Origin of the sequence: Streptomyces sp. NPDC051217 (assembly GCF_044455465.1) — a bacterium.
GTDB lineage: Bacteria > Actinomycetota > Actinomycetes > Streptomycetales > Streptomycetaceae > Streptomyces.
In genome coordinates this window covers 508748-565633 of record NZ_JBITEV010000001.1, presented here as the reverse complement: position 1 = coordinate 565633, position 56886 = coordinate 508748, and the positions used below count along the sequence as shown (strand labels likewise).

Genomic DNA, 56886 nt, shown 5'->3' with positions numbered 1-56886 from the left:
GGCTCGGTGACGTACGGGTGCGGCCGTTCGGCTACGACCGTACGGTCCTCGAATTCCATGCCCCCGAAGGCGTCGCGATGGTCCATGTCCGCACCTCGGAGGTACGGCGCTTCCTCGACCGCTCCCTGGGTGTCGTTCCGGTCGGCCGCGAGCATCTGTATCTCGATCTGGACCACGACGTCGCCGAGCTGCTGCGCGACGCCTGCTGATCCGCCGCCGAGCCCTCCCCTCCCCCGACGCCGGGCCCCGTAAAAACACGTTGCTCCCCGCCCCCCTCGTACGGTGCACAGCAGTCCTGTTGTCACCGAACGGAGTAGGACGTTGCTCTTCTGAGGTCCTGAGACACCGTGCCGCGCAGCTCTCTGTCTGCGCGCACCGCGTGCGACCTCGGCTGTCGAGCCGTCCCTCCCCGGTGCCCCACGCCGGTGTCTCCCACCGTTGCCTCGCATCCCTTCGCAGCAGCCAGGAGACCCGTATGTCTGCTTCCCCCCAGATCACCTGCTCCGCGCTCTCCTTCGCCTGGCCCGACGGGTCAATCGTGTTCGAGGACTTCCAACTGGCCGTCGGACCCGGCAGGACCGGTCTGGTCGGCGTCAACGGGGCAGGGAAATCAACCCTGTTGAAGCTGATCGCGGGCGAACTCACCCCCACCGGCGGCAGGACGGGCGCGGTGGGCGAGATCGGCCATCTCCCGCAGAACGCCGTGCTCGACACCGGTCTCCGCGTCGACCAGGCGCTCGGCATCGCCGGCACCCGCGCCGCACTGCTCGCCGTCGAGGCGGGCGACGCGAACGAGGAGAACTTCGCCGTGATCGGCGACGACTGGGACGTCGAGGAACGGGCGCGCGCCACCCTCGACCAGCTCGGACTCGGCCATGCCGGCCTCGACCGGACCATCGGCGAGGTGTCGGGCGGCGAGTGTGTCCTGCTGCGGCTGGCGGCGCTGCTGCTGGCCCGCCCCTCGGTGCTGCTGCTCGACGAGCCGACGAACAATCTGGACCTGTACGCGCGCAGGCGGCTCCATGAGGCCGTCGCCGCCTGGTCCGGGCTGCTGGTCGTGGTCAGCCACGACCGTGAACTCCTCGATCTGGTCGACCGGATCGCCGACCTGCGGGACGGCGAGGTCACCTGGTACGGCGGGAACTTCTCCGCCTACGAGGAAGCCCTCGCCGTCGAACAGGAGGCCGCCGAGCGGATGGTGCGCGTCGCCGAGGGTGATGTGCAGCGGCAGAAACGCGAACTGGCCGACGCCCAGGTCAAGTTGGCCCGGCGCAAGCGCTACGGACAGAGGATGTGGGACACCAAGCGTGAGTGCCTGTTTTCGATCCCGGGTTCTGTGGAACGAGGAGTGGGCGCTGATCGAGCCCCTGCTGCCGGTCCCGGCCTGCGACACCCCGACCGGCGGCCGGCCCGAGAAACACCCCCGCCGGGAGATCGTGGACGCGATCCGGTACGTCGTGGACACCGGATGCAAGTGGCGCGCTTTGCCCGAGGACTTCCCGCCCTGGCGCACGTGTTACGGATTCATGGCCCGCTGGGCTGCCGCCGGCGTCGTCGGGCAGATCCGTGACCAGCTCCGCAAGCGCATCCGCCGCGAGATGGGCCGCTCTCCCGGCGCGGTCGCCACGGTGATCGACTCCCAGTCGGTCAAGGCCGCCGACACGGTCGGCCGTGACTCCCGCGGTTACGACGGCGCGAAGAAAATCAACGACCGCAAGCGGCACCTGGTTGTGGACACCAAGGGCCTGCCGCTGTTCGTCATGGTCACCCCAGCCGATATGACCGACCGCGATGCCGCCAAAGAAATCCTGATCCGGCTGCGGCTGATGCACCCCGAGATCACCATCGCCTGGGCCGACTCCGGCTATGCCGGACAGCTCGTGCCCTTGGTGAAGAACCAGCTGTTCCGCGCCTCGGCAAGACGCTTTCATCACCGCAGTAGGGTTCTCACTGCCTGCGGTCTTCTCACCCAACTTGTTGCGGCCCAGATCAACCGCACCACGAGTAGCAAGAAGAGGCATCTCAACTATCTGCGGCACTGCAGTTCAGAGCCCTCTACCTACCGCAGGAAAAGTGAGAACGCACAGACAGCGTGAACCTCTACCGGCCCCGGGGATGGTCATGGCTGATCCCCCCGGGGCCCGTGGTGTGTAATGATCATCTTCAACACGGTGCCCACCGTGTTGCCCATCACGTCACCGAGATCCCGACTCCGGTCCCACTCTGCCACCGCCGGAGCCGGGCTGTCCCGGATTCGCTATCCCCAGCGACTAAAGACGGGTGAAATCACCGCCGTTCGAGCCCAAGGCCGCAAGGAGCCCCCAGCCCTGGACGAAAACGACCTCTCAACAGATCACCGCACCATAATGCGCAGGCCTCACCCGGCCCAACGAGCCCGGCAGCGAGTGACCTGTCCGGCACTCAACCGTTCAGGATCGCCTTCGCCACCTCGTCCGGGTGGGTCAGCATTCCGTCGTGGGGCCCAGGAACCATGACCGGTTCAAGTCCGAGACGCGCTGCGAACTCGCTACCCGGCCGCGGAAGCGCCTGGTCCTCTCCGCTGAGGATGTACCGAGCGGAAATGCCGATCTCGGTCACGCTAGGCACATCGAGCGCATCCAGCATGTAGTCACCAGGCTGCGGAGTCAGGAGATCCGCCACCAGACGCTGAGCCCCCTCGTCCGCACCCTGCATGAAGATGCCCTGGACATATCCGAGATTGGGATGAATAGCCTGATCCGGCGATTCGTCTATCAAACCACGCAGGAACGCTCCGCCATCGGGATTCTCCTCGGCCAGCGACACCCCCTGCCTCGGCACGAACGCGCTGTAGTAGATGACATTCGAAACCGTGCCCCGCAACCGGTGAGCCGCACCGGTCATCGGGTAGCCGCCCCAGCTATGACCCACCAGGGTCACACTGCGAAGGTTCAAACGTTCGACTTCGCGCACTACGTGATCAACCGCGTCACCGAGTCGCAGACCCGTCGGGTCGTCGCCGTCGCCCAGGCCAGGCAGGGTCAGACACACGGCCCGGTGTCCTGCCGCTCGCAGCCGCTCGGCAACGGGCCGCCAGACCCAGCCACCATGCCAGGCACCCGGGACCAGTACATAGGTGTGAGATTCCGTATTCATAGGCGAATCATAAACATCCCTGCTGTCCCTCCCGCCAGGCGCAGGTCTCGGCAGGCAAGCACGGCACCATGCACACCACGAAGCTCGCGCAGGCCAGGGAACGGCTCGACGAGGCGGTGGAGGCGGTACGCGACGACGACGAGATCCGGATCGAGCTGCCCGCCACCGAGGTCCATCCCGGCATGGGCGTGCAGCGCCTGCGCGAGCTGGAGCTGCGGTACGGAGCGCGGGCCGGGGGCGAGTTCGCAATCCACGGCCCGGAGCGGATCGCGCTGGTCGGCCGGAACGGGGCGGGCAAGACGACGCTGCTGCGGACGGTCGCCGGGGAACTGGCGCCGGTCGCGGGCGAGGCCGAGGCGCTGGTGCCGACGCGCTTCCTGCCGCAGCGGCTATCTGAGTCTGGACCGGGAGACGACCACGCTCTCCGGCGGTGAGGGGCAGCGGCTCAAGATGGTGCGGCATCTGGGGAGTTCACTGACGCGGCTGACCTTCGTCTTCGACGAGCCGAGCGTGGGGCCTGCACCCGCGTGACGTGGGACGGCTGAACGATCTGCTGCGGCGGCGGCGGCGCGACCGGGGCAACACGGTGCTGGTGGTGGAGCACGACCCGGATGTGGTGGCGATCGCGGACCATGTCGTCGACATGGGGCCCCGGCGCGGACGGCGGGCAGGTGGTGTTCGAGGGGACGGTCGAGCGGCTGCGGCAGGCCGGGACCCTCACCGGCCGGCATCCCGTGAGTCCGTACCCCCGTCAAGGACGGCTTCCGCTCCCCCACCGGCCAACTGCCGGTGCGGGGAGCCGCGTTGCACAATCCGAAGGGCGTCGAGATACGCTTCCCCGCCGGGGTGCTGACGGCCGTGACCGGCGTCGCGGGGTCGGGCAAGTCGACGCTGGTCTCCCAGGTCTTCACCGCCGCCCATCCGGACGCGATCGTCATCGACCAGGGCTCGATCACGGCCTCCTCGCGCTCCACCCCGGTGTCGTACCTCGGCGCCATGGACACCATCCGCAAGGTGTACGCGAAGGAGAACGGCGTCGAGCCGGGGCTCTTCAGCTTCAACTCGTCGGGCGCCTGCGCCGCGTGCGCGGGGCGCGGGATCATCTACACCGACCTCGCGTTCATGGACCCGGTGACGACGGTCTGCCATGTGTGCGAGGGGCGGCGGTTCAACGACGGCGTACTGGCGCTCCGGGTGGGCGGCAGGTCCGTCGCCGACGTACTGGACATGACGGCCGCTCAGGCGACCTTGTTCTTCGAGGAGTTCGGCGGCGACAGGACCATGCTGCGCAAGCTGCGGACCCTGAACGAGGTGGGGCTGACGTATCTGACGCTCGGCCAGCCGCTGAGTTCCCTGTCGGGCGGGGAGCGCCATGGGGCCTCCCCAGCGCAGCGAGGGGAAGCATCAAGCTGGCGACACAACTGCACCGTACGGGCACCGTGTACGTCCTGGACGAGCCGACCACCGGGCTGCACATGGCGGACGTGGGCACCCTGCCGGCGCTGCTCGACCGGCTGGTGGACGCGGGGAACACGGTGATCCGCGTCGAGCACAACATGGATGCGGTCAAGCGCGCGGACTGGGTGATCGACCTCGGGCCGGACGGCGGGAAGCACGACGGCGAGATCGTCTTCGAGGGACGCCCGCCGAACTGCTGCGCCATCCCAAGTCGTTCACCGCCGAGTACCTCCGGCAGGATCTCGGGGTGTGACGGCGTCGCGCCGGCAACGGGGTCTCGCCGGTGATCGTGGGCTGACGTAGCGTGGGTGGGTCGTCGATCCGAGGACCCGCCGGACCCGCCCGCGACACCCACCCGGAGGAGCCCCTTGCCCAGCAGGAAAGCCCTGGTCCGACGCCCCGGCCCGCGTCTCACCGAGGGTCTGGTGACCCATCTGGAGCGCACGCCCGTCGACGCCGAACGGGCCCTCGCGCAGTGGGAGTCGTACACGGACGCCCTGCGGGCGCACGGCTGGGAGACGACGGAGGCGGCGCCCGCCGACGACTGCCCGGACGCGGTGTTCGTCGAGGACACCGTGGTGGTGTTCGGGAACGTCGCGCTGATGGCCCGTTCGGGTGCCGAGTCGCGCCGGCCGGAGACCTCGGCCGTGGAGGAGGCGCTCACCGCGCTCGGCTGTTCGGTCGAACGGGTCCGGGAGCCGGGCACACTCGACGGCGGCGATGTGCTCAAGGTCGGCGACACGGTGTACGTGGGGCAGGGCGGGCGCACGAACGAGGAGGGCGTACGCCAGGTGCGCGCCTCGTTCGAACCGCTGGGCGCGCGGGTCGTCGCCGTTCCGGTGAGCAAGGTGCTGCACCTGAAATCGGCGGTGACCGCGCTGCCGGACGGGACCGTGATCGGTTACGCGCCACTCGTCGACGAGCCGTCGCTCTTCCCGCGCTTCCTGTCCGTGCCCGAGGAGGCGGGGTCGCATGTGGTGCTGCTCGGTGGCGAGAAGGTGCTCATGGCGGCGAGCGCGGCACGCAGCGCCGAACTGTTCGCGGATCTCGGTCTTGAGCCCGTTCGGGTCGACATCGGCGAGTTCGAGAAACTCGAAGGATGCGTGACCTGTCTCTCGGTACGGCTCCGCGACCTGCGCGCATAACCACATGTAAGCGGGCATCGCGGATCCGGTCTTGGCTCCCGGCTTACCGCACCCTTAACCTACGGTCACGTAACCTACGAACCCGTAGGTACCACTCCCGTCCCCAGGAGCATCCGTGACACTCACCTCTCCCCATCCCGGCAGTTCGGAGGCGTGGACCGACGCCCGGTTGCTGTACGCGCTGGAAGAGGTGGTGGAGAAAGAACTCAACCGCCATCTCAAGGTCGCCAAGGACTGGATGCCGCACGAGTACGTGCCCTGGTCCGACGCGCGCAACTTCCCCGGTCTCTTCGAGGACGGCACGGCCTGGGAGCCGCAGCAGTCCAAGGTGACCGACCTCGGCAAGGTCGCCCTCGTGGTGAACCTGCTGACCGAGGACAACCTCCCCAGCTACCACCACGAGATCGCCAGCCTCTTCGGCCGCGACGGCGCGTGGGGCACCTGGGTGCACCGCTGGACCGCCGAGGAGGGCCGGCACGGCATCGTGTTGCGCGACTATCTGCTCGCGTCGCGCGCCGTCGACCCGGACAAGCTGGAGCAGTTCCGGATGGCGCACATGTCGGAGGGCTTCACCTCGGACAACCGGCACTCGATGCTGCACTCCGTCGCGTATGTCGCCTTCCAGGAGCTGGCGACCCGCGTGTCGCACCGCAACACCGGCCACCAGTCGGGTGACCCGGTCTGCGACCGGATGCTGGCGCGTATCGCCACCGACGAGAACCTGCACATGGTCTTCTACCGCAACCTGCTCGGCGCGGCCTTCCAGATCGCCCCGGACCTCACCATGCAGTCGGTGCGTGACGTGGTCGTGGACTTCCGGATGCCGGGGCACGGTATGCCGGGCTTCGAGCGCGCCGCCGCGCAGATGGCGATCGGCGAGATCTACAACATGCGCATCCACCACGACGACGTGCTCCAGCCGGTGCTGCGCTATCTGAAGGTGCTCGACATCGACGGGCTGGGCCCCGAGGGGCTCAAGGCGCAGGAAGAGCTGGGCATGTACATGGGCGGGCTGGACACGGAGGCGAGCAAGTTCGACGAGAAGCTCGCCGCCCGCAAGGCGCGGATGGCCGCGCGCGCCGCCGGCTGATCCCGCGCGGGTCGCTGGGCTGATCCGGCGACGGTCAGCGCGAGGCGGAGCTCCCCGCGGGTGCCGGGACCGGGCCTCGTACGCCCCGTACGGCGTAGGGCGTACGGCCCGAAGGCTGTCACCCGTCTCTTCCTCACCGGCGCACCCCTCGTCGTCGCCGTCTCCGTCCCGTTCGGCGGAGGCGGCGACGACGTTTTTCCGGTGACCGTGCCGACGATCTGACGTTCCGGCTCGGGCGTGGGTCAGGCGTGGGTCAGGCGGTCCCGGACGCGGCCGGACCGGCTCCGGTGCCGGCCGAACCGCCGCGGCGCAGCCGCTCGCGCTCCTTCTCCGACAGCCCGCCCCACACGCCGAAGCGCTCGTCGTTGTCCAGGGCATATTCAAGACACGCGCGCCGCCCCTCACAGGCACCGCAGAGCTGCTTGGCCTCGCGGGTGGACGAGCCGGGGGCCGGGAAGAAGAACTCGGGCCCTGTCTGGGCGCACAGGGCATTCTCCTGCCAGGCGAGTTCCTGTCCCGTGCGCCCGGTGATGCCGGTGAGGGTTTTCATTGCATCGATCTGCATGGCGCACACGCTGCCTGGTGGCCATAAACATTCGATCAACGACCTGATGAGGGCCGTCGGAGGGGCGATTTCCGGCCCCTGTCGTTCACGCGTCCTGCGCGAAACCCTGCATGAACGCGAGGCGAGCGCCGTACGGGTCGTTCACCACGGCGAAACGGCCGACGCCCTCGATGTCCGTGGGCTCCTGGACGGTCGTGCCGCCCAGCCGGTCCGAACTCGCCACCGCAGCATCGCAGTCGGCCGTACCGAAGTACAGGAGCCAGTTCGGCCCCGTCGTGTCGGGGGTCGGGTCGGCCTCCGAGGGGACGATCCCGGCGAACATGCCGTCCGGGCCTTTGCCGGCGGGGTGGACCATCGTGTACTCGCCACCGCCTCCAGGCATCGGCGTGGTGCTCGTCTCCCAGCCGAAGACGGAGCCGTAGAAGCCGGTGGCGGCGTCCTTGTCCGGAGTGGTGAGCTCGGCCCAGCAGAGACTGCCCGGACCGTCGACGGCCTCCAGGCCGCTGTTCGTCCCCGGTTGCCAGGTGGCGAAGTCCGCCCCGGCCGGGTCGGCGCACATCGTCATCCGGCCGAGGTCCTTGACGGACATCGGCTCGTTGACGACCGTGCCGCCGTTGTCCTTCACCGCGGTGGCGGTGGCGTCGGCGTCGGAGGTCTGGAGGTAGAGGGTCCAGGAGGGCGGCGCCTGCTCGGCGGGGAGCTGCATGGCCCCCGCGACCGTCTTCCCGTTCAGCTGGAACATGCCGTAGCCGCCGTATTCGGGACCGGCCGACACGTGGTCCCAGCCGAGAACGCCTCCGTAGAAGGACTTCGCACCCTCGATGTCGGGCGTGGCGAGATCTGCCCAGTTCGGTGAACCTTGCACATAACGGGTGGTGAGCATCATGGCTCCTCTGAGAGACCCCCCGTACGCTTCCACTCCCGAGTCTGCTACCTATCGGGGCCCCGCGCATGTGTACGACGGGAGAGCGCGATCAAGAGGCTCGACGCCGCGCCCAGGGGCCCGAACGTACGCCCGTATGCCCGTATGCCCGCCGCTCTTCGGCCGCGCCGGACAGGCCGCGCCGGACAGGCCGATGATCAGCCCGTCCGGCGCCCGGTGACAGTCCGTGCGTCAGTGACCCGCGTGCGCACCCTGCGCGGCGCCGCCCTGCGCGCTCGCGCCCTTCGCGTTCTTCGCCGACGCCGGGTGGTGCGGCTCGTACCCGGGAACCGTGCCGTCCGGCTTGGCGATCAGGAACAGGCCCGCCATGCCCTGGTCGGAGTGACTCTGTACGTGGCAGTGGTACATCCACGCGCCCGCGCCGACGCCCTCGCCCGCGATGATCTGGAGCCCGAAGGAGTCCGCCGGTCCGGTGATCTTGTTGTCGATGATCCGGCTGGTGTCACCGGCGCCGCTGAGCAGGCCGGTCCTGTTGTCGGCCCAGCGGTGACCGTGGATGTGGAACGTGTGGTAGAACTCGCCGTGCGTGATCATGATGACTTCGAGACGCTCGCCGACCGTGGCCTCGAAGTTGGGGCTCTCGGCACCCGGCAGATTGTTGATCTGCATGTCGTTGAAGACGATCGTGAACTGCTTGTCCGGGAGGATGTCACCCTCCCGGCGGACCACGACACCACCGTAGAGGCCCTGCCTGATCCCGCCCGTGCCGTGGTCGGTGCCGACGACATGGTCGTGGTAGTGCCAGTAGCCGGCGCTGCCCTCGCGGTACGTGCCGTCGGCGCGCTTGCCCGGCTTGTGCGTGCGCCAGGTGTAGGTGCGCTTGCCGCCCGGCGGAACGTGACTCTTGTTCATACGGGTGCCGTCGTTCGCGATGTCGTAGTCGACACCGTGCACATGCAGGCTCGCGTCCACGTCCGTGAGATTGGTGAACTCGATGTGGACGGTGTCGCCCTCGACGATGTCGATGAGCGGGCCGGGGACAGTCGCCTTGCCCTTCTCGAAGCCGTAGCCGATCTTCCCCGTGCCCAACCGCTCGGCCACCATCGTGAGATGGTGCACCTTGCCGCCGGCGGGTGCCCGCTTCGGGCCCGCCGCGGCCGCGGTCGGCGCGGGGGCGGCCGAAGAGGCCGAGGCAACGGACAACGATGTCACGCCAGTTGCCGCAACCGCGCCGCCGGCCATGAGGCGCCGGTTGAAACTCCGTCTGTCCATCGCCATGCCGAACTCCCCACATGCGGTGCTGAGACTGTCGGGACACAGTGAAGCCCCGGGACGGCCACACGGTAGCTCGGGGATCTTCGTTTATCCACACTCAGGACAAAGTTAGTTCCATTCTGGTGATACCTCTTGGCTCGCCACCGAAAGAGGTCTAGCTTCACGCCTGTTGCTGTGACCAAAGATGGGTGGGTGAACACATGCAGCGCGTACCACATCGCCGGTCAAGATCCCGGCGCGCAATGGCCGCGGCCGTGGTGGCCGGCACCATGGCCGCGACTCTGCTAGGCGGAAACGCCATGGCGGGTCCGTACCCTGAGCCGCCGTCGACAACGTTGTCCCTTCCTTCGCCGCCCGGCGGTAAGAACGTGAAGGTACTCGTCTTCCACGGCTCGACGTCGGAAGAGTCCCCGATCGTGAACGCCGGAATCGAGGCCATCGAGAAGATCGGCCTGACCGGCCCGGCCGCGCAGCGGTTCAAGACCGAGACCAACGGTGACGGTTCGGTCTTCACCAACGCCACCAAGCTCGGCAAGTACAACGCCGTCGTCTTCCTTACAGGCGGCGGCGATGTGCTGGATCCCGAGCAGGAGGCAGGACTTGAAGCCTTCGTCGAAGCCGGCGGAGGCTTCCTCGGTATCCGGGACGCGGCGCGCACCGAGCCGTACTCGGAGTGGTTCACCGGACTGATCGGTGCCCGTCCCGACGACGCGAGCCCGGACACCGTCCAGCGCGCGACCGTCGAGATCGGCGACCGCCAGCACCCCGCGACCAAGAACCTGCCGCTGGAGTGGAAGCGCTCCGACAAGTGGTTCAACTGGGACCAGAACCCGACCGGCGACGTGCACACCGTCGCCCGCCTCCGGGAGAGCACCTACAAGCCGGGTGAGGGCGCCAACGGCGCGGACCACCCGATCTCCTGGTGCCGTGACTACGACGGCGGCCGTTCCTTCTACACCGGCATGGGCGCCACCGTCGACTCGTACGCCGAGACCGACTTCCGCGACCACCTGCGCGGAGCCCTCCAGTGGACCACGCGCATCTCGCGGGCCGACTGCAAGGCGACGATCACCTCCAACTACACGGCGGAGCGCGTCACCCAGCCCAACAAGCCGGGCGAGTCGGACCAGATCGGCGAGCCGCACGGCACCGTCGTCGCGCCCGACGGCCGCGTCTTCTACATCGGCCGCGGTGGCGGCGACAACACCCAGCCCGTCGTGACCGACTGGGCGAACCCGGACATCGGCAAGGGCGAGGGCCAGATCCACGTCTACGACCCGAAGACCAAGAAGGTCACCAAGGCCGGCGGCCTGACCATCTTCGGCAACAAGGGCGGCGGCGACGAGCTGGTCAAGAACGAGGAGGGCCTGCTCGGCATCGAGCTGGACCCCGACTTCATGACCAACGGCTGGGTGTATCTGCACTACACACCCCACTCGGGGATCAACCGTGACACCCGGATGGCCGAGCGCCGTGTCTCCCGGTTCACGCTGGACCTCGCGACCAACAAGCTCGACCTCGCCAGCGAGAAGAAGCTGCTGGGCTGGCCGGTGCAGATCAACAGCTGCTGCCACGCGGGCGGCGGCATGGCGTGGGACTCCAAGGGCAACCTCTACATCGCGACCGGGGACAACAACTCCTCGCAGTTCAGCGACGGTTACTCGGGCAACAACCCGCAGCCGAACTACAAGGGCGTCTCCTTCGCGGACGCGCGCCGTACGGCCGGCAACACCAACAACCTCAACGGGAAGATCCTGCGGATCCACCCCGAGGACGACGGCACGTACACCCTGCCCACGGGCAACCTCTTCACCGGTGAGGAGACCGCCGAGGGCGGCGGCAAGACCCGCGGCGAGATCTATGTGATGGGTGTGCGCAACCCGGCACGTATCTCCGTCGACAAGAAGACCGACACCCTGTACGCGGGCTGGGTCGGCCCCGACGCGGGTGCCCCGAGCACCACCTGGGGCCCGGCCAAGTACGACACCTTCGCCGCCATCACCAAGGCGGGCAACCAGGGCTGGCCGTACTGCATGGGCAACAAGCAGCCCTACCGCGACCGCAATCTGCCGGACCCGACGAAGCCGCTGGGCTGGTACAACTGCGACGCGCCGAAGAACGAGTCCCCGAACAACGACGGTCTCGTCAACATCCCGCCGATCACCGGGAACACCATCTGGTACTCGCCCCAGGGCGGCGCGCCGGACTACCCGCGTGACGCGAACGGAATCCCGAGCTACAAGGCGGCGGAAGCCACCTACCTCCTCCCGTGGCTCAAGGGCGGTGGCCAGGCGACCATGAACGGTCCCCTCTACCGGTTCGACGCGGAGAACGCGAGCGCCGAGGCGTGGCCGTCGTACTGGGACGGCAAGTGGTTCGTGGGTGACTTCTACGACCAGACCCAGCCGCGCCACGCGGTGGAACTCGACCCCAAGACCGCGGGCAAGGGCGGACTGCCCGTGCACGCGGAGTCGTTGAAGGAGATCATTCCCGTCGGTGAGAGCGGCATCCGCAACCTCATGGACTGGAAGTTCGCCCCGGACGGCTCGCTCTACGTGCTCGACTACGGACGTGGCTTCTTCACCTCCGACGCGAAGTCCGCGCTGTGGCGCGTGACGTACAAGGGCGGCGAGGCCACTCCCGCCGCCGCGGATCTGGCCAGGAAGGCGGCGCAGTGAGACAGCGACCTCTACGCCTGTGGACGGCCCTGCTGGGCTCGTTGATGCTGGTGCTGGGGCTGACCTCGACACAGGCATTCGGACGTGACACCAACGGGAAATCGCCGATGGCGGCGGCCCAGGTACTGAACTGGACCGCGGGCAACTCCACCACGGAGTACCTGACGTTCCCGACGACGGCCGTCGCGGGTCCCGCGACGATCGTCTTCGAGAACAGCAAGGCCACCGGCAACACCACGTCGATGCCGCACACGGTCACCTTCGACACGTCGAACCCCGACTACAACAACGACGTGACGCTCAACCTGATGGCCAGTCCGGAGGACGCGCAGGGCGGTAAGCAGACGGCCGAGGTCGTACTGACCCCGGGCACCTACCGCTACTTCTGCACGATCCCCGGTCACGGCACGATGACCGGCACCTTCACCGTCACCGACGGTGGCGGCGGTGACGACACCACCGCGCCCGAAGCGGCCGCCAAGATCGACGGCGACCAGAACGGTGACGGCGCGTACGTCGGTCAGGCCACGGTGACGCTCTCCGCCACCGACGCCGGATCGGGTGTCGACACGATCGAGTACGCGGTCGGGGCCGACGGCGAATGGCAGCCGTACACCACCCCGGTGGTGGTCAACACGGTCGGCGACCACGCCATCAGATACCGGGCGACGGACAAGGCGGGCAACGTCGCCGCCGAGAAGACGGCGGAGTTCACGGTCGTGGCGCCGGACACGGGCGACACGACCGCGCCGGAGACCTCGGCCACGGTGACGGGTGAACAGGACGCGGACGGCGCGTACTTGGGCATGGCCACGGTCACCGTGACCGCGTCCGACGCCGGTTCCGGTGTCAACACGATCGAGTACGCGATCGGTGCCGACGGGGCCTGGCAGGCCTACGAAGCGCCGGTGATGGTCCATGAGGTCGGTACGCACAAGGTCCGTTACCGCGCCACCGACAAGGCCGGCAACGCCGCGGCCGAGAAGGCCGTCGACTTCAGCGTCGTGGAACCTCCGGAGGAGGACACGACGGCGCCGGTGTCGACGGCGGCCGTGAGCGGTGAGAAGAACTCCGACGGCGCGTACATCACCAGTGCCACGGCGACGCTCAAGGCGACGGACGACCTCTCGGGTGTCGAGAAGATCGAGTACTCCCTCGACGGCGGTCCGTACCTCGCGTACACCAAGCCCGTGATCGTCGACGCGGTGGGCTATCACAAGCTCGCGCACCGTGCGACGGACAAGGCGGGCAACACCTCGGCGGCCAAGGAGGTGACGTTCACCATCGCCAAGGGCGGTGGCGTTCCGGCCCCCAACTGCCCCGAGTACGACGTGCGGCTGACGGTCATCGTCGGCGCGGTCGACACGGGTGTGCCGAACCGGCTCACCACCAGCCGCTGCACGATCAACGAGCTGATCGAGGACGAGAAGGACTGGTCCTCGCAGGCGCTGTTCCTCAAGCACGTCGCTTCGGTGCTCGACAAGCTCAAGTCGGACGGTGTGATCGACAAGCGCGAGCACACGAAGATCACGAAGGCCGCCAAGCAGTCGAAGATCGGCAAGCCGGGTCAGACGACCGGCTACCGCACGATCTTCGACGGCACGGCGGACACCTTCTCCAACTGGGCTCAGGTCGGCGGCGGCAAGTTCGCGCTCTCCGCCGATGGTGCGATGACGAGCAGCACCACCGTCGAGGGCATGGGCATGCTCTGGTTCCCGGAGCGCAAGTACGACGACTTCTCGCTGAAGCTCCAGTTCCGTGACGACGCGCCGGGCACGGGCAACGCCAACGGCGGTGTCTTCGTGCGCTTCCCGGACGTCAACGGTCACCCGCTGGAGAGCCGGCCGGAGTGGGTCGCCATCAACTACGGGCACGAGGTCCAGATCCTGGACCGCCCGGACGGCGACATGTACAAGACGGGATCGCTCTACGGCTTCGACCGTGTCGGCCTGGCCGGCGCGGGCGTCACTCCGAAGGGCAGCTGGAACGACTACGAGATCAAGGTCGTCGACCAGCACTACACGATCCTGCGCAACGGTGTCGTGATCAACGAGTTCGACAACATCGGTGGCCAGGAGTTCACTCCGCCGCGCGCCGGTGACCCGGGTACCGACGGCCGACGCTACGCCTCCGGCTATGTCGGTCTCCAGGTGCACGGCACGACGGACGTCATCTCGTACCGCGACATCCGGATCAAGGAGCTGTGACCGGACGCGTCATGAGAAGGACACCTCCGTAGGAGGCTGAGCCGACAGAAGTGCCCCTTCCCTTGACGGAGGGGGCACTTCGCCGTTGAGGGCGAGGCGACCTGATCCAGCCTGATCCAAACGACAGGCCCTAGCTCTCGTCCGGTTGGGCGTCGCGGGCGCGGCTCGGCTGGACGCGCTTCGGCTCGCCCGGCATCTTCGGGTAGTCCGGCGGGTACGGCAGGTCGCCGTGGCCGTGGTCGCGTTCGTCCCTGGCGGCCAGTTCCAGCAGGCCCTCCAGGCTGTACGCCTCGGAGTCCATGTCCGCGTGCACGTCGCCGAGTTCGGCGAAGCGGGCCGGCATCGTCGCCACGTCGAAGTCGCGGGGCGTGACGTCGTCCAGCTCCTCCCAGCGCAGCGGCGCCGAGACGGTGGCGTACGGATTGGGGCGTACGGAGTAGGCCGAGGCGATGGTGCGGTCGCGCGCCGTCTGGTTGTAGTCCACGAAGATCTTCTCGCCGCGCTCCTCCTTCCACCACGCCGTGGTGACCCGGCCCGGCATGCGCCGTTCCAGCTCCCTGCCGACGGCGATCGCGCAGCGCCGTACCTGGGTGAACGTCCAGAGCGGTTCGATCGCCACGAACACGTGCAGACCGCGTCCGCCGGAGGTCTTGGGCCGGCCGTTCAGTCCCTGCTCTTCAAGGAGGGCGCGCAGTTCGTGGGCGGCCCTGACGGCGTCCCGGAAGTCGGTGCCCGGCTGCGGGTCCAGGTCGATGCGCAGCTCGTCCGGGTACTCGGTGTTCCCGCGCCGTACGGGCCAGGGGTGGAAGGTCAGCGTGCCGAGATTGGCGGCCCAGAGCACGGCGGCCGGCTCGGTGGGGCAGATCTCGTCGGCGGTGCGTCCGCTGGGGAAGGCGATACGGGCGGTGGGGATCCAGCCGGGCAGGTTCTTGGGCGCCCGCTTCTGGTAGAAGGACTCACCGGCGATGCCCTCGATGTACCGCTGGAGGGTGGTCGGCCGGTTGCGCAGGGCGCGGGTGACCCCCTCCCCCACGGCGATGTAGTACAGGGCCACATCCAGCTTGGTGAAGCCCCGGTCGGGAAAGTAGATCTTGTTCGGGCTGGACAGTCGCACGGACCGACCGCCGACCTCCAGCTCCACCGCCGCACCCTTGCTCACCATACGCGCCACCGTAGGCCCGGCTCCCCCGCCGCGCATATTGGGCGGACCGGCCCTGTTCCGCGCACAATCGGGGGCATGGATCTGCCGGTGATGCCTCCGATGAAACCCATGCTGGCCAAGTCCGTGGCCAAGATCCCGACCGGAATGCAGTACGAGGCCAAGTGGGACGGCTTCCGTGCGCTGATCCACCGGGACGGCGACGAGGTGGTGATCGGCAGCCGGAACGGCAAGCCGCTGACCCGCTACTTCCCCGAGCTGGTCACCGCATTCCGGCGCGAGCTGCCCGAGCGGTGCGTGATCGACGGCGAGATCGTGATCGCGTACGAGGGCAGGCTGGACTTCGACCGGCTCAGCGAGCGCATCCACCCGGCGGACTCCCGGGTGCGCACGCTCGCCGAACGGACCCCGGCGAGCTTCGTCGCCTTCGATCTGCTGGCGCTCGACGACCGTTCGCTGCTCGACACCGCGCAGTCCGAGCGCCGCACCGCTCTCGTGGACACGCTCGGCGGGGTCTCGGCCCCGGTCCATGTGGCACCGGCCACCACGGACGTGGAGGTGGCGAGGGAGTGGTTCCGCCAGTACGAGGGCGCCGGGCTCGACGGGGTGGTCGCCAAACCGCTGGATCTGCCGTACCGGCCGGACGTACGCGTCATGTACAAGATCAAGCATGAGCGGACGGCGGACGTGGTCGTGGCCGGATACCGTCTCCACAAGAGCGGTCCGGTCGTCGGCTCGCTGCTGCTCGGACTGCACGACACCGCCGGGACGTTGCAGCACGTGGGCGTGTGCGCCGCCTTCTCGATGAAGCGCAGGGCCGAACTCGTGGACGAGCTGGCGCCCCTGCTGATGGATGCGGCCGAGGGCCATCCGTGGGCCGCCTGGGCGCGGGAGTCGGCCCACGAGAGCGCGAGGCTGCCGGGCGCGCCGAGCCGCTGGACGGGCAAGAAGGACCTGTCGTGGGTCGCGGTGCGGCCGGAGCTGGTCTGCGAGGTGGCGTACGACCACATGGAGGGCGACCGCTTCCGGCACACGGCGCAGTTCCGCCGCTGGCGCCCGGACCGTGCTCCCGAGTCGTGCACGTACGCGCAGTTGGAGGAGCCGGTCCGGTACGACCTGGCGGCGGTGCTCGCGTCCGGCTGAGACCCTCCGGCGATCCGGGTCGGCGGGCCCGGCTACTCCACGAAGGTGCCCTCGACGTAGACCCAGGCGCCCTCGTACCGCTCGAAGCGGCTCCGCTCGTGCAGCGCGCCCTCCTCGCCCCGGCGGGTGTAGCGGGCGCGGAAGGTGACGGTGCCCGTGGTGTGGAAGGCGCTGCCCTCGGTGGAGGCCAGGATCTCCAGACCCACCCAGCGCATCGCCGGGTCGAGGCCGACCCGCGAGGGGCGGGTGGCGGGGTGCCAACTGCTCAGCAGATACGGCTCGTTACCCACGGCGAAAGCGCTGTAGCGGGAGCGCATCAGTCGCTCGGCGGTGGGGGCTGCCGCTGCCGCGGAGTGGAAGCGGCCGCAGCACTCTCCGTAGGAGGCGGGCAGACCGCAGAGACATGGGGAGTCGTCTCGGGCGGCGCTTGTTCTCGTGCCCGTGCTCGTGCTGGTGCCCGGCGGGGTCCGCCTGGTCGATGAGGTGCGAGTGGGGCGCGTGGGGCGTCGGGACATCCGCACATTGTGCCCGGCCGCCGACGTCCGGAGGCCCGGGGAGGGCCAAGAAGGCGTTCCGAGGGCCGCTGAGCGGCCGTTGGCGCCCCTTCGCCCACACGGGGCCGCCGGGCGCTCCGGCGCCGCGACACGGCGCACAAGCGCTTTCTGCGGGGCAACCCCGGGACGGGACCCGCCGTGTCCGGAAAACGCCTCGGCGCCGCCGCACTCCCCCAGAGTGCCGCGGCGCCGAGGCGCTTGCCTGCCCGGACCCCCGCCGGGTCCGGGCCGAATAAGGTCTGTGTCCTGCTGTTCCGCTGTCCTGCTGCCCTGCCGTCCCGCGTGTTCGAGCGGGTGTCCGGCCCGGCCCCGTAGCTGTTCCGTCCGACGCTGTGCGCCGTCAGGGCTTGCGGGCCACGCCCACGTACCCGGCGATGAGCCCGTTGTCCGGTACGGGGACGACCTCGCCCAGCTCCGGCCGCCAGTCGGCCACCAGGGAGACACCGGGCTCGACCATCTCAAGACCGTCGAAGAACTGGCCGACCTCCTCGCGCGAGCGCAGAGCGAGCGGCACGCCCTTCGCCTTGTAGAGTTCCTGCGCCTTCTTCGAGTTCTCCGCGTCGAAGTCGCCCGTGGTGTGGGAGATCACGAGATAGCTGCCGGAGGCCAGCGGGGCCAGCAGCTTGCTCACCAGCTCGTGCGCGCCGTCCTCGTCCGGGACGAAGTGGAGCAGCGCGATGAGCGACAGGGCGACCGGCTCCTTGAAATCCAGGATCCGCCCGGCCTGTTCGACGATCTCGTCGGGTTGACGCGCGTCGGCCTGGATGTACTCGGTCAGGCCCTCGGCGCTGCTGCGCAGCAGCGCCTCGGCGTGGCGCAGAACGATGGGGTCGTTGTCGGTGTAGACGACGCGGGAGTCGGCCGCGACCTCCTGCGCGATCTGGTGCAGGTTGGGCTCGGTCGGGATACCCGTACCGATGTCCAGGTACTGACGCACCCCCGCGTCGGTCCCGAGCCAACGGATGGCCCGGTGCATGAAGGCCCGGTTGGACTTGGCCATCTCCCGGCCGAGCGGGTTCAGCTGGAGGAGCTGCCGGGCCATCTCCTCGTCGACCGGATAGTTGTCCTTACCGCCGAGGAACCAGTCGTACATCCGGGCAGGGTGCGGCCTGCTGGTGTCAATGGCGTCATGCCCGGTCATGTGCACTCCATGAGTCTCAGCGTCGTCGGCGGGTGCCGGCGGGACTAGCGGCAAGGAACAGGTGAGTTCAGATCCGATCAGGCCTGGTCGGCTCGTACCAGGCGGGATCCGGCCGATCAGGACGTACGGTTCCCGTCACATCAGGCCGGATCACAGCACGTCGGTCACGTCGGTCATGTCAGGTCAGGTCAGCAGGAAGTCGGCCTGGCCGGACTTGGCGCCCTGGATGAACGCGGCGATCTCGCCGTGGGTGTAGATCAGCGCGGGGCCGTCAGGGTCGTTGGACTGGCGCACGGCGACTCTGCCGTCGGCCAGCTTCATGGCCTCGATGCAGTTGCCGCCGTTGCCGCCGCTCCACGGCTTGTGCCAGCCTTCGGCGCCGAGGTCGGTGGCGGGCATGCCGTTGTATATCGGATCCATTCACAGCTCCTTGCGGACATCCTTGAGGATCTCCTTCGTGCGTTGTGCAGTTGCAGCCTGAGCCGCCATACGGTCCATGACCTCAAGGTGGGTCGCCACCTCGGGACGCGCGTCGAGATAGACGGCGCCGGTCAGGTACTCGCTGTAGATCATGTCGGGCAGTTCGGGCATGGCGAAACGGAAGAGCACGAACGGCCCGTACGTTCCGGGGTGGTGTCCAGAGGAGAACTCCGCGATCTGAAGCGTCACATTGGGCATCTCGGACGCGTCGATGAGCCGGTCGATCTGCTCGCGCATGATCTCCGGCGTACCGACGGGACGGCGAAGCACCGTCTCGTCCATGATCACCCACAATTTGGGTGCGTCCGACCGGGTGAGCAGGGACTGGCGCTGCATACGCAGTGCCACATGCCGGTCGATGGCCTCCGGCTGGACCTGCCCCACGGCGCCGGCGTGCATGACCGACAGGGCGTACCCCTCCGTCTGGAGCAGCCCTGGTACAAAGTGCGGCTCGTACGCCCTGATCAGGGAGGCGGCGCCTTCCAGACTGACGTACATGCTGAACCAGTCCGGCAGGATGTCGTGGAACCGCTGCCACCAGCCGGGCTTGTTCGCCTCCTCGGTCAGCTCGACGAAGACCGCGGCTTCCTCGTCGCCGACTCCGTAGGCCCGCAGGAGTACCTGCACGTAGGGGACTTTGAGCGTGACCTCGGCGGTCTCCATCCTGCGGACGGTGGCCGCCGCCACCCGGAGAAGCTTCGCGGCTTCCTCGCGTTTCAGGCCGGCTCTCTCGCGCAGGTCCAGCAGACGCCTGCCGAGTACGACCTGTCCCACGGTCGGGGCAGACCGCGGTTCACTCACTTTGGAACCTCCCCATGCACGGTTGCGAGCAGTGTGCCATGCCCTTGCCAGGAAGAACACGGCACTCTGAAAAATTCACAGTGCTACTTGCCAAGTGTCCCGCACGGGTGGAGAGTAGTTCGGTGAACCAGCTCTTGCAGTTGTCGTGCTCCGCCCGGAGGTTTCGCACGGTGCTGCTTCCCCACCGTTAGGAATCGGTCGTGGCACCTGGTAACGCGCTCACCCCCCCGCTTATGACCGTGTGCCCTGGCAACGTTGTCCGACGCTACGGATTCGCACTTCCGGCTCATGCCGAGTCGGTCTGCCGCGCCAGACAGCTCACCCGTGAGCGGCTCGGCCGCTGGGGCACCACAAACGAGACGCTGGAGACGGCGATCTTGATCATTTCGGAGCTCGTCACGAACGCCGTCGTCCACGCCCCCGGCGACCACGTCATATGCGAACTGCGCGAAGGGAACGGCCGACTGCACATAGCGGTCGAGGACCAGGGGTTCGGCCCCATGGGTCCGCAGTTGCACCGCGCGTCCGACGACGAGGGCGGCCGGGGGCTCCTTCTTGTGGACGCGATGAGCAGCTGCTGGGGAACACACGACACGTCCGGCTACGGCGCCGGGCGTGTCGTCTGGGCCGAGCTGCCACATGAGGAGGGGCAGCCGTGTTGATGAACGCGGTACGCCGGTTCGCCCGTGGGCTGCGTGACGAGGGGAGCGCTTTCGCGCACCTGCCGCTGCCCCCGACCCTGCCCGCCTCGCTCGGGTGCGACGCGGTGGGCGTCCCCGCGAGGCACGGGTTCCGGCTGATGGGCAGGCTGCCCAGCACCGGCTGCGTCTTCGCCGACACCGACTGGTGGTGGTGGATCGTCCCCGCCGGCTCGGACCTCGAACTGGACTGGCCGCGGCCCGCGCTCTACGTCTCCGGGACCCGGGTCCCGGCCGCGCACCCCCGGCTGATCCACTGGCCGGACGCCCCCACGCCGTACACCCCGCCGATCCCCTTCTATCTGATGGTCTGCCAGCTCGCGGGGACGACGCCTACGTGGGAGGCGCGGCCGCAGGCGGAGATCCCGGTGCGGCAGCACGGCTGACAGCCGCCTTCTTCTCAACGAGGACGGGTCCGGGGCGGCCTCCTCACAGGGAGAGCGCGTTCCAGGTCGCCTCGTCGGCCGCCAGCAGCTCGCGGGTCCGGTCCGGCGGCGGCAGCGGGCCGTGGTCGGCCAGGACGCCCAGGGCGGAGGCCGCCGTCAGATGGCCGAGGCGCAGGGCCCGTACGGGATCGTCGTAGCGCAGCAGCCCCGCCAGGAAGCCGCCGGCGAACGCGTCGCCCGCGCCCACCGGTTCGACCACCCGCACCTTCGGTGCCCGCACGGTGTACGTGTCCGGGCCGATGTACGCGGTGGCCGCCCGCGCCCCGTCCTTGACCACCAGGACGCGCGGCTCAGCCAGCAGGTCGCGGACCGCGTCGGGGCCGGCGTCGTCGCCCAGCACCTTGCCCCAGAGCGCCTGCGCCTCGTCGAGACCGACCAGGACGAGGTCCGCGCGGGCCGCGAGCGGCAGCAGGACGTCGGCCGCCGGCTCGTCGCCCCAGAGCGCGGGGCGGTGGTTCACGTCGAAGCTGACGGCGTACGGGCGTTCCTGACGCAGCGCCCGCTCGACCAGCGCGCGGCAGGACGCCGAGAGCGCGGGGGTGATCCCGGTGAGATGGACGAGCGCGGCATCGCGCACGGCCGGGTCGTCCAGGACCGGTGGTCCGAGGGCGGAGGCCGCCGATCCGGTGCGGTAGTAGTGGACGCTCGTCGCGTCCGCGCCCGGGTTCTTGACCAGCAGGCCGGTGGGGCGCGCCGGATCGGTGCGTACGCCGGAGACGTCGACGCCCGACGCGGCGATCCGCTCCCGGACGCGCCGTCCGAAGGGGTCGTCGCCCAGCGCGGACACCCAGCGGGCTCGCACGCCGTGGTCCGCCAGATACATCGCCACGTTCGACTCGGCGCCCGCGACGTCGAGCCGCAGCAGCTCCGCGGTGTCGAGCGGGGCGGCCGGGTCGGGCGCCAGCGCGGCCATCGTCTCGCCGATACAGACGACCGGACCGGGGCGCGGGAGAGGGGCCGTACTCACGCGGGGTCCTGACCCACGGCACGTACGACGTCGAGGAAGGCGCGGGCGCGGGAGCGCAGGCCGTCGTGACCGGCTCCGGCCGGTGAGTCGGCCGCGGTGCCCACGAGAGGCGTCCCGACGCCGACCGCGAGCGCTCCGGCTTCCAGATACGCGGCGGCGGCCGTGGCGTCGACGCCCCCGACAGGCACGAACGGGACGTCCGGGAAGGGGCCTTGGAGCGCGCGCAGATACGCGGGCCCGCCGGCCTGGGCGGCGGGGAAGATCTTCACCGCGCACGCTCCGGCGCGCAGCGCCGCCACGATCTCGGTGGGTGTCATCACCCCGGCGAGCACGGGCAGTTGGAGTCCTCGCGCGGCGTCGACGCCTTCGCAGACGGCGGGTGTGACGACGAAGTCCGCGCCCGCCCGGTGCACGGCGTGGGCGTCCTCGGCGGTCAGGACGGTGCCCGCGCCGAGGGGCGCGTCAGGTCCGAGCGCGGCGCGGGCCCGCGCGATGACGTCCAGCGCGTCCCGCCCGGTGAGTGACACCTCGACGAGCGCGACGCCCTCCTCGATCAGCGTGAGTACGGTCCTGAGCGCCGCGTCGGGGTCGTCGCCGCGCACGATGGCGACGAGTCGGTGGGCGCGCAGGGCGGCGGGCAGATCCACGGGTGGGTTCCTTCTCGTGTGTGCGGTGGGTGGTCGAACCGTCGAGGCTACGCGGGCCTCCGGGATGGCCGTGATCCGTCCGGGTGCGGGCCGGTGGTCGCCGGGCGGCGAGGGAACGGCCTGTCCGTGACGGGGGACGAACCCCGCCGTCGCGGCAGGCCGCGGACGCGCGGGTCGTTCATGGGGCGGGCTCGTCGGCCGTCGCCGTGATCGTGAGCCGCCAGCGGACCTCGCCCGACGCGGGGACCCGCGCGGCGTCGCTCTCGCCCGCCGCCGCCAGGTCGAATACCCGGCCCAGCATCGGTTCGACACCGATGGAGCGGTACGGGGCGCCGACCGGGAAGCCGCCGAGGTTGCGCCAGAGCGCGACGGAGACGGGCTGTCCCGGGGCCTCGACCGACAGGCGCAACGTGTCCCGCCCGTCACGCACCGACACCTGTGGCGTGGCGACGACCGCGCCTACCGCCGTGCCGTCGTCGGGGCCGAGCCGGTCGAGTGACACACCGTCGGCCAGCGGCCACGCGCCCGCGCGCCAGTCGGCCCCGTCGTCCGGGTAGAGCCGGGTGGGCGCGCCGTGCCGGATGTGGAGGGTGGCGCGCGGCGACACGTCGAGGAGGGCGTGGGCGGCCCAGAGAAAGCGGTAGCCGGGTGCGGCCGTCAGCCGGTAGTCGGCGACGAGGGTGTCGCCCTCCGTACGGATGCGGCGCGTGAGACGGAAGTCGGGGCAGTCGACGCTCGCACCGTCACCGTCACCGTCACCGCCGTGCCAGGGCCGGGACCACGCGTCGCCGTGGTCGGGTGTGCCACGCACCGTGGGGACGCACTCCTCCAGTCCGCCCGCGTCGGCGAAGCCGTCGCCCGGCGCGACAAGGTGACGCCTCGGCTCGTCGCGCCGCCACAGCCATTCCCGGCCGCCCGCGCGCAGCGATGTCCAGCGTCCGCCGCGCGCCGGGTCGGTGGTGACGGACAGCGGTTCGCTCACCATTCGGCGAACGAGCCGTCGTCGTGGCGCCAGAGGGGATTGCGCCAGGCGTGCCCGGTGCGGTCGGCGGCGCGTACGGCGTTCTCGTCGACCGTGACGCCGAGCCCCGGCAGATCTGTCCGGTTGGCGTGGCCGTCGACGAAGCGGAACGGTTCCGTGTCCACGACGTACGACAGCAGGTCGGCGTCCTTGTTGTAGTGCAGGCCCCTGCTCTGCTCCTGGATGAGGAAGTTCGGTGTGCAGAAGGCGACTTGGAGGCTGGCGGCCAGGGCGATCGGGCCGAGCGGGCAGTGCGGTGCGAGCTGCGCGCCGTAGGTGTCGGCGAGGGAGGCGATGCGGTGCACCTCCGATATGCCGCCTGCGTGCGAGAGGTCGGGCTGGGCGACCGCGATGCCCGCGGCGAGCGCGGGCAGGAACTCGGCGCGCCCGTAGAGCCGTTCACCGGTCGCGATGGGTACGGGGCTGGATTCGACCAGTCCGGCCAGCAGATGTCCGTGCTCCGGCAGCAGCGGCTCCTCCACGAACAGCGGGTGGAGCGGGGCGAGTTCGGCCAGCACGCGGCGGGCGCCCGCCGGGCTGAAGCGGCCGTGGAAGTCGACGGCGACGTCCCGGTGCGGGCCGAGGACCGCGCGTGCCGCCGCCACGCGTTCGACCACGGCGGCGGTCTCGGCTGGGCTGGTGATCGGGGACGTACGCCCCGCGGCGTTCATCTTCACCGCGGTGAAGCCCGCCTCGACCTGTGCGGTGACCTCGTCTGTGAGCCGGGCGGGTTCGTCGCCGCCGACCCACGCGTACACCCGCACCTGGTCCCGGACGGGTCCGCCGAGCAGGGCGTGCACGGGGGCGCCGTACGTCTTGCCGGCGATGTCCCACAGTGCTTGGTCGACCCCGGCGACGGCGCTGGAGAGGACCGGGCCGCCCCGGTAGAAGCCGCCCTTGGTCATGACCTGCCAGTGGTCCTGGATCCGCAGCGGGTCCTGGCCGACGAGGTATTCGGCGAGGACGTCGACGGCCGCCCGTACGACCTCCGCCCGGCCCTCGACCACCGGTTCGCCCCAGCCGACGGTACCGTCGTCCGTCTCGATACGGCAGAACAGCCAGCGGGGCGGGACGAGGAACGTCTCCACGCGAACTATCTTCACTTCGCCTCGGAGCCTTTCGTCTCGGGAGCGGCGGCCGGACCGGTGGTGCCGTGGACCTTGTCGAGGTCGCGGACGGCCTGGTCGAGCAGGGCGCGCATGGCCTGCTGCGCGGCGTCCGGGTCCTGGGCGCGTACAGCGTCCAGGACGGCGCGGTGGCTCGGCACGGGATCCTCGCCGTGCGGCGAGGAGTGCACGATCCGGTCGCGGTGGGCGAGGCCGGACTCGATGACCATCTCCATGCGGGTCAGCAGTTCGTTGTGGGTCGCGGCGAGCAGCGCGCGGTGGAAGGCGAGGTCGGCCTCGACCGCGTGCGCGGCTCCGCCGTCCCCCTCCCCCATCTCCGTCAACGCGGCTTCCAGCGCGGCGAGATCGGCGTCGGTGCGCCGCTCGGCCGCGAGCCGGACGGCGGCCGGTTCGATGATGCCGCGCACCTCGCCGAGGTTGCGCAGCAGTGCCAGGTCCGCACCGGCGCTGGTCCCTTCGGCGAACTGCCAGCGCAGGACGTCGGCGTCGAGGAGGTTCCAGTCCGCGCGGGACCTGACGAACGTCCCCCGGCGCTGCCGCGCGTCGACCATTCCCTTCGCGGCGAGCACCTTCAGCGACTCGCGCAGGGCGGTCAGGCTGACGTCCAACTCGCGCTGCAGTTCTACGAGATCTAGGGTGGCTCCCTCGGGGATCTCGCCGCTGAGCACCCGGCGCGCGAGAGTCTCCACGGTCTGGCCGTGCACTCCGCGGCGCGCGTATGGCGTCATGTGTCGTTCTGCCTTTCTGCTGGTCGTTCGTGAGCGGCGGTGGTCGTACGGCCGGGCCCGCCCGGAAGCGCGGAGCCGTCCGGGCCCGGCTAGGCCGAGGCCTTCACGACACTCCATCCGCCGTCCACGAGCAGACTCGATCCGGTGATGTAGGAGGCCTCGTCGGCCGCCAGGAAGGCGATGGCCGCCGCGACCTCCTCGGGGGTGCCGAAGCGGCGCGCCGCCGTGCCCTCGACGCTGAGCGCACGGTCCTCCTCCGGTACCCGGTCCCACGCGGCGGTGAGGATCGGGCCCGGCAGTACGGCGTTGACCCGTACGTCGGGCCCGTACTCGACGGCGAGCTGCCCGCAGAGCGAGAGCAGCGCGCCCTTGCTCGCCGCGTAGGCGGGGTGGCCGGGGATGCCCATGTGCGCGTGGACGGACGACGTCAGGACCACGGCGCCGTGGTGGGCACGGAGATCGGGCAGGACGGCACGGAACCCGAGGAACCCGCCGGTGAGGTTGACGGCGAGCTGGCGTTCCCAGGAGGCGACGGTCATCTCGTGCGCGGGGGCGACATCGACGGTGTAGGCGTTGCTGACGAGGACGCCGACGGGACCGTGGCGGTGGGCGGCGGCCACGACGCGGTCCCAGTCGTCCTGCTCTGCGACGTCCGCCGGTACGAAGTCGGCGCGGCCCCCCTTGTCGCGGATCGCGGCGGCGACGGCCTCTCCGTGGGCCGCGTCGATGTCGGCGAGGATCACGGCCGCGCCCTCGGCGGCGAGCCGGGAGGCGGCGGCGGCCCCGATGCCCGACGCGGCTCCGGTGACCACGGCGACGCGGTCGTGGAAGCGGGCTGGTGCGTGGTTCATGCGGCGGTTCGACTCCTCCGGGTGCGGGGCCGCCTTCCGGCGTCCTGGGCGACTGTAGTGACGTTGCGGATCATGAGGCCGCCGTCGGCGGTCCGCCGGGGTCCACCCGGGTGAGCACGACCAGTTCGGCGTCGTGGTCGGCGGTCCAGTGGAACGGCAGCCCCGAGTGCAGGAGATACCCGCCGCCGTACACCGTGCCGGACTCCTCGTCCCGGTAGCGGGCCGCCGGGTCGAGACCCCGCAGCCGCAGCCGGGCCGGGCGTCCCGGCACGAGTGGCGCGCCGTCGAGGGGGCCGGTGTTCCAGGCGGTCACGACGGTGCGCGCGCCGGCGCCCTGGGCGTCTTCGTCGTACTGCACTCCGCAGGTCGGCTCGGCGGGCGAGTTCAGCAGCCGGATCTCGCCGTGGTGGACGACGTCGCGGATCTCCTTGTAGCGGGCGACCCAGCGCGCGGCCTCGGCACGCTGTTCCCGCGTCCACTTCAGGATGTCGGCCCCGATGCCGAGGACGCCGGACATGGAGCTGACGAAGCGGAAGGCGAGCGAGCGCGGCCGGGGGTCGAAGACGCCGGGCGCGTCCGTCACCCACGAGCTCATGGTGTGCGGGGCGTGCGCGTGCAGATAGCCGTACTGAATGGTGAGCCGGTCGAGCGGGGCGGTGTTGTCGCTGGGCCAGAGCACGTCGGTGCGCGCGAGCGTGGCGTGGTCGATCCTGCCGCCGCCGCCCGCGCAGCCCTCGACGGTGACGTGCGGATGCGCGCTCCGCAGATGGTCGAGTACGCGGAGGTAGCCGGCGACGTGCGCGGCGTCGAGGTCCTGGCTCTCGACGGGGCCGCCGCCCGGACGCCCGCGTTCGGTGGGCGGGCGGTTCATGTCCCACTTGAGGTAGCTGATCTCGTACGTGCCGAGCAGCCGGTCCAGGGTGGCGATGACGAAGTCCTGGACATCGGCGCGGCCGAGGTCGAGGAGCAGCTGGTTGCGTACGAGGGTGACCGGGCGGCCCTCGACGCGGTAGACCCACTCGGGGTGTTCGGCGTGCAGGGCGGACCCGGGGCTGACCGCCTCCGGCTCCACCCAGAGCCCGAAGTCCAGCCCCAGTTCGCGTACGTGGGAGATGAACCGGTCGAATCCGCCGGGGAACTTGGCCGGGTCGGGGTACCAGTCGCCGAGACCGCCGGTGTCGTCGCCGCGGCCGGTGAACCAGCCGTCGTCGACGACGAACAGTTCGGCCCCGATGTCGGCGGCGACGCGCGCCAAGGCGAGTTGGCCGTCTGCCTCGACGTCGAAGCCGGTGGCCTCCCAGGAGTTGTAGAGCACCGGGCGCGGCCGGTGCAGCCGCTCACCGGAGAGCCGGCGTTCGTAGCGGTGCCAGACGCGGGCGAGCCCTTCCAGCCCGTCCGGGCTGAACGCGCACGCCAGTCGCGGCGTGCTGAGCGTGGCGCCGGGCTCCAGACGCACCGCGCTCTCGTGGGCCAGCCGCCCGGCCCGTACACGCAGCGCGCCGCCCGGTTCGGCGTCGGCGCTGATGCGCCAACTGCCGGACCACTCAAGGGCGATGCCGTACGTGGGGGTGGCGCCCTCGGCCGGTTCCGCGGCGTCCTGGACCGCGAGCCACGGCGCGTACGCGTGGCCCGGAACGGCCTGGGTGCTGGCCAACTCGAAGCGTCCACGGGTGAGTTCGAGCTGGTTTCGGGTGAACTCCTGGGACCACTGGCCCGCCAGGTAGGTGAGCCGCGCGGTGTCCGTGACGGGGACGTTCACGGCGGCCGAGTCGAAGCGTTCCAGGCGCAGCTCGGCGTCGCCGGTGCAGGTGAGTTCGGTCCACCGGAGGATCACATCGGTGCCGGGCACGGTCTCGTAGCAGAGGGCCGTGGTCAGTCCGAGGGTCTCGTCGGTGAAGACGAGACGCAGCGCGTGGTCGCCGTCGGCGGACGCGCCGGTGAAGCGCCACCACACGCCGCGCTCCTCGCCGGGGCGCTGGGCGACCAGGTCGGCGCCGGTGAACGGCCTTGGCCCGTAAGGGATGTACTCGGCGGGGGCCGCGTCGGCGGGGGTGATGAAGTGCGTACGCCGCGACCAGTCGAGCGGGGAGGGCCCCTGTTCGGCGCCGTGTGGACCCCAGGCGGCGAGTTCGGCCCAGCCCTCGTCCGGGGCGAGGGTGACGGCGTACACGGTGTTCGCGGTGCGCAGCACCCACGGCGGGCGGGGTCCGCCGGAGCGCGGGGCGTCGTGCGGGATCATTTGACCGCTCCCAGGTTGAGCCCGGCCACGAAGTGGCGCTGGAACCGCAGGAACACGGCGACGGTGGGGGCCGCCGCGATGACGGAGCCCGCCGCGATCACATTCCACATGGACACATACTGACCCTGGAGCCCGATCAGTGACGCGGTGATCGGCATCTGGCTGTCGGTCCTCAGCACGGTGATGGCCCACAGCAGATCGTTGAAGATCCAGGTGAAGGACAGGGCGCTCAGCGCCGCGAGCGCGGGTTTGGTCAGCGGCAGCACGATGCGCCAGTAGATCTGCCAGGGGCTCGCCCCGTCGATCACCGCCGCCTGCTGGATCTCCACGGGGATGGACCGCATGAATCCGTAGAGGACGAAGACGTAGAAGCCGACGCCGAAGCCGATCTGTACGCCGATGAGCGCGTACAGCGTGTCGTAAAGACCGAGCGTCTCGCTGATACGGGAGACCGGGATGAGCAGGATCTGCGGCGGCAGCAGATTGCCGCCGAGCATCAGCAGCAACAGCGTGCGGCGCAGCGGCAGTTCGTACCGGCTCAGCGCGAAGGCGGCCATCGAGGCGAGCGCCAGCGTGGCGAGCACGGTCGGCACGGTGACGAGCATGCTGTTGATCAGGGCCCGCTGCTGACCGCCGTCGACCCACGCCTGGCGGAAGCCGTCGAGAGTGAAGGAGTGCGGCAGGCCCCCGAGCCCGTTGGCGGCGATGTCGTCGAACGAGCGGACGCTGGTGACCAGCACGAGCGCGATGGGCAGCAGCCACAGCACGGACAGGGTGCCGGCGCCGAGATGGAACCCGGCGGTCGCCAGCTTGCGGCGGGTGGCCGTGGAGGAGCCGGAGGTGGCGGACATCAGTCGGCCTCCCGGAAGGCGCGGACGAGGTACGAGGCGATGACCCCGAAGGCCAGCACGAAGATCACGACCGCGAGGGCGGAACCGTATCCCAGTCGCAGCGACTGGAAGGCGGTGGAGTACATGTACGTGGAGAGCAGCTCGGACGAGTGGTACGGGCCGCCACGGGTGAGGGCCCACACGACGTCGAACGAGCGCAGCGAGTCGATGACGATGACCGACAGGACGACGGCGTTGACGCTGCGCAGCTGCGGCAGGGTGATGTGCCGGAACCGCTGCCAGCGGCTCGCGCCGTCGACCTTCGACGCCTCGTAGAGCACCGGGTCGATGCCCTTGAGGCCGGCGATGTAGAGGATCATCACGTAGCCGATCTGGCGCCAGAGCGCGGGCACGATCACGGCGTACAGGGCGGTGTCCTGGTCGGCGAGCCAGGCGCGGGTCAGGTTGCCGAGGCCGATGGATTCGAGGGCCTGGTTGATCAGGCCGTCCGGCTGGTACATCGCCTGCCACACCAGTGCGGTGGCGACGAGGGAGAACACGACGGGCAGGAAGAGCGCGGCCCGGTAGAAGCCGACTCCGCGGCGCTCCTGCTGGAGGAGCAGGGCGGCGCCGAGGCCGAGGAGCGCGGAGAGCCCGCCGAAGAGCAGCAGCCACAGGACGGTGTCGAGCACGGCGGTGCGGAAGATGTCGTCGTGGAGCATCTCGCGGAAGTTGCCGAGGCCGATGAAGCGCGGCGCGGAGACACCGTCCCAGTCGGTCAGGGAGAGGTAAAAGCCCTGGGCCGCCGGCCAGAACACCCAGAACGCCTCGGCGAGCAGGGGGACGAGGACGAAGGCGAGCACCACGGGCGGGACGCGGGTCGACCGCTTGCGCCGGGGCCCCCTGTCCTCCTTCGCCGTCGGCTGTTCCCGCTCCTTCAGCGCACCGCCGGTGACGACCGCCGCCATCTCAGCGGCCCCAGATTTTCTGCGACTCGCGCTGCCAGGTGGTGAGGATGGACCCGATCTCCTTGGGCTTGGCGAGGAATCGGGTGAGCGCGGCGTCGGCGGGCGGCTGGAGGGCGTCGCTGGAGTCGCGGTTGAAGTACTGGGTGAGTTCTGCGGCGCCCTCGATCAGCGCACGGCCCTTCTTCACCAGGGCGGTTCCGCTGTCCTTGGCGTCGGGGTGGGTCGGCAGCGCGGTGCCGGAGGAGTTCTTGAGGTAGATCTCCTGCGACTCCGCGGTGGCCAGGTACCGCATCAGCTCCTTGACCTCGGCCTCGCGGCTGGTGCGGGCGCTGGCGAAGTAGCCGTCGGTGGGGGCCTCTTCGGCGACCGGGACCTTCGGGTCGATGACCGGGAAGCGGAAGAAGTCGAGGTCCTCCACCTGCTCCTTGGGGACGGAGTCGGCGAAGAAGGTGCCTATCAGCATCATCCCCGTACGGCCCTGGAGCAGGGCCGTGGTGGCGTCCTGGAAGGGCAGAGCGGTGCTGTTCGGGTCGAAGTACGGCAGCGCCTCGCCCCACCGGTCGAAGACCTTGCGGACCTCCGGGTCGTCGAACCGGTGCTTCCCGGCGAGGAGTTCACGGTGGTAGGTGGCCCCGTTGATCCGGATGTTCAGGTAGTCGAACCAGGAGGACGCCACCCAGGGGGTGTTGCCGCCGGCGCCGAGACCGATCGGAGCGACGCCCTTGCCCTTGAGGGTGTCGCAGAGGTCCAGGAACTCGTCCCAGGTCTTGGGCTCATCGACGCCCCACTTGGCGAAGTTCGACTTCCGGTAGAAGACGCCCCACCAGTAGTAGGTGGTGGGGACGAAGACCTTCTTGCCCGCGGCGGAGGTGCAGATCTTCTGCAACGCGGCGGAGTAGCCGGTCAGTTCGGGCTTGGTCCAGATGTCGCTGATGTCGAGGAGCAGGTCCTTCGCCGCGTACGACTCGGCGACCGAGCCGGGGTACCAGGTGTAGAGGTCCGGCGGGTTGGCGGAGGTCAGGTAGGTCGGCAGCTGGGTGCGGAAGGTCTCGGCGGCGACGGTGTTGAGCTTCGCCTTCGCGCCGCCCTGCTTGCCGAAGTCGTCGACGACCTTCTGCATGGCGGTCTTCGCCTGCGGCGCGGAGAGGTTGGACTGGAGGGTGATGTCGCCGCCCGATTCGCCCTTGCCGGTCGATCCCGAGGTGACGCAGCCGCTCAGCAGCGCGGCGGCGCCGACGGCGCCGGTGCCGGCGAGGAACTGACGGCGGCCGGGTGGTGGGGTGGTCATGGGTGAACTCCCTGTCGGACTGTCGGACGGTGCGGGTTGCGTGGTGGTGCGAGCGTCGGGGGGTCTGTCTGTGTCGGTGGGTGGTACGGGGGCCGGCCACAGTCGCGTCGCGGCCGGCCCCCGAAGTGGTTACGAGCCGGCCGGGACGGACGTCTGGTGGACGCGGCCGTCGACTCCCCGGAAGGCGGTGAGCACGGTGTCGCCGGGCCCAGCGGTCGCGCCGAGCGCGCCCTCGAAGACGCCGCTCACGAACTCCGTGCGCGCCGACCAGTCGCCCCAGGTGCCGCCCTCGGCCCCGGAGCCGGTGCCGTACGCGCGCTGCCAGAGCGTGTAGTCGCCGGCCCGTGCGTACAGCCGCACGCCGCCGTCCACCGCGACCAGGGTCGGGCTGCCGCTGACGGTCCCGCCCAGCGATGTCCACGGCGACCAGGCGCCCGCCGTGTCCCGCACCCGCCACCACACCGCGTCCTCGGCGGTGCGTACGGCGACATGGGTCCGGCCCGCCTCGTCGACCACGGCGGACGGCCGTCCGTACACGGTCCGGTCCTCGGGCGCGCCCAGCGACGTCCACCCGGAACGCGGGCCGCGGGTCAGGATCCGGCCGTCCTCGTCATGGGCGAAGAGCGTCCAGCGGTCGGCGCTCTCGAACGCGGCCGACGGCGCGTCGGCGAGGTTCCCGCCGAGCTTCTGCCAGCGTCCCCACCGTCCGTCGGCGAAGGCGCGCTGGTAGGCGGCGCTGTCGGTGCCGCGGACGAAGACATCGATCCGGCCGGGCTCGTCGGCGGAGGCGTAGGCCGCGGGCTGGCCGAGGATCCGGCCGCTCGTCGGCCCGCCGAGGTCGGTCGTACGGGACGACCAGTGGCCGTCACGTCCGCTCTGCTGGCGCAGCGAACCGTCCGCGCCCCTGGTGAAAGCGGTCAGCCGGTCGCCGTCGCGTACGAGGGCGGGGCTCGCGGTGGAACGCGTACCGAGCGAGGCGCCGGGCGCGTCGTCCTGGCCGCGGAGGGTGAGGAAGGCGGTGCCGTGCGCGGGGACGGTGACGGTGTACGAGCCGTTGTGCGTGCCCCGGTCGGCGCGGGCGCGGACGTCCCGTACGGAAACGTCGCCCGTCAGTCCGGCGTCCGCGAAGGTCACGGTCCGTGTCGCCGCCCGGTCCGAGCGGTTGAGGAGGACGACCGCGCGCTTGCCCGCGCCCTTGAGGGTCTTGCTGTAGACGTCGCCCGTGGAGTCGGTCGCGACGCGTACGCCCTGGACGGCGAGCGGGTCCTGGTCGACGGCGATGATCTCCGGGTTGCGCAGGGTGTCGGTCATCGACTGCGACAGAGTGCGCGGGTCGGACCCCATGACCAGCGGCGAGCCCATCACGGCCCACATGACGAGCTGGGTGGTGGACTCCTCCTCGGTCAGCTCGTACGAGCCGTCCTCCAGCTTGCGCATCGGGATGAGGTAGTCGGGGTCGTTGTAGCGCCCCGGTCCCTGGGCCTCGGGGTGCCAGGCGTTGGCGTCCATGTTGCGCAGGATGTTGGCCCACTGGCCGGTGGAGGGGGTGCCGAAGGCGACGTCGGTGCCGGTACGCCAGGAGTCACCGGTCCGCGGGCCGTAGACGTAGGTGTTGTGCGCGTCCTGCTCGGGGGTGTGCGGGATGCCCCAGTCGTCGGTCAGCGGGTTGCAGAGGTTGAGCAGCATCGGGCGGCCGGACTTGGCGACGGCGTCGCTGAACTCCTTGAAGGCGGGGCCCGGGTCGAGCTTCGCGGTGATCCCGCAGAGGAAGTCGACCTTGATGGCGTCGATCTTCCAGCCGGCGAACTGCCGCGCGTCCTCGGTGTAGTGGCCCCGGCTGCCGAGCCCGCAGCTCTTGCCGCCGTCGTAGGTGCCGGCGTCGGTGTAGATGCCGGCCTTGAGTCCGCGCTCGTGCAGATACGTCACCAGGGCGGGGATGCCGGACGGGAAGCGGCCGGGGTGCGCGGCGAGCCGGCCCTCGCTGTCGCGGGGGTTGTCGGCCTGCCAGCCGCCGTCCAGCCAGACGATGTCGTAGCCGGAGTCCCGGAGCCCGCTGCTGACGAGGTGGTCGGCGACCGACCTGACCTCCTCCTCGCTGGGGGCGCCGAGTCCGTAGTAGGTGTTCCAGCCCATGTACGGCGTGGGGGCGAGCCCGCTGTCGTAGTACTCGGGCGCCCCCTGGTCCACGGTCCCGTTCCCGGTCCCGGTCTTTGCTGCCGGCTGGTGCGCGGCCCGGACGGCGTCCCGGCCGTCGGCCGCCTGCGCGGAGGGCACGGCCACCGCGACAAGCGCGGCGACGACGGCGGCCACCGTGGCCCGATGCGAAGTCACTGATGTCTCCCGAAGGTTGGGGTCACGACGAAGACTGTCGCCGCGCGACCCGACCCTGTCAACGATTATTACTAATTAATCTAAACAAGTGACCGGGGAAGTGACTGGAAGGGACAACGATCTCGTGCGACCGGCCATCCGTCCGGATACCGATCACATAGGCTCGACGGCACCATGAAGAGCAACCACACATCGCTCGGTCCCAAGGCCGACAAAGAGACGGTGCGCCGGCACAATCTGAGCCTGGTGCTGCGCGCCGTACGGGACGCGGGCGAAGCGACCAGGGCCGGTGTGGCGGCGCGGGTCGGACTGACCCGGGCCGCGGTGTCGTCGCTGGTCGAGCAGTTGCTGGACAGCGGATTCCTCTCCGAGTCCGGCAAGACGTTCAGCGGACAGGCGGGGCGGCCCGGCACCGTACTGAAGGTGACGCGGGCCGGTCCGGCCGGCATCGGCGTCGAGATCAACATCGATTACGTGTCGGTGTGCGTGGTCGACCTGTCGGGCACCGACCGCGTACGCCTCACCGAACACCTCGACAATCGCGGTGCCGCACCCGACGAAGTCCTCGCCCGGGGTGCCCGGATCGCCGCGCGCACCCTCGACTCGGCCGCCGAACAGGGCCTGTCGCCGGTCGGGGTGCAGCTCGCGCTGCCCGGTCTCGTCGCCGGGGGTACGGTCCGCCAGGCGCCCAATCTGGGCTGGAACCAGGTGCCCGCCGAGGAGTTGTTCGCGCGGGCGCTGGCCGAGGCGGGGCCCACCGCACCCGCGCTGCCGGTGCGTTCGGAGAACGAGGCCAATCTGGCGGCGCTCGCCGAGCTCTGGTTCGGCGGCCTGGGCGGGATCCGCAGCTTCCTCTATCTGTCGGGCGAGATCGGCGTCGGCGGCGCGCTGGTGCTCGACGGTGAACTGCTGCGCGGTGCCAACGGGTTCGCCGGTGAGATCGGCCATGTGGTCGTCGACGCCGACGGGCCGCTGTGCCGGTGCGGATCACGTGGCTGCCTGGAGCAGTACGCGGGCCAGTCGGCGCTCCTGCGCGGCGCCGGGCTCGACGAGAACGCCGGGGTGCCGGGCGTGGCGGAGCTGGAGGCCCTGGCCAGGAGCGGCGACAAGCGCGCGATCGCCGCCATCGGTGACGCCGGCCGGATGCTGGGGCGGGTCCTGTCGGGCGCGGTGAACCTCTTCGACCCCGACGCGGTGGTGCTCGGCGGGATCTACCGGAGCCTGATGCCCTGGCTTTCGCCGCCCGCCGACGGCGAGTTGACCGACCGGGTGGTCTCGGGCCTGTGGCCGCACGACAGTGGCAGGCTACGCGCGTCATCCTCGGCGGGCGACGCGGCGCGGGGCGCGGCGGCGCTGGTGGTCCGCGCGGTGCTGGCGGACCCGGTGGCGTACGCGGACCGCACGAGCGCGTAGCCGCACGGGGGTCGGGCGCCGGGCGTCGACGGGGGTCGGCCGGGAGCCTCGCGCGAGGCCGCGGCGGCGGGGTGCGGGAAGGACACACGCGGGGCGGGCCGGCGGCCGGCCCGCCCCTCGTGCTTCCTCATGTCAGGACACGGTGGTCAGTGCCGGGTCAGCGGGCACCCAGCAGGTGGTCCATCGCCAGCTGGTCGAGGTGCTCGAAGGCCATGCCGCGGCTCGCCGCCGCCGCCACGTCGAAGTCCTCGTACGAGCCCCGGTCGGCCAGCAGGCCGGCCACGCCGTCGGCGGCGGTCGGCAGCGCCAGCTCGTCCAGGCGCGCGGCGCGCAGCGCCTCCTGGACCTCCGGGTCCGCGCGGAACGAGGCGGCGCGCTCCTTGAGGATCAGGTAGTTGCGCATGCAGCCCGCGGCGGACGCCCACACCCCGTCGAAGTCCTCGGTGCGCGGCGGCTTGAAGTCGAAGTGCCGCGAGCCGTCCCAGCCCGCCGTCTCCAACAGGTCCACCAGCCAGAACGCGGCGCGCAGGTCGCCGGCGCCGAAGCGCAGGTCCTGGTCGTACCGGGTGCCGTGCTGGCCGTTGAGGTCGATGTGGAAGAGCTTGCCCGCCCACAGGGCCTGCGCGATGGCGTGCGGGAAGTTGAGCCCGGCCATCTGCTCGTGGCCGGTCTCGGGGTTGACGCCGTACAGCTCGGGTCGCTCCAGGCGCTCGATGAAGGCGAGCGCGTGGCCGACGGTCGGCAGCAGGATGTCGCCGCGCGGCTCGTTCGGCTTGGGCTCGATGGCGAACTTGATGTCGTACCCCTGCGAGACGACGTACTCGCCGAGCAGGTCGAAGCCTTCCTTCATCCGGTCGAGCGCGAGGCGTACGTCCTTCGCCCCGCCGGACTCCGCGCCCTCACGGCCGCCCCAGGCGACGAACCTCTTCGCGCCCAGCTCGGCGGCCAGGTCGAGGTTGCGCAGGGTCTTGCGCAGCGCGAAGCGGCGGACGTCGCGGTCGTTCGCCGTGAAGCCGCCGTCCTTGAAGACGGGGTGGGTGAAGAGATTGGTGGTCACCATCGGCACGACAAGCCCGGCGGTGTCCAGCGCCTGCCGGAAGCGCTTGATGTGCGCCTCGCGCTCGGCGTCGGACGAGCCGAACGGGATCAGGTCGTCGTCGTGGAAGGTCACTCCGTACGCGCCCAGTTCGGCGAGGTGCTGTACGGACTCGGTGGGATCGAGCGCCGGACGCGTCGCGTCTCCGAACGGGTCCCTGCCTTGCCAGCCGACCGTCCACAGACCGAAGCTGAACTTGTCCGCGGGGGTGGGAGTGAAACGTTCCGTCATTTCTCTGGCCGCCTTCGATACCTCAGGTCCGGCAGGTGCAGACCTTTTTGTTTCCTGACATGACTAATAATGCACCTCCGGGTGGGTACGGAAAAGACCCCGTGTTCGCCCAACACAGCCGGGAGCGACGAACCCCGCTTCGGGCAAGGATTTGACGCCCATCCCTGCCGGATGCACGACAACATCACGTAATTTGTTGGCCTGCGGCCAAAATACCGTCGCAAGCCCCGGAAACCAGGAAGAGGTACGAGCGTGCCGCACAGCCAGGTGGTCATCGGCGTCGACAGCTCCACCCAGTCGACCAAGGCGGCGTTCACCGACGCGGCGACCGGGCGGCTTCTCGCCGTCGGGCGCGCCCCGCACCGGGTGACGGGCGAGGCCGGGGCTCGGGAGACCGACCCCGAGGTGTGGTGGCAGGCGCTGCGTGAGGCGGTCGCCATGGGCCTGAAGGAGTCGGGCGTACCGGCATCGGCGGTCACGGGCCTGGCGGTCGCCGGCCAGCAGCACGGTCTGGTGGTGCTCGACGCCGCCGGGAAGCCCCTGCGCCCCGCCCTGCTGTGGAACGACACCCGCTCCGCCCCGCAGGCCGCCGCGCTCACCGAGGCGCTGGGCGGGCCGGGCGCGTGGATCGCCAGGACCGGATCGGTGCCCGTCGCCTCCATGACGGCGGCGAAGTGGCAGTGGCTCCGGGAGAACGACCCCGCCTCCGCCGAAGCGGCGGCGGCCGTCCGGCTGCCCCACGACTTCCTCACCGAACGCCTCGCGGGTACGGCGGCCACCGACCCCGGCGACGCGTCGGGCACCTGCTGGTACTCGACGGAGACCGGGACGTACGACCCCCAACTGCTCGCGCTCGTGGGCCTCGACGAGTCGATGCTCCCCGCCGTCGCCCCGACCGGCGGCGCCCGTGTCGGCTCGCTCACCGCCTCGGCCGCCGAGCAGCTGGGGCTGCCGGCCGGTATCGCGGTGGCCGCCGGGACCGGCGACAACATGAGCGCGGCCGTCGGCCTCGGCCTCGGCGGCGCCGGGCTGCTGGACCACCCCGTGCTGAGCCTGGGCACCTCGGGCACGGTCTTCGCCGCCACGCGCACCAGGCCCGCCTCGGCCGCGCTGTCCGGGTTCGCGGCGGCCGACGGCACGTTCCTGCCGCTCGGCTGCACCCTGAACTGCACGCTCGCCGTCGACAAGGTCGCCGAGCTCCTGCGCCTGGACCGCGAGGACGTGGCGCCCGGCGGCGAGGCGGTGCTCCTGCCGTACCTCGACGGCGAACGCACCCCCGACCTGCCGACCGCCTCCGGCCTGCTGACGGGCCTGCGGCACGACACGACACCGCAGCAGTTGCTGGGGGCGGCGTACGAGGGCGCGGCGGTGACGGTCCTGCGCGCGCTCGACGAGGTCCTGCGCGCCTGCGGTCTCGACCCGGCGGACCCGGCGGTGGCGGGCCGGCCGCTGCGGCTGGTGGGCGGCGGCGCCCAGGGCCGTACGTGGGTGGAGACCGTACGGCGCCTCTCCGGGCGCCCGGTGATCGTGCCGGAGAGCGGCGAACTGGTCGCCCTGGGCGCGGCGGCGCTGGCGGCGTCGGCCGCGACCGACGAGGACCCGGTGGCGATCGCCGCCTCCTGGAAGACCGGCGACGGTCCCGAACTCCCGCCCGTGGCAAGGGACATGGAGACCTGGGAGCGCGTCGGCTCGGTGCTGGACCGGGCGGCGCCGAGCCTGCTCTCGTAGGGCGGCCGGGGTCGGCGGGGCGGGTGGGACATCGGCGTACGCGAACGCGTCGGCGTACTCCCCCGCCCCACCGGCGCACGCCGCCGGGGCCCTCTTGATGGCGGGTCGGGAACAGTCCTACCCTGCCGGTCTGCGCGGCGTCGCCGCGCGCCGGAGGAGGGACGAGACCCGCCCATGTCCGACGCAACGAAAGACGACGCGCTCTCCGGCGATCTGCCCGACGCGGACATACTCAAGGCGCTCGCCCCCTACATGGCCAGGGGCGGCGGCGCGGCGGCCGGGGTGATCCGGATCCGGGACGTCGAGCGACGGCAACTGGTGCGCTGCGACGTCGTCCGCTTCACGGAGCGACGCACCGAGACCCAGCGGACCGCCTTCGGTACGGAGGACCTGTCGGCGCTGCCTCTTTACGAAGGCTCCCTCGCGGACCACCCGTTACCGGCGCCCGAAGGTCCCGGCAAGCTCACCCTGATCCGCTCCGGCTCGTACCGGCTGGTGCCCTGCCCGTGCGACAACGGGACGCAGCAGTGCGCCAGTTGCTCCGGCAGCGGCCGGCACCCGTGCTCCTGCCGCAACGAGCCGCCCACGTGCGACGTATGTCTGGACGTCGCCCCCTGCACGCAGTGCGAGACGACGGGTCGGCGCCGCACCCGTACGACGAAGGCCCGCCCCGCCGCGACGGGTCCGCGCGCCACGGCGCCCGGCGCGCAGCGGATCACCTGCGCGGTGTGCGGCACCGCCGAGGCCGCCTGCCCGCGCTGCTCGGGCCGCGGCAGGATCCGGTGCCCGCGGTGCGACGGCCGGGGGCACGAGACCTGCGCGCGCTGCTCGGGGCGGGGCGTCGGCCCGCACGAGGTGTGCGGCGGCCGGGGCAGCCTCTCCCACTGGGTGGAGGGAACGGTCGAGTACGCGAACGAGAAGGCGCCCCTGTCACTGCCGAGGCCGGACTGGCCCGACAAGGTCCGGGACCGGCTGGCGGGCACCGCTCGATGGCAGCGGCGCGACATCCCGCCGGGCGGCGGGGTGCCCGCCGGCGTCGACCACGAACACCGGGCCGCCGTGTCGGCGCACCTCGCCCGCGGGACGGTGGAGCTGTCCCGGCGGGTGACCCTCGAAACCTGCCCGCTGGCCCGGGTGGAGCTGATCGACGATCCGAACCGGGTCTTCTACGTCTTCCCCGGCGCCCGGAGGCTCGAAGTCGTCCCGACCCTGTCGAACCAGCTGAAGCGCCGCCTGATCGCGGCCGGGGCGGTCATCGTCATCATCGTGGTCCTGATCCTGTGGCTGGCCGCCTAGGGCGTGTCCGTGGCCCGACGACATGTCTTCGTCGCGGGGGCGACCGGCGCGGTCGGCCGGCCGCTCGTACCGCTGTTGCTGGGCGCGGGTCACCAGGTGACGGGTGCGTCCCGTTCACGCGCGGGGCCGAACGGGTCGGAGCGCCGGATTGATCGAGCCGCCGCCGCGGGGGCCCAGCGGGACCTGCCGCACGGCTCGGGGAGGGCGGCCGGTCGTCAGCCCGTCGTCAGGCCCGACGCCGATTCCGTCAGCGCGTCCAGGACCGGGCGGATCAGGGGGTGGTGGTCAGCGCCGCTGCGGACGGCGGCGAAGACCCGGCGCGTGGCGGGCGGGCCGGACACCGGGCGTACCACCGTGCCCTTCAGCTCCATCCCGCGCAGCGCCGAGCGCGGTACGAGTGCCACCCCCGCCCCGGCGCCCGCGAGGGCGACCACCGCGCGGAAGTCGTCCGACGAGTGCACCAGGCGCGGTTCGAAGCCCGCCAACTCGCAGGCGAGGCGCATCACTTCGTGGCACGGGTTGCCGGGGTAGGGGCTGATCCAGTCGCTGTCCGACAGTTCGGCGAGCGGGACCTCGATCTCGCGGCAGAGCGGGTGCCCCTCGGGCAGGACCGCGTCGAACGGCTCGGCGTAGAGCGGTACGCGCGACAGGCGCGGGTCGTCCTGCGTGGGCGCGCCCCGGTATTCGACCGCCAGCGCCACGTCCGCCTGCCCGTCGAGCAGCAGCGGCAGGCTCTCGTCGCCCTCGGAGTCCCGTACGCGTACACGGATGCCCGGGTGCGAGTCGGCGAGGTGCGCGATGGCCGGGGCCAGCACCTCGGCGATCCCGGTGGCGAACGCGGCGACCGTGATCTCGCCGGCCGCCCCGCCCGCGTAGTCCGCCAGTTCCGCCTCGGCCCGTTCCAGCTGTGCGAGGACCGCGTGGGCGTGTGTGAGCAGGATCTCCCCGGCCGCCGTCAGCCGTACGCCCCTGCCGCTGCGGGTCAGCAGCGCGTGGCCGGTCTCCTGCTCCAGCGCGGCGAGCTGCTGGGAGACGGCCGACGGGGTCAGATACAGCGCCGCGGCCGCGGCGGTCACCGTACGGTGGTCCGCCACGGCTCGCAGGATGCGCAGTCGCCGGGGGTCGATCACTCAGTAATAGTGCCAGGCCACGGCTGGTTCGGGCCGGGCCCCTCAGCCACCCAGCGCCGCACGCGCGTCGACGAACGCCGCCACCGCCCGCTTCACGTCCGCCGTGGAGTGCGCCGCGGACAGCTGCACCCGGATCCGCGCCTGTCCCATCGGGACGACGGGGTACGAGAACCCGATCACGTACACGCCGCGCTCCAGCAGCAGATCCGCCATCCGTCCGGCCTCGGCGGCGTCGCCGATCATCACGGGGGCGATGGGGTGGTCGCCGGGCAGGATCTCGAACCCGGCCGCCGTCATCTCCGTACGGAAGAGCGAGGTGTTCGCGTTCAGCCGCTCGCGCAGCTCGCCGGCGCTCTCCAGCAGATCGAGGACCTTGATCGAGGCGGCGGCGATGACCGGGGCGAGGGAGTTGGAGAAGAGGTAGGGGCGCGAGCGCTGGCGCAGCAGCGCGACGATCTCGGCGCGGGCGGCGACGTAGCCGCCGGACGCGCCGCCGAGCGCCTTGCCGAGCGTGCCGGTGATGATGTCGACGCGGTCCATCACGCCGTGCAGCTCGGGGGTGCCCCGGCCGCCGGGGCCGACGAAGCCGACGGCGTGCGAGTCGTCGACCATCACCATGGCGTCGTACCGGTCGGCGAGGTCGCAGATCTCGGCCAGCGGCGCGACGTAGCCGTCCATGGAGAAGACGCCGTCCGTCACGACGAGGCGGCGGCGCGCGTCCTGCGACTCCTTGAGCCTGGCTTCGAGCTCGGCGAGGTCGCGGTTGGCGTAGCGCAGCCGCCGGGCCTTGGAGAGCCGGATGCCGTCGATGATGCTGGCGTGGTTGAGCGCGTCGGAGATGACCGCGTCCTCGGGGCCGAGCAGGGTTTCGAACACGCCGCCGTTGGCGTCGAAGCAGGAGGAGTAGAGGATCGTGTCCTCCTGGCCGAGGAACGAGGAGAGGCGCCGCTCCAGCTCCTTGTGGATCTCCTGGGTGCCGCAGATGAAGCGTACGGAGGCCATGCCGTAGCCCCAGCGGTCGAGCGCGTCCTTGGCGGCGGCGACGACGTCGGGGTGGTCGGCGAGGCCGAGGTAGTTGTTGGCGCAGAAGTTGAGGACGTCACCGGCTCCGACGGAGACCGACGCGCTCTGCGGGGTGGAGATGACGCGCTCGGGCTTGAAGAGTCCGGCGTCGCGGATCTCGTCGAGGGTGGTGCGGAGGTCGTCGCGGACGGACGCGTACATAACAGGACTCCCGTGAGAAGGGTGAGCGGGGCGAAGGGGGGTCGGGGTCGCGGAGAGGCCGAGGGGCCTCAGGGCCTGTCCGGCGGATCTTCGTGGGCCCGAGACGCCTGGCACGGCACCTCGCCGCGTTGTCGGACTCGTCCGAGTACGTCCAGTACGAGCACGATCCTCCGCCTCGCGATGCACCGCACCAGCCGCCCCGGGCCGCTCCACGAAGATCCACCGGACAGGCGCTAGGCCCAGTTGAGGATGATCTTGCCGCCGGTGGCTCTCGCCGCCTCGTCGAAGGCCGCGTCGAAGTCCTCGTAGTCGTAGGTGCCGGTGATGACGGGCCCGAGGTCGAGGCCGCCTTCGAGCAGCACGGTCATCGCGTACCACGTCTCGAACATCTCGCGGCCGTAGATGCCCTTCACCGTGATCATCGAGGTCACGATCTTCGCCCAGTCGACGGCGAACTCCTCCGCGGGCAGCCCCAGCATGGCGATCCGGCCGCCGTGGGTCATGTTGTCGACCATGTCGCGCATCGCCTCCGGGCGACCGGACATCTCCAGACCGATGTCGAAGCCTTCCTTGAGGCCGAGCCGCCGCTGTGCCTCGGCGATGCCGGTGTTCGACACGTCGAGCGCGAGCGTCGCGCCGACCTTGCGGGCGATCTCCAGACGTTCGGGGCTGACGTCCGTGATCACGATGTTGCGGGCGCCCGCGTGGCGGGCGACGGCCGCCGCCATGATGCCGATCGGACCGGCGCCGGTGATCAGCACGTCCTCGCCGACGAGGGGGAAGGTGAGCGCGGTGTGGACGGCGTTGCCGAACGGGTCGAAGATCGCCGCGATGTCGAGGTCGACGGGGGCGCGGTGGACCCAGACGTTCGACGCGGGCAGCGCGACGTACTCGGCGAAGGCGCCGTCGCGGCCGACCCCGAGTCCGACGGTGCTGCGGCACAGATGCCTGCGCCCGGCCAGACAGTTGCGGCATTTGCCGCAGACCAGATGCCCTTCGCCGCTCACGAGGTCGCCGACGGCCATGTCCTGGACGTCGGCGCCGACGGAAGCGACCTCGCCGACGAATTCGTGACCAAGAACACGTGGCACATCGACCGCCTGCTGGGCCCATCCGTCCCAGGCGCGGATGTGCAGATCGGTGCCGCAGATGCCGGTACGGAGCACCTTGATGAGTACGTCCCCGGGCCCGGTGTCCGGCTCGGGCACATCGGTGAGCCGGAGCCCCGGCTCGGCCGTCAGCTTCACAAGTGCCTTCATCGGGGCGGCTCCAGGTGGTGCGGTCCAGGTGCGGACGGAGTGCGGAGGGGGTGCTGAGGGGTGCGGACCGAGGCGCGGAAACGGGTGCGCCGCGCGTGCGGACGCGATCAATGCTGGTCGATGTCGGCACCAATCTCCCGCCGCCACGACCATTCAGTCCATCGAGGATTTCTTAAGCGGGCCGACAGCCAAGCTTCACGCGGCACGGGAGCGGGGCGGTGGGCCGAATCGGAAACGAGGCAATAAATCGACCACTTGTACGGACCTGAGTACGGCATCCACGAGATGGCACGTCGCCACTCCCCTTACGATCGGTGGCCACCGCGAGTCATGAGTGGGAGTGAGACAGCGTGAGCAGTCCGTTCAAGGCCTCAGTGGTCAAGGCGGCCCAGGCCGGGGACCAGCCGGCCAGGGACCGGCTCGGCCACGAGTCGCTGCCGCTTGTCCACCAGCTCGTCGGCCACGCCCTGCACGGCCACCCCGAAGTGGACGCCGTGGCACGGGAAACGGTGCGCCATGTTCTCGACGGCCTCGGCGGGCTGCGCCGCCCGGCCGACTTCCGCTCGTATCTGGTGACCACCACGATCGCCCGGATCCGTGAGCACACGGACTACGTCTACGACCCGGCCCTCCACCGCCCCGACTTCGACTTCGTGGATCTGATGGTCAGCTGCCTCGGTCTGACCGGCCAGCACCGGGAGGTCGCCGAGGCCACGCGATGGGTCGACAAGGAGCACCACGCGCTGGTGGCGCTGTGGTGGCTGGAGTGCGCCGGTGAACTCACCCGGCCCGAGGTCGCCGCCGCCCTCGCCGCCAACGCTCAGCAGGTGGACGCCAGGGTCGAGCGGATGGAGCACGAGCTGGAGACCGCGCGGGTGGTGGTCCGCGCGCTGTCGGCCGAGCCGCCGTGCGTCCTGCTGGAGCAGCTGACCGGTGGCTGGGGCGGCATACCGTCCCCGCTCTGGCGGGAGCGCATAGCCGGGCACACCTACGAATGCACCGTCTGCTCCGGGTACGCGGCAGGTCTGGTGCCCGCCGACGCCCTCGTGGCCGACCTCCCGCCGGTACCGGTCGACTCCCGTCCGGGCCCGTCCGGGTCCCCGTCCGCGTACAGCCACGGAAGCGCCCCGACCGGCGGCCGCGACGACGGAGCCGGCAGCCGTACGCGGGCCAGGGACACCCAGCGCCGCGACCGGCGGGCGAAACGGCGCCGCGTCGTCACCGTGACCGCCGCCGTCGCCGCGCTGGTCGCCGCCGCCGGCGTCGCCCAGTTCGTCTCGGGCGAGCGGACCGAGGACGAGTCGCGCGCCTCCGCCGCCGTCGAGCCGGAAGCGCTGGAACCCACGTCGGCGGCGAGCCGTACGGCGGAGTCGGCCGACCCCTCGCCCTCTCCCTCACGCACCAGCGCGAGCCCGTCACCCTCGCCCACGCGCTCGCCTTCCAAGAAGGCGGCGAAGCCGAGCAAGGCCGCGCCCGACCGGCGTCCCTCCACCGCCGATCCGGCCCCGAAGCCCGATCCGAAGCCGACACCGGACGAACCTCAGCCGGGCGGTGGCGGCGGTGGCGGCTTCACCGAGCAGGTCACCACACTCGTCAACTCCGAGCGCTCCAAGGCCGGTTGTGGCCCGGTGACCGCCAAATCCCAGCTGGAGACGGCCGCGCTGCGCCACTCCCAGGACATGGCGGCCAAGGGCTACTTCGACCACAACAGCCCGGACGGCAGGGATCCCGGCGACCGCATCACGGCGGCGGGCTACCAGTGGACCACCTACGGCGAGAACATCGCGAGGGGCCAGCGGACGCCCGCCTCGGTGATGGACGGCTGGATGAACAGCCCCGGCCACCGGGCCAACATCCTGAACTGCGCCTTCAAGGAGATCGGTGTCGGCGTCCACGACGCGTCCGGCGGACCGTGGTGGACCCAGGCGTTCGGCGCGCGCGGCTGAGGGTGCCGGCCGACGGCGGGCGGACAGTGGGGCCGGGGCCGAGGGCCGAGCTGACGAATCCCACGTACTTCGTCTCGTTCGCTCACCGGCCGGTGGCGTATCGAGCACGATCAGGACTATTTATGTCGCGGATCGAACTCGACCGCACAGATTCCGCCGAAACCGGTCTCTCCGCTGTCGTACGGCAGAGCTGCCCCCGCTCTGACATGGGAACCCGGCGGCACGGATACGCCATGTGATCCCGGCCAGGCCACATACGGTCAATTCCGGCCAGGCATAGGTCAGTCGCACTCTTATTGACGAACCGTCATGGGCATATACGCTCCATTCGAACAGCCCCCGCCCTACACCACCCCGCGCCAGATGTTCACTGAACCCGCCCTGCGTTCACATATCTCCCAGGAGGCCGGTCATGACGTGCGTCGAGGAACAGGCCATGGCCCGACAGCTCCCGGCCGTGCCGTTCTACTGTCCGGTGGAACCGGCCGTACATCCCGGCGCCGACGTCCTGAACGACCTGACGGTGGACTGGATGCTGCGCCAGAATCTCGATACCGACGAGCAGCAGCGCAAGAGGCTCGCCGTCTGCGACTTCGGCGGACTCACCGCGTCGACGATGCCGTACGGGAAGCTCGAACCGCTCACCCTGATGGCCAAGTTCCACGCCGTGCTCTTCTCCCTCGACGACGGTGTCTGCGACGAGACCGACGCCACGGCCGACTTGATGGCCCAGGAGACCTCCCGCATCCTCCGCGCGGTCGAGGCCCCGGCCGCCAACTCCCGCTCCGACTCGCCGCACACCGCCGCGCTGCGCGCCTTACGGACGGAGCTGGAGCAGTACGCGTCCCCGCAGCAGCTGCGCCGCTGGACCGACGCCATGCGGGTGTACACATCGGGTCTGGTGTGGGAGGCGTCGTGGCGCAGAAGCGCCGATCTGCCGTCGCTGAACGACTACATCACCCTGTGGATGCGGGCCATAGGCATGGCACCGTCCACGGCGATGATCGAGATCGTGGGCGGATTCTCCGTACGGGACGAGGAGTTGGCGGACCCGCGCGTCCAGGCGCTCACCGAGATCGCCTGGACGCTGGTCAGCTGGGACAACGACCTCTACTCCCGGAACAAGGAACTGCTGCGCGCGGGCGACGACCTCAATCTGATCGACGTGCTCTGCCAGGAGCTCGGCTGCGAGCCGCGCGAGGCGCTGAATCACGCGGTGGCCATGCGGGACCGGGTGATGGTGCTGCACGGCCGGCTGAGTGAGCAGGTCCTGGTGGACGCGAGCAGCCAACTGCGCGGCTACGTAGAGGGGTTGGGGCAGTTCGTCCGGGGCCATCTGGACTGGGCGTCGGCCTGTCCCCGCTACTCGGTGCCGGCGGGACCGGCGGCGGAGCCGGGCGGCTGGTGGAAGCGCCACCCCTCCGACTCGGGCACCGAACCGCTGCCCATCCCGACCATCTCGTGGTGGTGGGAGCAGCTGGACACCGCGTTCTGAGCGTCCGGCCCGCCTCCCGCTCCCGCCCCTCGCACCGGTCAGTACCCCCGCCACCACCGCACCACTGAACGCCACGCCCGCGCCGGCGCGCCGGGCCCGCGCTGCGCCGGGATCCGCGCGGCCGGCGCCGGCGCGACGGCCGCCGGCGGCCCGGTGGGCGGTACGGGCGGCGGTACGGCGGGCCCGCCGGGCGAGGTCCGGGCGGGCGCCGGGCGAGGTGACTGGACCTGCCACTCCTCGCGCGGCGCGTGCTCCGGCGTCGCCGACGGCGGCCCGGCGACATCCTGCGGCGGGCGCGCGGCGAAGGTCACCGGCAGCTCTTGGAGGTGCCGCGACATGAGCGACGACGACCAGCGCAAGTCCTCCTCGGGAATGGCCAGTTGAAGGTCGGGAAGCCGCAGCAGCAGCGCGTCGATGCCGGTGTCGGCGATCGCGCGGCCGATGTCCTGGCCGGGACACTCGTGCGGTCCGCCGCTGAAGGCGAGATGGGCACGGTTGCCCTGCATGGAGGCGTTGACGTCGGGCCGTACCACCGGGTCGACGTTGGCCGCGGCGATCCCGACGACCAGCGCGTCGCCCGCCTTGATCCGCTGCCCGCCGAGCTCGGTGTCGCCGACGGCCCAGCGGCCGAAGATGGTGGTGAACGGCGGCTCGTCCCAGAGGGTCTGCTCGACCGCCTCGGGCAGTGTCATATGGCCGCCGCTGAGCTGGGCGCGGAAGCGCGGGTCGGTGAGGACCATGCGGAGCACGTTGGCGATGAGGTTGGCCGTGGTCTCGTACGCGGCGACGAGCACCAGCCGCAGATGCTGGGCGACCTCCGTGTCGGTGAGTCCGGCGGGGTGCTCGACGAGCCAGCCGGCGAAGTCCTCCTGGGGCGCCGCGCGGCGGCGGGCGACCAGCCGGTCCAGGACCCCCATCACGTACTCGTTGCTCTCGACGGCCGTCTCGGTGCCCTTGATCATGTCGCGGGCGGACTGGACCAGCCGTTCGTTGTACTCCTCCGGCATGCCCAGGATCTGCGCCATCACCATCATCGGGAGGTGCTCGGCGAAGCGGCTGACGAGATCGGCCCTGCCCGACTGGCAGAAGTCGTTGACGAGCCGGTTGCTGTAGCGGTTGATGAAGCGCCGTACGCCCCGGTGGTCGATCCGGCCGATCGAGTCGGTGACGGCGCCGCGCAGCCGCTCGTGGTCGGCGCCGTCCGCGAAGACGCAGATCGGCTGCCAGGTGAAGACCGGCGCGAGGGGGTGGTCGGGCGGCACGCTGCCGTCGTTGACGGCGCGCCAGCGGCGTGAGTCCCGCGAGAACTGCGAGGGGGTACGGGTCATGTGGAGGTTCTCGCTGTGGCCGAGGACCAGCCAGGCGGGTACGTCCCCGTGCAGCAGGACCGGCGCCACCGAACCGTGCTCGGCGCGCAGCTTCTCGTACAGACCCGTGGCGTCGTTCTCGGCCTCGGGGCCGTAGAGCCGCCGCAGCCCGGTGGGCGCCAGGTCGTCGCCGCCGAAGGCGTCGGCGACGAGGCCGTGGGCCGGGCAGCCCGGCGGCGGGGCGGCGGGTTCGTCCGCTCCCGGCCGGTGCGAATAGGGCGTTGTCACGGTCACTCCAGGGATGGGAGGAGTCCAGGGATGGGCAGGGAGGGGAAAGGGGGGTCAGGCCGGCAGCGCCAGCGAGTGCAGATAGCGCATGAGGGTCAGCAGGACGTCACGGCTCGACGCCCGCAGCCGCGCGTCGCAGTCGACCATCGGCACCTCGTCGGGCAGGTCGAGCGCGGTACGCAGCGCCTCGACGGGATGGCTCGGCGCGTCGGGGAAGGTGTTGACGGCGACGACGAACGGCACACCGCGCTCCTCCAGCCGCCCGATCACGTCGAAGCTGACTTCGAGACGGCGGGTGTCGACGAGGACGACGGCGCCGAGGGCGCCTTCGAAGAGACCGTTCCAGAGGAACCAGAACCGTTCCTGGCCGGGGGTGCCGAAGAGATAGAGCACCAGTTGGTCGCTGATGCTGATCCGGCCGAAGTCCATGGCGACGGTGGTGGCGGTCTTGCTCTCCACCCCGGAGTTGTCGTCCACGCCGACACCGGCCTGGGTCATGGTCTCTTCGGTGGTGAGCGGGCGGATCTCGCTCACCGAACCGACCATGGTGGTCTTGCCCACCCCGAATCCGCCCACGATCACGACCTTCACCGCGGATGTCGCCGTGGTGGGAAGTACGTCCTCGCTCCTGGGGCCTGTGATCGTGTCAGAGCTTCTGGAGTCCATGCATCACCGCTTCGAGAAGAGACCTGTCGGGGAGAGAGGCGCGGGCGACGGGCGCGCGGGACTCGACCAGATCAAGCGTGAGGAGGTCGGTCAGCAGCGCCGTCACCACACTGAACGGCAGGCTGAGATAGGCCGACAGCTCGGCCACGGACAGCGGCGCCCCGCACAGCCGCAGGATGGCGGCCTGTTCGGGTGGCACCGTCGGTGAGGGGGCCTCGCGCGCCACGATCATGGTGACGAGGTCGAGCGAGGCGCGCTTGGCGCCGTCCGGGCCACCCGTGATCACGTACAGCCGTTCCGGGTCCCCCACGTCGGCCCCGGGCAGCCTGCGTTCTCGTCGGGGAGGAGTCATCCGGTCTGCCCGTCATGTCGCGGCGGACTCGTCAGGTGGGCGCCGATCCGGACGACCATGTCCCGCATCCGTGCGCCGACGAGTCCGGCGTCCACCGTCTCGTCGGCCAGTACGGCGAGATAGGCGCCCGTGCCCGCTTCCATCAAGTAGAAGAATCCACCGCTCACTTCGATGACGACGAGCCTCATCCGGCCGTCGCTCAGGGGGATTTCGGCGGCGACCGCGGCGGCGAGGCTCTGAAGTCCCGCGCAGGCGGCGGCAAGCCGGTCTGCGACGTCGGGGTCACCGCCGTGCCTGGCGATACGCAGTCCGTCGGCGGAGAGCACCACGATCTGCTGAACCTGCGGAACCCCGTCCGCGAGCTCCTTGAGCATCCAGTCCAAGTTTGCGCGCTGCTGGATCACTTCAGGTCCCCTTTGCCCGATACATCGTCTGATTCGCCGCGCTCGCCGGGCCGGTCCGGCGGCGCTTCCCCTGTTCCTGTCGCGGCGCCCGTGCCGGCGGGACCGGTCGACGGCCCCCGCGGATCGCCGTTGACCGCCTTGGTGAAGGCTTCGAGCCAGATGCCGGGGCCGGGTTTCCGGTCCTCCCCGGTGCCGTTCGAGGTGCCGGGCGCACCGGTCGCCCCCGCCGTACCGGCGGCTGCTCCGTTCGAGGGGCGTGGCGCCGGGGTGCGCACGATGTTGTGCGAGCCCAGCGGGGCCCTGCCGCGGCTGCGGCGCTGCGGCAGGCCGTTGGCCGTCCACTCGGTGACGACGGGTACGTCGTCCTCCGGGCCCGCCTTGGCGGGCGCCGGGCGTACCGGGCCGGTGGCCGGGCGGGGGGCGGGAACGGCGGCCGGTGCGGGCGCCTGGCCGGACGTACGGGCGGGGGCCGGGGCGGGGGCCGGGGCGGGGGCTGCGGCGGGAGCCGCCCGGTCCGGTGTGCCGCTCGCGGCGGCCGTGCGCGACGGGCGCATCTCGGGCAGCTCGGTGCCGCCGATGCCCATCGCGGTCGCGCCGATGCCGTGGGCGATACCGGGCGCGGGCCCGGTGGTGACCACGTCGCGCGGTACGACGAGGACGGCGCGGACGCCGCCGTACGCGGACTGCCGCAGCGAGACCTGGAGGTTGTACATCTGGCAGAGGCGGCCGACGACGGCCATGCCGAGGCGCGGGCTCTCGCCGAGGTCGTTGAGGTCGATACCGGCCTGCGCCTGTGCGAGCATCCGCTCGGCCCGGGTCCGTGCCTCCTCGCTGAGACTGACGCCGCCGTCCTCGATCTCGATGGCGATGCCGGTCTGCACCTCGACGGCGGTCACGTGGACGCGCGTCTGCGGAGGCGAGTAGCGGGTGGCGTTGTCGAGGAGTTCGGCGCACGCGTGGATGAGCGGCTCGACCGCCGTACCGACGATGGCGACCTTGGCGATCGAGTGCAGATCGACGCGCTGGTACTCCAGGATCCGGGACATGGCACCGCGCAGCACGCTGAACAGCGGTACGGGCCTGGGCCATTGGCGCCCGGGACGGGCCTTGCCGAGGACGGCGACACTGTCGGCGAGCCGGCCGATGAGGGCCGTGCCGTGGTCGATGCGCAGCAGGTCGTCGAAGACGTCGGGGTTACGGCCGTGGTGCTCCTCCATCTCGCGCAGTTCGCTTGCCTGTTGGTGCACGAGGGACTGGACGCGGCGGGCGATGTTGACGAAGGAGCGCTGCGCGGACTCGCGCATGGCCTCCTCGTCGTCGACGATGTCGAGGATCGCGCGGAGCAACGCGCGCTGCGACTCGGGGAGTTCGCGGTAGCGCTCGTCACCGTCGACGATGACGTTCATGACCTCCTGGGGTGAGTTCCCCCGGCGGAGCTGGTAGATCGCGAGCGGCATCAGTTCCTTGCCGAGGCGCACGCTCTGGCTGTCGTGCTCGGCGATGCGCCGTTCCAGGAACGCGACGTGCTGTCCGTACCGCGTGTGCAGAGCCCGCGTCGCCTCTCCCCGCCTGCTGATCTCCACCGCACCCCAGCTGACGAGGACGGTGGCGACCGCGCCGTACGCCGCGACCGGCATACGGGCGGCTTCGGCGACGAAGACCACGACGACAGCTGTCGCTGTCACCATCAGGGCCGCGGAGAGCAGGAGCGCGCGAACGGTGGATGACGCTTGATCATTCATGGGTGCTTCAACACGAACCATGTAAGCCCTCTGGCGGTCGATTCCGGGGTCGGGTATTCGAAACTATTGCGGCACATGGGAACAAGCGCCTGATTCCATCTCAACTCGGCGCGCTCCGCGAGAGCTTAGTGCGGGCGAAACACCGCAACGGCATATTCACGAACCTCGTGCGCGGGCGGGCCCGGCGGGCATAGACTCGCGAATTTTGCACGGAGAGCTTTGAAACCAGCACGTATAGTGACGACATCAGTTCGAATGGCGCGGCCCTGTGCGTCTGTTACCCCTGGGCCCCTTGTGTCGGCCGAGCCCTGTCGACGGCGGTGGGACGAACCGGGCGCTCCCGGGCAAGCTCCGAAAGATGGGCCCGAGGTGGGCAGTTGTACGATCACGGCATGAAGGCCGTCCCCGAGCGCATGATCGAGATTCCCGCCGGAGACATCGTCCTCCGGGACGAAGGCACCAGGACGCAGTGGCGCGCCGAGGTCGGCGCCTTCCGGCTGGCGCCGTCGCCTGTCACCCGCGAGCTGTACCACGCCGTCCTGGGCGAGGCGCCCGGGAGCCCGGCGGGCCCGCGGACACCGGTGACCGAGATCTCCTGGCTGGACGCGGTCCGGTTCTGCGACCTGCTCTCCGAGGCTTCGGGGCTCACCCCCTGCTACGCGTACACGGGCATCCGTACGGAGGGCGACGCCGACGGGCGGGGCGTGGTCCGCGACCCGGATGCCGACGGCTACCGCCTCCCCACCGAGGCGGAGTGGGAGTACGCGTGCCGGGCCGGCTCGTCCGGCGTCCGGTACGGGGAACTGGACGAGATCGCCTGGCACCGCGGGAACTCCGGCGACCGGGTGCACGACGTGGCGACCCGGGCCCCGAACGTGTGGGGACTGCACGACATGATCGGCAATATCTGGGAGTGGTGCTGGGACGTGTACGACCCGGAGGTCTACGGGCCGTACCGGGTCTTCCGGGGCGGCGGCGCGTACGACCTGCCCCGGGGGTGCCGGGCGTCGTGCCGGCGCAGGAGCCACCCGGCCTTCCGCGTCGACGACCTCGGGTTCCGGGTGGCGCGGTCGAGGTGACGCTGTCGCCATGAAGCCCGCCGTGGAGGTGAGGGGCCCGGGGGTGGCTCCGTACCGCTGACGCCGTACCGCCGACCGCCGCGACGCGGGTTCCGATGACCGTTTCGTTCAGCACCCGTGGTGGCCCGACCGCGCAGACTCGCCCCATGCACTTCACCCACGCCCCGAACCTCACCGGCGCCATCGCCTTCATGACCACACACGCGCGGCTGCTGGACCGGCGCCGCTTCGAACTGCTGCGCGGGACCGGCACTCCCGCGGCCGTCGTCGCTTCGCTGGACGCCTACCGCAACGGCGACGGCGGCTACGGCTGGGCGCTGGAACCCGACCTGCGGTCCGCCCTCAGCCAGCCGGTCGGCGCGATGCTCGCCTTCGAGGTGTTCGAGGAGTGCGGCCCCGCCGTCTTCTCCCGGGCGACCCAGTTGTGCGACTGGCTGGGGTCGGTCAGCCGCTCCGACGGCGGCCTGCCGTTCGCCCTGCCGATGACGGGCGCGGACACGGTCGGCTCCGCCCCGTTCTGGGCCGAGGCCGATCCGGACGTCTCCTCGCTCCATATGACGTCGGAACTCGCCGCCGCCGCGCACCGCGTGGGCCGGCACGACCCCGCCGTACGCGACCATCCCTGGCTCGCGCGTGCCACCGACTTCTGCCAGGAGCGGATCGCCGGCCTGGACCGCCCGCCGCCCGTCATCGAGTTCCGCTTCGTCCTCGACCTCCTCGACACCATCCACGACAGCCATCCGTGGGCCCCCGCCGAGCTGGAGAGACTCGCCGGGTTCCTGCCGAAGGACGGGGGCCCCCTGCCGGTCGAGGGCGGCGGCGAGGGCGAGTCTCTGCGGCTGCTCGACTTCTCGCCCCGCCCCGGCCGCCCGCTGCGGGCGCTCATCGACGCGGCGGCGGTCGCCGACGAGCTCGAACAGCTCGCCGCCGACCAGCGCGAGGACGGCGGCTGGAACGTCGACTGGACGGCCCACTCCCCCGCGGCAGCCCTGGAGTGGCGTGGGTACGCCACGGTCCGGGCCCTCACGATCCTGCGCGCCCACGGCATCCCGCTCGCCCACGAACGGTGAGAACGCACGACCCGGCGACGAGCGGCGGCCGGACGGGCATACCTCCGCTCGGCGCACGCAGCCGTGCGCGCCACGGGGTCCGTTTCTACGGTGGCTGAATGATCATCAGCTCGTTCCTGCGCCCCGCGTTCGCCGGCACGGTGGCTCTGACCACCGGACTGACCGGACTGCTGACCCTCCTCCCGGCGTCGGTGTCCTCCCCGACGGCCACCGCCGCCACCGCGGTGGGCTCACGGGCCGACCCCGGCAGAGAGGTCTCGCGCCCGGCGGATCCCTCGCTGCTGTACCGGCCCGGCACCCATGTGCGCGCGGCCTCCGGCGCGCCCGCGCCGCCCAAGGACGTCTCCGCCCTCTCCTGGGTGGTCGCCGACGCGGGCTCGGGCGCGGTGCTCGCGGCCCACAACGCGCACCGCGCGCTGCCGCCGGCCAGCACGCTGAAGACCCTGTTCGCCGTCACCGCGCTGCCCCGGATCCCCGCCGGTGCCCGGCACAGCGTGACCGAGGCCGACCTGGCCGGGCTCGGCGGGGGCAGCAGTCTGGTGGGCGTCGCCCCCGGCCGGACGTACGACGTGGCCGATCTGTGGCGTGGTGTCTTTCTCAGCTCGGGCAACGACGCGGTGCGGGTCCTCGCCGGGATGAACGGCGGCTGGGACGCGACGATCACCCAAATGCAGGCCAAGGCAAGGGCGTTGGGCGCGAACGACACCCGTGTGGTCTCTCCCGACGGCTACGACGAGCCGGGCCAGGTGTCATCCGCGTACGACCTCGCGGTGTTCGGCCGCGCCGGGCTGAAGCTGCCGGCCTTCGCGGAGCACTGCTCGACCGTCGACGCCCAGTTCCCCGGCAACGACGGTTCGACGTTCGGCATCCGGAACACGAACAAGCTGCTGACGGGCTCCGGTGGTGTGGAGCGCTACCCGGGGCTGATCGGCGTCAAGAACGGCTACACCACGAACGCGGGGAACACGCTCGTCGCGGCGGCCCGGCGCGGGGACCGTACGCTGCTGGTGACCGTGATGAATCCGCGGTCCGGGGCCTCGCAGGCGGTGTACGAGGAGGCCAGGACCCTGCTGGACTGGGGGTTCGCGGCGGCGCCCGCCGTCACTCCCGTCGGGTCACTGGTACCGCCCCGGCCGCCGAGCCCGCCGCGTCAGGCGGCCGAGGAGGAGAAGCAGGGCCCGGTCGCGCGCGCCGGGCGGGCGGCGGGGCCCGAGGCGGACGCGGCAGGAGGGGCGCGCGTGGCGGAGGCGGGCAGGCTCGCGGCGGCCACGCGGGTGGAGCCGTCCGAGCCGTCGGGCCGGGACTCCGCACCGTCCGGGTACGTCTGGCCCATCGTGTTCATCGGCGCCGCGTGTCTCGCCGCGCTGGCACTGTTCCTCGTACGGCGTGCCGCACGGCGACGCCGGTATCCGGTGGGCCCGCTGCTGTAGCCGCTGTCCGTGGACGCCGTCCGCGGGCGCCGGGCGCACGGTCCGGATGCGGCCGGCGGCGACAGCACGCACAGTGGTGAGATGGAAAGACAGGTGGTGGCCGTTGTCCAGCCCCCGTGCGGCGGCGGCCGAAGAGTCTGGGTGGACGGCCACGACGCGGGCCGTGCACGGCGGCCCGCCGACGTGGCGGAGTTGCTGCGCAGGGCCGGTATCGACCCCGCGCTGATGACCGACGCCACCTTGGTCGAATGGCGCGGCGGCGGTCCTCAGTCCTGGCGGTGACCGGCCCCGTCCCCCACCGTACGCAGGTCCTCCAGTGCCAGCCGGGCCCGCTGCGCGAGCCCGTCGGCGCCGCACCACTCGGCGAGTACGCGGCCCCGGCCGAGGTCCGGCGCGGACCTCGCGGCGATGCCGTACTCCACGCGCGCGACCGCCAGCTCGTACTTGCACGGTGACGCCTCAAGATGAGTGACGGCCTCGCCGAGCAGTTCGACCGCGGCCGGTCCCCGGGTCAGGGACGCGGAGCAGCACAGGGCCACACCTATCGCGGTGTGCGTGCCGAAACGCTCGGCCCGGTCGCGTGCGTACGCGGCGAGTTCGGCCGCGCGGCCCGGGTTCACGTCGGCGAGCGCCCGCGCGAGGTCGATCGCCCAGGTGGCCATCACCCCGTTGTGCCGGCCTCGGGCCGTCAACGCCCGCCCCGTTCCTTCGAGTTCGGTGATCGCCTCCTCCGTGCGGCCGAGGGCGAGCAGCAGCCTGCCACGTACGGACCGTGCGTCGGGGATGGCGATGGACGAGGCGTACGGCGGTCCGAAGCCGTAGCGCTCGGCGGCTTCGCGAGCCTCTTCGACATGTCCCCGGGCGAGCAGGGTGTCGACGAGCATGCAGATGCCGTTCCAGTGCATCGGCAGGCGGTCACCGACGCGGTCGGCGAGGCGCAGGCTCTCGCGCAGATACGTCTCCGCGTCGGCGAGGTGGCCACGTCTGCGGTGGGCGTAGCCGACGAGCGTGTGGGCGAAGGCGAGATGGCCGCCGCTCCAGCCGGAGATCTCGAAGGCGCGCATGCCTTCGTCGAACAGGGTCTCCGCGCGGTCGAGTTGGTCGGCGAAGGCGAAGGAGAGCGCGAGCAGGGCGGGTGGTTCGAAGCCCCAGGCCATGCCGGTCCAGCCGGTGCCGGGGGCGAGTCCGCCGTCGAGCAGGGCCCGTTCGGCGATCTGGACGATCTCTTCGGCACTCTCGCCGCGCGCGGTGGCGTCGAAGGCGCGCAGCATCAGCAGGACGCGTTCGGTGTTGTCACGTCCGGAGAGCGCGGCGGCGGTCTCGGCGAGACGGCGGGCACGTTCGCGGCCGTCGTCCTCGGTCTCCTGCACGCACTCCCACAGGAAGTGCGCGGCCTTGAGGCGCATCTGGGCGGGGCCGGACGGGGTGCGGGCCGCTTCGGCGGCGACGACCTGGGCGGCCTCCCGGGTCTGGTCGTTGTGCGTGAGTGCCTGGGAGAGCCGGAAGACGGCGTCGACGCGCAGGGCGTCGTCGAGAAGCTGGGTGTCGATCGCGTCGCGGAGGTGCCTGACGGTGGTGGCGGGCGATGCCAGGAGGGTCGCGCAGCCCAGTTCGTACAGGACTTCGGCCCGGACCCGGGGCAACGGCGGTTCCGTCAGGGCGCGTTCGAGGCAGCGGCGGGCGGCGTCGGGGGCACCGACCGCGAGGTGCTCGGCGGCGGCCTCACGTAACTGCTCGACCAGTTCGGCGTCGTTGTCGGGGTGGACTTCGAGGAGGTGCCGGGCGGCGAGGGCGGCGCCCAGGCCCTTGCGGGTGACGAGCCAGGCGGCCCTGCCGTGGAAGGCGGTCCGGGTGGCCGAGGGGATGGCGCGGTAG

The 56886-nt window shown here is 71.0% G+C and carries 48 protein-coding genes and 4 pseudogenes (2 of these 52 only partly in view); 22 read left to right on the top strand and 30 right to left on the bottom strand.

Features of this window, described 5'->3' with window-relative positions:
* The 3 genes and pseudogenes from ACIBBB_RS02625 to ACIBBB_RS02615 form a co-directional block, all read left to right on the top strand.
* Positions 1–209 carry the 3' portion of an SsgA family sporulation/cell division regulator gene (locus ACIBBB_RS02625; protein ID WP_384317863.1) on the top strand. The gene continues 208 nt to the left of window position 1, outside the view, so 209 of the gene's 417 nt are visible here — the last part of the coding sequence; its start codon lies beyond the left edge, outside the window; its stop codon occupies positions 207–209.
* A gap of 266 nt (positions 210–475) precedes the next feature.
* Positions 476–1312 (top strand): annotated as a pseudogene (locus ACIBBB_RS02620) (ATP-binding cassette domain-containing protein); the annotation flags it as partial.
* Positions 1308–1904: pseudogene (locus tag ACIBBB_RS02615) on the top strand (IS5 family transposase); the annotation flags it as partial. The pseudogenes ACIBBB_RS02620 and ACIBBB_RS02615, both read left to right, overlap by 5 nt.
* Positions 1905–2421: 517 nt before the next feature.
* Here ACIBBB_RS02615 and ACIBBB_RS02610 read toward each other — a convergent pair.
* Positions 2422–3135 (bottom strand): alpha/beta fold hydrolase, encoded by a 714-nt coding sequence (locus ACIBBB_RS02610; RefSeq protein ID WP_398977926.1) that lies wholly within the window; start codon positions 3133–3135, stop codon positions 2422–2424.
* A gap of 32 nt (positions 3136–3167) precedes the next feature.
* Between ACIBBB_RS02610 and ACIBBB_RS02605 the strand changes: the two are divergent.
* The 5 genes and pseudogenes from ACIBBB_RS02605 to ACIBBB_RS02585 form a co-directional block, all read left to right on the top strand.
* Positions 3168–3527, top strand: a pseudogene (locus tag ACIBBB_RS02605) (ATP-binding cassette domain-containing protein); the annotation flags it as partial.
* Positions 3523–4846, top strand: a pseudogene (locus tag ACIBBB_RS02600) (ATP-binding cassette domain-containing protein); the annotation flags it as partial. The pseudogenes ACIBBB_RS02605 and ACIBBB_RS02600, both read left to right, overlap by 5 nt.
* Positions 4847–4961: 115 nt before the next feature.
* A complete protein-coding gene (gene ddaH, locus ACIBBB_RS02595) occupies positions 4962–5738 on the top strand; it encodes a dimethylargininase (protein ID WP_398977924.1) in 777 nt (258 codons plus the stop codon).
* 115 nt (positions 5739–5853) lie between these two features.
* A complete protein-coding gene (locus ACIBBB_RS02590; RefSeq protein ID WP_398977922.1) occupies positions 5854–6828 on the top strand; it encodes an acyl-ACP desaturase in 975 nt (324 codons plus the stop codon).
* Between the two features lie 60 nt (positions 6829–6888).
* Entirely contained in the window at positions 6889–7050 is a 162-nt protein-coding gene (locus ACIBBB_RS02585; protein ID WP_398977920.1) for a hypothetical protein, read from the top strand.
* A gap of 31 nt (positions 7051–7081) precedes the next feature.
* Here the strand turns inward: ACIBBB_RS02585 and ACIBBB_RS02580 are convergent, their stop codons facing one another.
* The 3 genes from ACIBBB_RS02580 to ACIBBB_RS02570 all read right to left on the bottom strand — a co-directional run bounded on the left by ACIBBB_RS02580 (position 7082) and on the right by ACIBBB_RS02570 (position 9548).
* On the bottom strand, positions 7082–7393 hold the full coding sequence (locus tag ACIBBB_RS02580; protein ID WP_398977918.1) for a WhiB family transcriptional regulator: 312 nt from the start codon (positions 7391–7393) through the stop codon (positions 7082–7084).
* 85 nt (positions 7394–7478) lie between these two features.
* On the bottom strand, positions 7479–8276 hold the full coding sequence (locus ACIBBB_RS02575; protein ID WP_398977917.1) for a VOC family protein: 798 nt from the start codon (positions 8274–8276) through the stop codon (positions 7479–7481).
* 231 nt (positions 8277–8507) lie between these two features.
* Complete coding sequence (locus ACIBBB_RS02570) at positions 8508–9548, bottom strand: multicopper oxidase domain-containing protein (RefSeq protein WP_398978789.1); 1041 nt, start codon at positions 9546–9548, stop codon at positions 8508–8510.
* 203 nt (positions 9549–9751) lie between these two features.
* On the opposite strand from ACIBBB_RS02570, the gene ACIBBB_RS02565 reads away from it, so the two are divergent.
* Positions 9752–12229, top strand: a complete 2478-nt coding sequence (locus tag ACIBBB_RS02565) for a ThuA domain-containing protein (protein WP_398977915.1) — start codon at positions 9752–9754, stop codon at positions 12227–12229.
* A 44-nt stretch (positions 12230–12273) separates the two neighbouring features.
* Positions 12274–14436: an OmpL47-type beta-barrel domain-containing protein gene (locus ACIBBB_RS02560; protein ID WP_398978787.1), complete on the top strand. Its 2163-nt coding sequence runs from the start codon at positions 12274–12276 to the stop codon at positions 14434–14436.
* Between the two features lie 130 nt (positions 14437–14566).
* Here the strand turns inward: ACIBBB_RS02560 and ligD are convergent, their stop codons facing one another.
* Positions 14567–15598, bottom strand: a complete 1032-nt coding sequence (gene ligD, locus ACIBBB_RS02555; RefSeq protein ID WP_398977913.1) for a non-homologous end-joining DNA ligase — start codon at positions 15596–15598, stop codon at positions 14567–14569.
* A 75-nt stretch (positions 15599–15673) separates the two neighbouring features.
* Between ligD and ACIBBB_RS02550 the strand changes: the two genes are divergently transcribed.
* Positions 15674–16738, top strand: a complete 1065-nt coding sequence (locus ACIBBB_RS02550) for an ATP-dependent DNA ligase (protein WP_398977912.1) — start codon at positions 15674–15676, stop codon at positions 16736–16738.
* A 32-nt stretch (positions 16739–16770) separates the two neighbouring features.
* Here ACIBBB_RS02550 and ACIBBB_RS02545 read toward each other — a convergent pair whose 3' ends face one another.
* From ACIBBB_RS02545 to ACIBBB_RS02530, 4 genes are all read right to left on the bottom strand, one after another.
* The gene (locus ACIBBB_RS02545; protein ID WP_398977910.1) at positions 16771–17253 is read right to left on the bottom strand and encodes a YchJ family protein; all 483 of its coding nucleotides are present in this window, start codon (positions 17251–17253) and stop codon (positions 16771–16773) included.
* Positions 17254–17632: 379 nt separating this feature from the next.
* On the bottom strand, positions 17633–18433 hold the full coding sequence (locus ACIBBB_RS02540; RefSeq protein WP_398977908.1) for an SAM-dependent methyltransferase: 801 nt from the start codon (positions 18431–18433) through the stop codon (positions 17633–17635).
* 183 nt (positions 18434–18616) lie between these two features.
* Complete coding sequence (locus tag ACIBBB_RS02535) at positions 18617–18853, bottom strand: DUF397 domain-containing protein (RefSeq protein ID WP_078074169.1); 237 nt, start codon at positions 18851–18853, stop codon at positions 18617–18619.
* A complete protein-coding gene (locus tag ACIBBB_RS02530) occupies positions 18854–19714 on the bottom strand; it encodes a helix-turn-helix domain-containing protein (RefSeq protein WP_398977906.1) in 861 nt (286 codons plus the stop codon).
* Between the two features lie 200 nt (positions 19715–19914).
* Between ACIBBB_RS02530 and ACIBBB_RS02525 the strand changes: the two genes are divergently transcribed.
* Positions 19915–20376: an ATP-binding protein gene (locus ACIBBB_RS02525; RefSeq protein ID WP_398977904.1), complete on the top strand. Its 462-nt coding sequence runs from the start codon at positions 19915–19917 to the stop codon at positions 20374–20376.
* Entirely contained in the window at positions 20376–20798 is a 423-nt protein-coding gene (locus ACIBBB_RS02520) for a hypothetical protein (RefSeq protein WP_398977902.1), read from the top strand. Before ACIBBB_RS02525 ends, ACIBBB_RS02520 begins: the two co-directional genes overlap by 1 nt.
* A gap of 43 nt (positions 20799–20841) precedes the next feature.
* Here the strand turns inward: ACIBBB_RS02520 and ACIBBB_RS02515 are convergent, their stop codons facing one another.
* The 11 genes from ACIBBB_RS02515 to ACIBBB_RS02465 all read right to left on the bottom strand — a co-directional run bounded on the left by ACIBBB_RS02515 (position 20842) and on the right by ACIBBB_RS02465 (position 33855).
* Complete coding sequence (locus tag ACIBBB_RS02515) at positions 20842–21825, bottom strand: sugar kinase (RefSeq protein WP_398977900.1); 984 nt, start codon at positions 21823–21825, stop codon at positions 20842–20844.
* Entirely contained in the window at positions 21822–22472 is a 651-nt protein-coding gene (locus tag ACIBBB_RS02510; protein ID WP_398977898.1) for a bifunctional 4-hydroxy-2-oxoglutarate aldolase/2-dehydro-3-deoxy-phosphogluconate aldolase, read from the bottom strand. The genes ACIBBB_RS02515 and ACIBBB_RS02510 overlap by 4 nt, the downstream gene beginning before the upstream one ends.
* Before the next feature lie 178 nt (positions 22473–22650).
* Positions 22651–23457, bottom strand: coding sequence for a hypothetical protein (locus tag ACIBBB_RS02505; RefSeq protein ID WP_398977896.1), 807 nt, complete (start codon positions 23455–23457; stop codon positions 22651–22653).
* Positions 23451–24596, bottom strand: a complete 1146-nt coding sequence (gene dgoD / locus ACIBBB_RS02500; protein WP_398977894.1) for a galactonate dehydratase — start codon at positions 24594–24596, stop codon at positions 23451–23453. Before dgoD ends, ACIBBB_RS02505 begins: the two co-directional genes overlap by 7 nt.
* Complete coding sequence (locus ACIBBB_RS02495) at positions 24593–25348, bottom strand: FadR/GntR family transcriptional regulator (RefSeq protein WP_398977892.1); 756 nt, start codon at positions 25346–25348, stop codon at positions 24593–24595. Before ACIBBB_RS02495 ends, dgoD begins: the two co-directional genes overlap by 4 nt.
* Positions 25349–25437: 89 nt before the next feature.
* A complete protein-coding gene (locus tag ACIBBB_RS02490; protein ID WP_398977890.1) occupies positions 25438–26199 on the bottom strand; it encodes an SDR family NAD(P)-dependent oxidoreductase in 762 nt (253 codons plus the stop codon).
* Between the two features lie 70 nt (positions 26200–26269).
* Positions 26270–28438, bottom strand: coding sequence for an alpha-galactosidase (locus ACIBBB_RS02485; protein WP_398977888.1), 2169 nt, complete (start codon positions 28436–28438; stop codon positions 26270–26272).
* Positions 28435–29289, bottom strand: coding sequence for a carbohydrate ABC transporter permease (locus ACIBBB_RS02480; protein WP_398977886.1), 855 nt, complete (start codon positions 29287–29289; stop codon positions 28435–28437). Before ACIBBB_RS02480 ends, ACIBBB_RS02485 begins: the two co-directional genes overlap by 4 nt.
* Entirely contained in the window at positions 29289–30236 is a 948-nt protein-coding gene (locus tag ACIBBB_RS02475; RefSeq protein WP_398977884.1) for a carbohydrate ABC transporter permease, read from the bottom strand. Before ACIBBB_RS02475 ends, ACIBBB_RS02480 begins: the two co-directional genes overlap by 1 nt.
* Position 30237: 1 nt before the next feature.
* Positions 30238–31524 carry an ABC transporter substrate-binding protein gene (locus ACIBBB_RS02470; protein ID WP_398977882.1) on the bottom strand — a complete coding sequence of 429 codons (1287 nt, stop codon included), beginning with the start codon at positions 31522–31524 and terminating at the stop codon, positions 30238–30240.
* A gap of 129 nt (positions 31525–31653) precedes the next feature.
* Positions 31654–33855 (bottom strand): glycoside hydrolase family 27 protein, encoded by a 2202-nt coding sequence (locus ACIBBB_RS02465; protein ID WP_398977880.1) that lies wholly within the window; start codon positions 33853–33855, stop codon positions 31654–31656.
* 174 nt (positions 33856–34029) lie between these two features.
* Here ACIBBB_RS02465 and ACIBBB_RS02460 point away from each other — a divergent pair, with 174 nt between their 5' ends.
* Positions 34030–35268: an ROK family protein gene (locus tag ACIBBB_RS02460; RefSeq protein WP_398977878.1), complete on the top strand. Its 1239-nt coding sequence runs from the start codon at positions 34030–34032 to the stop codon at positions 35266–35268.
* A gap of 157 nt (positions 35269–35425) precedes the next feature.
* Here ACIBBB_RS02460 and xylA read toward each other — a convergent pair whose 3' ends face one another.
* The gene (gene xylA, locus ACIBBB_RS02455; protein ID WP_398977876.1) at positions 35426–36595 is read right to left on the bottom strand and encodes a xylose isomerase; all 1170 of its coding nucleotides are present in this window, start codon (positions 36593–36595) and stop codon (positions 35426–35428) included.
* 252 nt (positions 36596–36847) lie between these two features.
* On the opposite strand from xylA, the gene xylB reads away from it, so the two are divergent.
* Positions 36848–38323 carry a xylulokinase gene (gene xylB / locus ACIBBB_RS02450; protein WP_398977874.1) on the top strand — a complete coding sequence of 492 codons (1476 nt, stop codon included), beginning with the start codon at positions 36848–36850 and terminating at the stop codon, positions 38321–38323.
* A gap of 174 nt (positions 38324–38497) precedes the next feature.
* Positions 38498–39619, top strand: coding sequence for a hypothetical protein (locus tag ACIBBB_RS02445; protein ID WP_398977873.1), 1122 nt, complete (start codon positions 38498–38500; stop codon positions 39617–39619).
* Between the two features lie 215 nt (positions 39620–39834).
* Here the strand turns inward: ACIBBB_RS02445 and ACIBBB_RS02440 are convergent, their stop codons facing one another.
* The 3 genes from ACIBBB_RS02440 to tdh all read right to left on the bottom strand — a co-directional run bounded on the left by ACIBBB_RS02440 (position 39835) and on the right by tdh (position 43232).
* On the bottom strand, positions 39835–40749 hold the full coding sequence (locus ACIBBB_RS02440) for a LysR family transcriptional regulator (protein WP_398977871.1): 915 nt from the start codon (positions 40747–40749) through the stop codon (positions 39835–39837).
* A gap of 42 nt (positions 40750–40791) precedes the next feature.
* On the bottom strand, positions 40792–41973 hold the full coding sequence (locus ACIBBB_RS02435; RefSeq protein WP_398977869.1) for a glycine C-acetyltransferase: 1182 nt from the start codon (positions 41971–41973) through the stop codon (positions 40792–40794).
* 233 nt (positions 41974–42206) lie between these two features.
* Positions 42207–43232 carry an L-threonine 3-dehydrogenase gene (gene tdh, locus ACIBBB_RS02430; RefSeq protein WP_398977868.1) on the bottom strand — a complete coding sequence of 342 codons (1026 nt, stop codon included), beginning with the start codon at positions 43230–43232 and terminating at the stop codon, positions 42207–42209.
* Between the two features lie 350 nt (positions 43233–43582).
* Between tdh and ACIBBB_RS02425 the strand changes: the two genes are divergently transcribed.
* Positions 43583–45178: a CAP domain-containing protein gene (locus ACIBBB_RS02425; RefSeq protein ID WP_398977865.1), complete on the top strand. Its 1596-nt coding sequence runs from the start codon at positions 43583–43585 to the stop codon at positions 45176–45178.
* A gap of 412 nt (positions 45179–45590) precedes the next feature.
* On the top strand, positions 45591–46673 hold the full coding sequence (locus ACIBBB_RS02420) for a terpene synthase family protein (protein ID WP_398977863.1): 1083 nt from the start codon (positions 45591–45593) through the stop codon (positions 46671–46673).
* Positions 46674–46711: 38 nt separating this feature from the next.
* Here the strand turns inward: ACIBBB_RS02420 and ACIBBB_RS02415 are convergent, their stop codons facing one another.
* From ACIBBB_RS02415 to ACIBBB_RS02395, 5 genes are read right to left on the bottom strand one after another with little or no spacing between them, the layout of a single operon-like run.
* Positions 46712–48268 (bottom strand): cytochrome P450, encoded by a 1557-nt coding sequence (locus ACIBBB_RS02415; RefSeq protein ID WP_398977861.1) that lies wholly within the window; start codon positions 48266–48268, stop codon positions 46712–46714.
* A 54-nt stretch (positions 48269–48322) separates the two neighbouring features.
* Complete coding sequence (locus ACIBBB_RS02410; protein WP_189109719.1) at positions 48323–48934, bottom strand: ATP/GTP-binding protein; 612 nt, start codon at positions 48932–48934, stop codon at positions 48323–48325.
* Entirely contained in the window at positions 48915–49286 is a 372-nt protein-coding gene (locus ACIBBB_RS02405) for a DUF742 domain-containing protein (protein WP_189109718.1), read from the bottom strand. The genes ACIBBB_RS02410 and ACIBBB_RS02405 overlap by 20 nt, the downstream gene beginning before the upstream one ends.
* A complete protein-coding gene (locus ACIBBB_RS02400; protein ID WP_078074197.1) occupies positions 49283–49690 on the bottom strand; it encodes a roadblock/LC7 domain-containing protein in 408 nt (135 codons plus the stop codon). The genes ACIBBB_RS02405 and ACIBBB_RS02400 overlap by 4 nt, the downstream gene beginning before the upstream one ends.
* Positions 49687–51453: a sensor histidine kinase gene (locus ACIBBB_RS02395; RefSeq protein ID WP_398977858.1), complete on the bottom strand. Its 1767-nt coding sequence runs from the start codon at positions 51451–51453 to the stop codon at positions 49687–49689. Before ACIBBB_RS02395 ends, ACIBBB_RS02400 begins: the two co-directional genes overlap by 4 nt.
* 371 nt (positions 51454–51824) lie before the next feature.
* Here ACIBBB_RS02395 and ACIBBB_RS02390 point away from each other — a divergent pair, with 371 nt between their 5' ends.
* The 4 genes from ACIBBB_RS02390 (at position 51825) to ACIBBB_RS02375 (ending at position 55293) form a co-directional block, all read left to right on the top strand.
* Positions 51825–52511, top strand: a complete 687-nt coding sequence (locus ACIBBB_RS02390; RefSeq protein ID WP_398977856.1) for a formylglycine-generating enzyme family protein — start codon at positions 51825–51827, stop codon at positions 52509–52511.
* Between the two features lie 146 nt (positions 52512–52657).
* A complete protein-coding gene (locus ACIBBB_RS02385) occupies positions 52658–53581 on the top strand; it encodes a hypothetical protein (protein WP_398977855.1) in 924 nt (307 codons plus the stop codon).
* A 98-nt stretch (positions 53582–53679) separates the two neighbouring features.
* Positions 53680–55011 carry a D-alanyl-D-alanine carboxypeptidase family protein gene (locus ACIBBB_RS02380; protein WP_398977853.1) on the top strand — a complete coding sequence of 444 codons (1332 nt, stop codon included), beginning with the start codon at positions 53680–53682 and terminating at the stop codon, positions 55009–55011.
* 81 nt (positions 55012–55092) lie between these two features.
* A complete protein-coding gene (locus ACIBBB_RS02375) occupies positions 55093–55293 on the top strand; it encodes a hypothetical protein (protein WP_398977851.1) in 201 nt (66 codons plus the stop codon).
* Here the strand turns inward: ACIBBB_RS02375 and ACIBBB_RS02370 are convergent.
* Positions 55278–56886, bottom strand: the 3' portion of a protein-coding gene (locus ACIBBB_RS02370) for an ATP-binding protein (protein ID WP_398977849.1). Its footprint extends 1058 nt past the window's final position; only the last 1609 of its 2667 coding nucleotides appear in the window; its start codon lies off the right edge, out of view; its stop codon occupies positions 55278–55280. The genes ACIBBB_RS02375 and ACIBBB_RS02370 overlap by 16 nt on opposite strands.

Bases quoted from the DNA above. Each gene is read 5' to 3' on its own strand.
- ACIBBB_RS02460 (WP_398977878.1), top strand. From the start codon at position 34,030: ATGAAGAGCAACCACACATCGCTCGGTCCCAAGGCCGACAAAGAGACG.
- ACIBBB_RS02550 (WP_398977912.1), top strand. From the start codon at position 15,674: ATGGATCTGCCGGTGATGCCTCCGATGAAACCCATGCTGGCCAAGTCC.
- ACIBBB_RS02535 (WP_078074169.1), bottom strand. From the start codon at position 18,853: ATGGATCCGATATACAACGGCATGCCCGCCACCGACCTCGGCGCCGAA.
- ACIBBB_RS02505 (WP_398977896.1), bottom strand. From the start codon at position 23,457: ATGGTGAGCGAACCGCTGTCCGTCACCACCGACCCGGCGCGCGGCGGA.
- ACIBBB_RS02405 (WP_189109718.1), bottom strand. From the start codon at position 49,286: ATGACTCCTCCCCGACGAGAACGCAGGCTGCCCGGGGCCGACGTGGGG.
- ACIBBB_RS02445 (WP_398977873.1), top strand. From the start codon at position 38,498: ATGTCCGACGCAACGAAAGACGACGCGCTCTCCGGCGATCTGCCCGAC.
- xylA (WP_398977876.1), bottom strand. From the start codon at position 36,595: ATGACGGAACGTTTCACTCCCACCCCCGCGGACAAGTTCAGCTTCGGT.
- ACIBBB_RS02395 (WP_398977858.1), bottom strand. From the start codon at position 51,453: ATGGTTCGTGTTGAAGCACCCATGAATGATCAAGCGTCATCCACCGTT.
- ACIBBB_RS02565 (WP_398977915.1), top strand. From the start codon at position 9,752: ATGCAGCGCGTACCACATCGCCGGTCAAGATCCCGGCGCGCAATGGCC.
- ACIBBB_RS02435 (WP_398977869.1), bottom strand. From the start codon at position 41,973: ATGTACGCGTCCGTCCGCGACGACCTCCGCACCACCCTCGACGAGATC.
- ACIBBB_RS02420 (WP_398977863.1), top strand. From the start codon at position 45,591: ATGACGTGCGTCGAGGAACAGGCCATGGCCCGACAGCTCCCGGCCGTG.
- ACIBBB_RS02560 (WP_398978787.1), top strand. From the start codon at position 12,274: ATGCTGGTGCTGGGGCTGACCTCGACACAGGCATTCGGACGTGACACC.
- ACIBBB_RS02390 (WP_398977856.1), top strand. From the start codon at position 51,825: ATGAAGGCCGTCCCCGAGCGCATGATCGAGATTCCCGCCGGAGACATC.
- ACIBBB_RS02520 (WP_398977902.1), top strand. From the start codon at position 20,376: ATGAACGCGGTACGCCGGTTCGCCCGTGGGCTGCGTGACGAGGGGAGC.
- tdh (WP_398977868.1), bottom strand. From the start codon at position 43,232: ATGAAGGCACTTGTGAAGCTGACGGCCGAGCCGGGGCTCCGGCTCACC.
- ACIBBB_RS02540 (WP_398977908.1), bottom strand. From the start codon at position 18,433: ATGACCGGGCATGACGCCATTGACACCAGCAGGCCGCACCCTGCCCGG.
- ligD (WP_398977913.1), bottom strand. From the start codon at position 15,598: ATGGTGAGCAAGGGTGCGGCGGTGGAGCTGGAGGTCGGCGGTCGGTCC.
- ACIBBB_RS02495 (WP_398977892.1), bottom strand. From the start codon at position 25,348: ATGACGCCATACGCGCGCCGCGGAGTGCACGGCCAGACCGTGGAGACT.
- ACIBBB_RS02375 (WP_398977851.1), top strand. From the start codon at position 55,093: ATGGAAAGACAGGTGGTGGCCGTTGTCCAGCCCCCGTGCGGCGGCGGC.
- ACIBBB_RS02575 (WP_398977917.1), bottom strand. From the start codon at position 8,276: ATGCTCACCACCCGTTATGTGCAAGGTTCACCGAACTGGGCAGATCTC.
- ACIBBB_RS02490 (WP_398977890.1), bottom strand. From the start codon at position 26,199: ATGAACCACGCACCAGCCCGCTTCCACGACCGCGTCGCCGTGGTCACC.
- ACIBBB_RS02545 (WP_398977910.1), bottom strand. From the start codon at position 17,253: ATGTCCCGACGCCCCACGCGCCCCACTCGCACCTCATCGACCAGGCGG.
- ACIBBB_RS02470 (WP_398977882.1), bottom strand. From the start codon at position 31,524: ATGACCACCCCACCACCCGGCCGCCGTCAGTTCCTCGCCGGCACCGGC.
- ACIBBB_RS02610 (WP_398977926.1), bottom strand. From the start codon at position 3,135: ATGAATACGGAATCTCACACCTATGTACTGGTCCCGGGTGCCTGGCAT.
- ACIBBB_RS02580 (WP_398977918.1), bottom strand. From the start codon at position 7,393: ATGCAGATCGATGCAATGAAAACCCTCACCGGCATCACCGGGCGCACG.
- ACIBBB_RS02480 (WP_398977886.1), bottom strand. From the start codon at position 29,289: ATGTCCGCCACCTCCGGCTCCTCCACGGCCACCCGCCGCAAGCTGGCG.
- ACIBBB_RS02410 (WP_189109719.1), bottom strand. From the start codon at position 48,934: ATGGACTCCAGAAGCTCTGACACGATCACAGGCCCCAGGAGCGAGGAC.
- ACIBBB_RS02570 (WP_398978789.1), bottom strand. From the start codon at position 9,548: ATGGACAGACGGAGTTTCAACCGGCGCCTCATGGCCGGCGGCGCGGTT.
- ACIBBB_RS02380 (WP_398977853.1), top strand. From the start codon at position 53,680: ATGATCATCAGCTCGTTCCTGCGCCCCGCGTTCGCCGGCACGGTGGCT.
- ACIBBB_RS02485 (WP_398977888.1), bottom strand. From the start codon at position 28,438: ATGATCCCGCACGACGCCCCGCGCTCCGGCGGACCCCGCCCGCCGTGG.
- ACIBBB_RS02475 (WP_398977884.1), bottom strand. From the start codon at position 30,236: ATGGCGGCGGTCGTCACCGGCGGTGCGCTGAAGGAGCGGGAACAGCCG.
- ACIBBB_RS02385 (WP_398977855.1), top strand. From the start codon at position 52,658: ATGCACTTCACCCACGCCCCGAACCTCACCGGCGCCATCGCCTTCATG.